Source organism: Novosphingobium sp. DS6-6 (assembly GCF_057784975.1).
In genome coordinates this window covers 1-52,876 of the sequence record NZ_JBYNTS010000015.1, presented here as the reverse complement: position 1 = coordinate 52,876, position 52,876 = coordinate 1, and the positions used below count along the sequence as shown (strand labels likewise).

At 60.7% G+C, this 52,876-nt stretch carries 45 protein-coding genes and 1 pseudogene; 17 read left to right on the top strand and 29 right to left on the bottom strand.

The window, feature by feature from the left end; translation table 11 throughout:
* Positions 1–139: helix-turn-helix domain-containing protein (locus tag AC3EDY_RS14790; protein WP_488570821.1), on the bottom strand; the 139-nt coding region annotated here is incomplete at its 3' end.
* 157 nt (positions 140–296) lie between these two features.
* Between AC3EDY_RS14790 and AC3EDY_RS14785 the strand changes: the two genes are divergently transcribed.
* On the top strand, positions 297–506 hold the full coding sequence (locus AC3EDY_RS14785) for a hypothetical protein (protein ID WP_488573266.1): 210 nt from the start codon (positions 297–299) through the stop codon (positions 504–506).
* Positions 507–659: 153 nt separating this feature from the next.
* Here the strand turns inward: AC3EDY_RS14785 and AC3EDY_RS14780 are convergent.
* Both AC3EDY_RS14780 and AC3EDY_RS14775 read right to left on the bottom strand, forming a co-directional pair.
* A pseudogene (locus AC3EDY_RS14780) lies at positions 660–956 on the bottom strand (transposase domain-containing protein); the annotation flags it as partial.
* 45 nt (positions 957–1,001) lie between these two features.
* Positions 1,002–1,385: a hypothetical protein gene (locus AC3EDY_RS14775; protein WP_292632805.1), complete on the bottom strand. Its 384-nt coding sequence runs from the start codon at positions 1,383–1,385 to the stop codon at positions 1,002–1,004.
* Between the two features lie 46 nt (positions 1,386–1,431).
* On the opposite strand from AC3EDY_RS14775, the gene ybiA reads away from it, so the two are divergent.
* Entirely contained in the window at positions 1,432–1,923 is a 492-nt protein-coding gene (ybiA, locus tag AC3EDY_RS14770) for a riboflavin biosynthesis intermediates N-glycosidase (RefSeq protein WP_483660856.1), read from the top strand.
* Here ybiA and AC3EDY_RS14765 read toward each other — a convergent pair.
* The 5 genes from AC3EDY_RS14765 to AC3EDY_RS14745 are packed head-to-tail and all read right to left on the bottom strand — an operon-like array spanning position 1,902 to position 9,002.
* Positions 1,902–2,867 carry a PfkB family carbohydrate kinase gene (locus tag AC3EDY_RS14765; RefSeq protein WP_488573265.1) on the bottom strand — a complete coding sequence of 322 codons (966 nt, stop codon included), beginning with the start codon at positions 2,865–2,867 and terminating at the stop codon, positions 1,902–1,904. The two genes, ybiA and AC3EDY_RS14765, sit on opposite strands and share 22 nt — an antisense overlap.
* 25 nt (positions 2,868–2,892) lie before the next feature.
* Positions 2,893–4,830, bottom strand: a complete 1,938-nt coding sequence (locus AC3EDY_RS14760; RefSeq protein ID WP_488573264.1) for a hypothetical protein — start codon at positions 4,828–4,830, stop codon at positions 2,893–2,895.
* Positions 4,827–5,927: a hypothetical protein gene (locus AC3EDY_RS14755; RefSeq protein ID WP_483660850.1), complete on the bottom strand. Its 1,101-nt coding sequence runs from the start codon at positions 5,925–5,927 to the stop codon at positions 4,827–4,829. Before AC3EDY_RS14755 ends, AC3EDY_RS14760 begins: the two co-directional genes overlap by 4 nt.
* On the bottom strand, positions 5,920–7,839 hold the full coding sequence (locus AC3EDY_RS14750) for a hypothetical protein (RefSeq protein WP_488573263.1): 1,920 nt from the start codon (positions 7,837–7,839) through the stop codon (positions 5,920–5,922). The genes AC3EDY_RS14755 and AC3EDY_RS14750 overlap by 8 nt, the downstream gene beginning before the upstream one ends.
* Entirely contained in the window at positions 7,839–9,002 is a 1,164-nt protein-coding gene (locus AC3EDY_RS14745; RefSeq protein ID WP_488573262.1) for a phosphoribosyltransferase-like protein, read from the bottom strand. Before AC3EDY_RS14745 ends, AC3EDY_RS14750 begins: the two co-directional genes overlap by 1 nt.
* 325 nt (positions 9,003–9,327) lie before the next feature.
* On the opposite strand from AC3EDY_RS14745, the gene AC3EDY_RS14740 reads away from it, so the two are divergent.
* On the top strand, positions 9,328–9,981 hold the full coding sequence (locus tag AC3EDY_RS14740) for a hypothetical protein (RefSeq protein WP_488573261.1): 654 nt from the start codon (positions 9,328–9,330) through the stop codon (positions 9,979–9,981).
* Positions 9,982–9,996: 15 nt separating this feature from the next.
* Here the strand turns inward: AC3EDY_RS14740 and AC3EDY_RS14735 are convergent, their stop codons facing one another.
* The 4 genes from AC3EDY_RS14735 to AC3EDY_RS14720 form a co-directional block, all read right to left on the bottom strand.
* The gene (locus AC3EDY_RS14735) at positions 9,997–11,109 is read right to left on the bottom strand and encodes a DUF3800 domain-containing protein (protein ID WP_488573260.1); all 1,113 of its coding nucleotides are present in this window, start codon (positions 11,107–11,109) and stop codon (positions 9,997–9,999) included.
* A gap of 355 nt (positions 11,110–11,464) precedes the next feature.
* On the bottom strand, positions 11,465–12,427 hold the full coding sequence (locus AC3EDY_RS14730) for a plasmid partitioning protein RepB C-terminal domain-containing protein (protein ID WP_488573259.1): 963 nt from the start codon (positions 12,425–12,427) through the stop codon (positions 11,465–11,467).
* Entirely contained in the window at positions 12,420–13,319 is a 900-nt protein-coding gene (locus AC3EDY_RS14725; RefSeq protein ID WP_488573258.1) for a plasmid partitioning protein RepB C-terminal domain-containing protein, read from the bottom strand. Before AC3EDY_RS14725 ends, AC3EDY_RS14730 begins: the two co-directional genes overlap by 8 nt.
* Positions 13,319–14,968 (bottom strand): recombinase family protein, encoded by a 1,650-nt coding sequence (locus AC3EDY_RS14720; RefSeq protein ID WP_488573257.1) that lies wholly within the window; start codon positions 14,966–14,968, stop codon positions 13,319–13,321. Before AC3EDY_RS14720 ends, AC3EDY_RS14725 begins: the two co-directional genes overlap by 1 nt.
* Before the next feature lie 40 nt (positions 14,969–15,008).
* On the opposite strand from AC3EDY_RS14720, the gene AC3EDY_RS14715 reads away from it, so the two are divergent.
* Together AC3EDY_RS14715 and AC3EDY_RS14710 are read left to right on the top strand one after the other, a co-directional pair.
* Positions 15,009–15,635, top strand: a complete 627-nt coding sequence (locus AC3EDY_RS14715) for a DeoR family transcriptional regulator (RefSeq protein WP_488573256.1) — start codon at positions 15,009–15,011, stop codon at positions 15,633–15,635.
* Between the two features lie 89 nt (positions 15,636–15,724).
* Entirely contained in the window at positions 15,725–16,441 is a 717-nt protein-coding gene (locus AC3EDY_RS14710) for a GIY-YIG nuclease family protein (protein WP_488573255.1), read from the top strand.
* Between the two features lie 21 nt (positions 16,442–16,462).
* Here the strand turns inward: AC3EDY_RS14710 and AC3EDY_RS14705 are convergent, their stop codons facing one another.
* Positions 16,463–17,497 (bottom strand): hypothetical protein, encoded by a 1,035-nt coding sequence (locus AC3EDY_RS14705; protein ID WP_488573254.1) that lies wholly within the window; start codon positions 17,495–17,497, stop codon positions 16,463–16,465.
* Between the two features lie 146 nt (positions 17,498–17,643).
* Between AC3EDY_RS14705 and AC3EDY_RS14700 the strand changes: the two genes are divergently transcribed.
* From AC3EDY_RS14700 to AC3EDY_RS14680, 5 genes are read left to right on the top strand one after another with little or no spacing between them, the layout of a single operon-like run.
* A complete protein-coding gene (locus AC3EDY_RS14700; protein ID WP_488573253.1) occupies positions 17,644–20,400 on the top strand; it encodes a class I SAM-dependent DNA methyltransferase in 2,757 nt (918 codons plus the stop codon).
* On the top strand, positions 20,397–21,590 hold the full coding sequence (locus tag AC3EDY_RS14695; RefSeq protein ID WP_488573252.1) for a hypothetical protein: 1,194 nt from the start codon (positions 20,397–20,399) through the stop codon (positions 21,588–21,590). Before AC3EDY_RS14700 ends, AC3EDY_RS14695 begins: the two co-directional genes overlap by 4 nt.
* A complete protein-coding gene (locus AC3EDY_RS14690) occupies positions 21,591–23,300 on the top strand; it encodes a GmrSD restriction endonuclease domain-containing protein (RefSeq protein ID WP_488573251.1) in 1,710 nt (569 codons plus the stop codon).
* Entirely contained in the window at positions 23,297–25,369 is a 2,073-nt protein-coding gene (locus AC3EDY_RS14685) for a DEAD/DEAH box helicase (RefSeq protein ID WP_488573250.1), read from the top strand. Before AC3EDY_RS14690 ends, AC3EDY_RS14685 begins: the two co-directional genes overlap by 4 nt.
* Positions 25,362–26,543 (top strand): GIY-YIG nuclease family protein, encoded by a 1,182-nt coding sequence (locus AC3EDY_RS14680; protein WP_488573249.1) that lies wholly within the window; start codon positions 25,362–25,364, stop codon positions 26,541–26,543. Before AC3EDY_RS14685 ends, AC3EDY_RS14680 begins: the two co-directional genes overlap by 8 nt.
* A 569-nt stretch (positions 26,544–27,112) precedes the next feature.
* On the opposite strand, the gene AC3EDY_RS14675 is transcribed toward AC3EDY_RS14680, so the two are convergent.
* A complete protein-coding gene (locus tag AC3EDY_RS14675; RefSeq protein WP_488573248.1) occupies positions 27,113–27,394 on the bottom strand; it encodes a phage integrase central domain-containing protein in 282 nt (93 codons plus the stop codon).
* Here AC3EDY_RS14675 and AC3EDY_RS14670 point away from each other — a divergent pair.
* From AC3EDY_RS14670 to AC3EDY_RS14655, 4 genes are all read left to right on the top strand, one after another.
* On the top strand, positions 27,276–27,854 hold the full coding sequence (locus tag AC3EDY_RS14670) for a MurR/RpiR family transcriptional regulator (RefSeq protein WP_488573247.1): 579 nt from the start codon (positions 27,276–27,278) through the stop codon (positions 27,852–27,854). The genes AC3EDY_RS14675 and AC3EDY_RS14670 overlap by 119 nt on opposite strands.
* Positions 27,855–28,530: 676 nt before the next feature.
* Positions 28,531–30,360 (top strand): right-handed parallel beta-helix repeat-containing protein, encoded by a 1,830-nt coding sequence (locus tag AC3EDY_RS14665; protein ID WP_488573246.1) that lies wholly within the window; start codon positions 28,531–28,533, stop codon positions 30,358–30,360.
* Positions 30,361–30,803: 443 nt separating this feature from the next.
* Complete coding sequence (locus tag AC3EDY_RS14660) at positions 30,804–31,040, top strand: hypothetical protein (RefSeq protein WP_488573245.1); 237 nt, start codon at positions 30,804–30,806, stop codon at positions 31,038–31,040.
* Between the two features lie 18 nt (positions 31,041–31,058).
* Positions 31,059–31,673 (top strand): FkbM family methyltransferase, encoded by a 615-nt coding sequence (locus AC3EDY_RS14655; RefSeq protein ID WP_488573267.1) that lies wholly within the window; start codon positions 31,059–31,061, stop codon positions 31,671–31,673.
* A 262-nt stretch (positions 31,674–31,935) separates the two neighbouring features.
* On the opposite strand, the gene AC3EDY_RS14650 is transcribed toward AC3EDY_RS14655, so the two are convergent.
* From AC3EDY_RS14650 to AC3EDY_RS14615, 8 genes are all read right to left on the bottom strand, one after another.
* Entirely contained in the window at positions 31,936–32,640 is a 705-nt protein-coding gene (locus AC3EDY_RS14650; RefSeq protein WP_488573244.1) for a hypothetical protein, read from the bottom strand.
* Complete coding sequence (locus tag AC3EDY_RS14645) at positions 32,637–32,765, bottom strand: hypothetical protein (RefSeq protein ID WP_488573243.1); 129 nt, start codon at positions 32,763–32,765, stop codon at positions 32,637–32,639. The genes AC3EDY_RS14650 and AC3EDY_RS14645 overlap by 4 nt, the downstream gene beginning before the upstream one ends.
* 43 nt (positions 32,766–32,808) lie before the next feature.
* Entirely contained in the window at positions 32,809–34,884 is a 2,076-nt protein-coding gene (locus AC3EDY_RS14640; protein WP_488573242.1) for a TonB-dependent receptor, read from the bottom strand.
* Positions 34,885–35,234: 350 nt separating this feature from the next.
* The gene (locus tag AC3EDY_RS14635; RefSeq protein WP_488573241.1) at positions 35,235–35,912 is read right to left on the bottom strand and encodes a GntR family transcriptional regulator; all 678 of its coding nucleotides are present in this window, start codon (positions 35,910–35,912) and stop codon (positions 35,235–35,237) included.
* A gap of 31 nt (positions 35,913–35,943) precedes the next feature.
* The gene (locus AC3EDY_RS14630; protein ID WP_488573240.1) at positions 35,944–36,273 is read right to left on the bottom strand and encodes a metal-sulfur cluster assembly factor; all 330 of its coding nucleotides are present in this window, start codon (positions 36,271–36,273) and stop codon (positions 35,944–35,946) included.
* On the bottom strand, positions 36,260–37,330 hold the full coding sequence (locus AC3EDY_RS14625) for an amidohydrolase family protein (protein WP_488573239.1): 1,071 nt from the start codon (positions 37,328–37,330) through the stop codon (positions 36,260–36,262). Before AC3EDY_RS14625 ends, AC3EDY_RS14630 begins: the two co-directional genes overlap by 14 nt.
* Positions 37,327–37,770: a GlcG/HbpS family heme-binding protein gene (locus AC3EDY_RS14620; protein WP_488573238.1), complete on the bottom strand. Its 444-nt coding sequence runs from the start codon at positions 37,768–37,770 to the stop codon at positions 37,327–37,329. Before AC3EDY_RS14620 ends, AC3EDY_RS14625 begins: the two co-directional genes overlap by 4 nt.
* A complete protein-coding gene (locus AC3EDY_RS14615) occupies positions 37,767–38,606 on the bottom strand; it encodes a hypothetical protein (protein ID WP_488573237.1) in 840 nt (279 codons plus the stop codon). The genes AC3EDY_RS14620 and AC3EDY_RS14615 overlap by 4 nt, the downstream gene beginning before the upstream one ends.
* 674 nt (positions 38,607–39,280) lie before the next feature.
* Between AC3EDY_RS14615 and AC3EDY_RS14610 the strand changes: the two genes are divergently transcribed.
* The 3 genes from AC3EDY_RS14610 (at position 39,281) to AC3EDY_RS14600 (ending at position 44,886) form a co-directional block, all read left to right on the top strand.
* Positions 39,281–40,381, top strand: coding sequence for an acyl-CoA dehydrogenase family protein (locus AC3EDY_RS14610; protein WP_488573236.1), 1,101 nt, complete (start codon positions 39,281–39,283; stop codon positions 40,379–40,381).
* Positions 40,378–41,637: an MFS transporter gene (locus tag AC3EDY_RS14605; protein WP_488573235.1), complete on the top strand. Its 1,260-nt coding sequence runs from the start codon at positions 40,378–40,380 to the stop codon at positions 41,635–41,637. The genes AC3EDY_RS14610 and AC3EDY_RS14605 overlap by 4 nt, the downstream gene beginning before the upstream one ends.
* A gap of 90 nt (positions 41,638–41,727) precedes the next feature.
* The gene (locus AC3EDY_RS14600; protein WP_488573234.1) at positions 41,728–44,886 is read left to right on the top strand and encodes a hybrid sensor histidine kinase/response regulator; all 3,159 of its coding nucleotides are present in this window, start codon (positions 41,728–41,730) and stop codon (positions 44,884–44,886) included.
* Between the two features lie 28 nt (positions 44,887–44,914).
* On the opposite strand, the gene AC3EDY_RS14595 is transcribed toward AC3EDY_RS14600, so the two are convergent.
* From AC3EDY_RS14595 to AC3EDY_RS14565, 7 genes are all read right to left on the bottom strand, one after another.
* Positions 44,915–45,628, bottom strand: coding sequence for an extensin-like domain-containing protein (locus AC3EDY_RS14595; RefSeq protein ID WP_488573233.1), 714 nt, complete (start codon positions 45,626–45,628; stop codon positions 44,915–44,917).
* A 106-nt stretch (positions 45,629–45,734) separates the two neighbouring features.
* Positions 45,735–45,863, bottom strand: a complete 129-nt coding sequence (locus AC3EDY_RS14590; RefSeq protein ID WP_488573232.1) for a hypothetical protein — start codon at positions 45,861–45,863, stop codon at positions 45,735–45,737.
* A 27-nt stretch (positions 45,864–45,890) separates the two neighbouring features.
* Positions 45,891–46,739, bottom strand: a complete 849-nt coding sequence (locus AC3EDY_RS14585; RefSeq protein ID WP_488573231.1) for a hypothetical protein — start codon at positions 46,737–46,739, stop codon at positions 45,891–45,893.
* A 26-nt stretch (positions 46,740–46,765) separates the two neighbouring features.
* Entirely contained in the window at positions 46,766–47,077 is a 312-nt protein-coding gene (locus AC3EDY_RS14580) for a nuclear transport factor 2 family protein (protein ID WP_488573230.1), read from the bottom strand.
* 31 nt (positions 47,078–47,108) lie between these two features.
* Positions 47,109–49,319: a TonB-dependent receptor gene (locus AC3EDY_RS14575; RefSeq protein ID WP_488573229.1), complete on the bottom strand. Its 2,211-nt coding sequence runs from the start codon at positions 49,317–49,319 to the stop codon at positions 47,109–47,111.
* Positions 49,320–49,464: 145 nt separating this feature from the next.
* Positions 49,465–50,769 carry an acyl-CoA dehydrogenase family protein gene (locus AC3EDY_RS14570; protein ID WP_488573228.1) on the bottom strand — a complete coding sequence of 435 codons (1,305 nt, stop codon included), beginning with the start codon at positions 50,767–50,769 and terminating at the stop codon, positions 49,465–49,467.
* 298 nt (positions 50,770–51,067) lie between these two features.
* Positions 51,068–51,985 (bottom strand): helix-turn-helix transcriptional regulator, encoded by a 918-nt coding sequence (locus AC3EDY_RS14565; RefSeq protein ID WP_488573227.1) that lies wholly within the window; start codon positions 51,983–51,985, stop codon positions 51,068–51,070.
* Between the last annotated feature and the right edge of the window lie 891 nt (positions 51,986–52,876).

The following is a 52,876-nucleotide window of genomic DNA, read 5'->3' as shown; positions in this document are numbered from 1 at the left end:
TCTCCCGCCATTCACGGACCCAGCGCACGGCACTTGCCACCGCGACGCCAAATCGATCAGCAGCTGCCCGCCGCGACAGACCTGCCTCAACGGCCGCGATCACCCGCGACCGCAAATCCTCCGATATCGGTCTGACCATGCCTGCTGGCCTCCTACCCAGCACACAGAATGAATCAGACTTCCAGCGCCAAGGAAATCCCCCACGATTCTATCAGGTCGGATTGTGCTCTAGGATTCCCATAACCCGATTTCACAGCGACATTGAGGAGTGCCTCAAGCTTGCAAAGACGCAGCCCGTGATCCTGACCACCCACGGCCGCGAGCAGTATGTGATCGCAGATCGCGACTATTTCCGCCATCTTGAACGGGCGGCGTACAAGATGATCACGGCGCAAATGGATATCGAAGCAGTCGCCTCATTCAACGTGAGCGTCGCTGACAAAAAGGCTTTCGCCCATGCACGGCCTTCTATCAGCGAACTTGCGAAAGACCGCTGGGAAGACTGAGAGTCTTCTTCGACATACTTACAGCTTTCACCGAGTTTGAGAACGACTTATCCGGGTCCGCACCCGAGAAGGGGCGAAGATCGCTCCGAATAGGGACGAGCGTATGCATCCGGTGAAGACCGCGGTGTGATGCTGGTCGGCGCGTAGACCGGGTCAGGCGGCGATGGCTGTGGTGCGCGGCGCCCAGTTCCACGGCAGGAGCTTGTCGAGCTTGGTTGCCGGGTGATCGGCGATGCGGGCGAGGACATCGGCGAGCCAGGCCTGCGGATCGATATCGTTGAGCTTCGCGGTCTGGATCAGGGTGTAGATGATCGCACCGCGCTGCCCGCCGCGGTCGGAGCCGCAGAACAGCCACGCCTTGCGGCCGAGCGGGATGCAGCGGAGCGCGCGCTCGGCGGCATTGTTGGTGAGGCAGATCCGGCCATCGTCGAGGAAGCGTGTGAACGCGTCAGCGTCTCCACCTCCTCATCCTGCAGATAGTTCTTGGTGATCCGCTCACGCGTCCTGCTTCTCCGAACGGGTGCTATCGGCGTGCATTTCCGGAACGTGCAAATCTGCAATGGCGTCCAGCACCCTGCATATCGTCGCCGCGCCCTGAGGCGTCTGGTCCCAGATCCGACGCAGGCTGGCATTCGCCTTCGCCCACTCTGGATCCATCCGCGAGGATTCCCCCATTTTCGGCACCTTGACCCCCAGAACGCGGCACACCTGCACCACATTGGCGCTGACGGTCTTGAAGTTCCCGGAGCAGATGCGCCCGACCTGGCTCGGATGCACGGACGCGAGCCGCCCGATCTCGGCATTGCTGCGCCCGCTGGCCGAATACCTGTCCGCAATTCTCCTCTGGAGCGAACTTAACTGCTTGCTTGTTGGCTTCATGCAAATTAGCATGACTAAAGTGATGCAAATTTGCAAGGAGTGATCGATGGACGAGATCCGATTTTATCGGGCTAGCGAGAAGCCCTTCGGCGCCTTCAGCAACCTCTACCGCCGCGAAATAGAGTTTGAGGGCGAGCTCTACCCGACGAGCGAGCACGCCTATCAGGCCGGGAAAGCACGGAAGGCCGAGGTCAAGAAGTGGCTTATGGAGGCTCCGTCGCCTTCGCTCCTAGCGATGGCGGCCCATGGCCTATACTACTGGGACGTCGCCCCCGGCTGGTCGACGAGCAAGTTCGACCGCATGCGGGCGGTGCTGCGCGCCAAGTTCACCCAGCACGCGGACCTGCGCGACCTTCTCCTCTCGACCGGCGATGCGCAGCTCATCGAGACGGCCACGGTTGACAACGAGGTCAACCGCCTCTGGGGGGAGGTCAACGGCGTCGGGCGCAACATGCTGGGCGTAATGCTGATGGAACTTCGCGCGGAACTGCGCAACGCGGCTCCGGGATTCGACGCCTACCTCGTGGTAGCCGCGTGATCCCCTGACAACGGCCTCGCACTGGCGCCGAGTATCCCGCGGACGTATTCGGCGCCTCGCGTCCTGAACAGCCCGCGCGCACCGGCGTAGGCGCAGTTCTCCGCTGCTAGCCGCTGCCCGGCCACGATGCCTCCAAGGAGCGCCCCGGCCGTGAGCCGCGCCGTACCGAAGCCGTTCGCGAGCACCCAGTCGATCACTCCGACGCTGACCATGTCGCCTGAACCGCAGGTGTCCAGAACCTCCGGTGCGTCGATCGCGTCGCACCAGATCGTCTGCTCGCCATCCCGCACCTCGAGGCCATCGGATCCGTGGGTGACGATCATGATGCAGTTGTAGACACGGTCCGCAAGCCGTCCGCCTAGGCGATCCTCCGAGAACTTGAGGATCGTCGCGATCCGAAGCGCCTCGTCGAACAAATCATCGTACTCGATGTCCGAAGGTTCGAAGAATACCACCGCGCCGGCCGCTCCCGCCGTCCTCATGGCCACCAGTATGCTCTCCGACAGCCGGTCCGCATAGAAGACGGCACATTGGGCGAGCATCGATTTGGCCAACGAGACTTCCTCGACACCGATGGGCTCGTACCGCGGGAAATCCTCGCTCGTCTCCGGGCATACGAAGCTGAAGTCATGCTGGCCCAGGTCGGTGTCCAGCGTCTGCGCCAGGACCGGCGAGCGCAGATCGGCGCGACGCCTAATGAAGTCCGTGATGGCACCGGCCTCCATAAACTCATCTACGAGCCGCCCGCCCTCATCGTCGTCGCCCAGCAGCAGGACGGGTGCGACCTGGCGGTGGAGCATGGCGAGCGAAAGCAGGACGTTGCCGCAGGATCCCCCCAACGCCTCACCGGCGAAGTCCCCATCTGCGTAGACCCGGTCGAGCACCGTGAAACCGGTTCCGGCGACGTCGATCCGATTCTCGTTCAAAGATTTCGCAGCGCTCATGTTCACTTTTTGTACTCGTTTAGTGTCACCTGTCGAGACCCAGTGACGCGAGGTCGAGGCGAATCCCCCCAGCGTCCGATGCTACCAGACTCCTCAGGATTCGGAGAAGGGCTTCGGGGCCGACGGGATGGAAGCCGAACATGGACCAGCAACCGTCCGCCGCAGCGCAAACGTCCCCTACGCTGATGCCGAATGAATGGGATAGCAATGCGTGGTCGTTGCCCGGCCGGGAGCCGCTATCCCCGAAGCACAGCACCTCGGCATCCGCCGGCATGCCGTTCCTGAGCTCCCGAACCACAGCGAGCTTTGACGAAGACGCCGGCACGATGTCGTAGCTGTGGCCGGAACCGGTCACGCGGACCCTGCCGTCGGCGAACGCCGGGCAGTCGCGCAGATCGGCGGCGAAGCGATAGGGGTGCCGCAGGCGATCCATATCAACGGTGATCTGGATGGCGCGATGCTTGAAGCGGTGCTCCGCAAAAAGGTCGCCGCGTTCCTCCAGCCAGCCCGCCGTCGCCGCAATCGCATCGTCGGCTGACGCCGGGTCGGCATCAATGTCCACGTGAGCCGCGCGCAAATGTCCGCCGTTGTAGTATCCGATTGGCACGGCGGTCAGCATCTCCTGCGGGAGGGCCTTCCGCAGCTCCTCGCCGGCGGAGCCGCCCCTGCCGGTCGCAAAGCCGATGCGCAAACCTAGACCATGAAGGCGGACGAGCTCCTCCACTATCTGAGGGTCCGGAGGTCCGTAGCGGCCGTCCGTCGTCACGACGGTGCCGTCGTAGTCCATGACTATGCCACCGATACTGGCGTCCGCTAGGGCCCTCAGGCGCGCATCGCCCACCATATGGAGGGGATCGCCGCCGCCGTCCCAGCTGTCCGCCTTCGCCATGGCCGCCCGCTTGTGGCGGACATTCGCGGGCAAAGTCTCAGCCAGTTCCACAAGCGACCGGCTCTCATAGATCGGACGACCGAACTCACCAATCCCTGGCTTCCCCGGATCAATCCCGACGGAGTTGCCGATCGCCTCGACAAGCCCGAGGCCATCGATGACCGCAATGACGTTCTCGAGCCGGCCGCAGGTGCCATAATCCATAGCGATCCGCCTCAGTGACAGTGGGAGCAGTCCGTCGATGGCCGACCAAGCGCCAGCGCTGTCACCTCCGGTCAACGCCACCAGTACCGTCTCATTGCCCCGATGGTGCAGCCAGCCGTGCCGACCATGCGCGAAGTTCCGAAAGTCAGTACTCTGCACATGGCATAGGCACGCTTCCCAGATGGACGTGTCGAGGAGCACCGAAGCAGCGGCCAGCCGCGTATCGGAGACAACCACCACGGTGTCACCGCGCCGGACGCCCGAGAGGGCGGCAAAGCGTGAGTCCCTCAACCCGGCATCCCGCATTTCGACAAGATGCGCAGCCACGACGTCCAGCAGCGCCGATGCGCCTGTGGGTTCGCCCGAGACTAGGTCGCACGAGAGCAGCAGCCCCACCATCATGGCGAGGATGGAATGAGTGGCGAGGTAGCCGTCCTTGCGATCCGAGACCGGCACCAGATGGATAGTGCCTCCCGATCTTCGGATAAGATCGGCCGCGGCGCCGTCCGTGCTTCGCGTGACCAGGTGCACTGCGCTCGCCTTCCGGTCGAAGGCGGCGCGGCAGGCCGCGACTGCGTCCGGATTGTCGCCGCCGGCGCTGAACAGCCATACATCGCTTCCGGTGAGCGCGCTCTCGTCCAGGACCGCACCCATGGGGGTCTGGACCGTCGTGGGCCCCAAGCCCAGCGTCTCCCTGCAGCGAGCAAGATATTCGACGGCGATCGCGGAGCCGCCGGAGCCGATCGCCACCGCATGCCGCCTCCCACCACCCGCGAGCGCGTTCGCCATCCCGCTCGCGTCAAACGACCTGAGCTCGTCGAGTGTGCCGGGAAGCGAGTCCAACTTCTCGCTGAAGACCGGAGTGATCATGACTTCGCTGTCGACTTGTCGAAACTCGCGTAGAGCGGCCCAGAGAGGATCAGATGGACAGTCATGTCCGGAGGATCGCCCGGTGCCGGCCCCGCGTCCTCGAATAAATAGCTCTCCGTCTCGAGGTAGTGGACCGCCATGTCATGCTCGATTGCCGCCATCAGCGCTCCCGCAGCGAGAACCTTGCTGCCGACCGGTGAGAGGACCATTCGAGGTTCGTAGGTCCCCTTCATGGTGCGATCGAAGCGCGTCTTGAGCGTGGACAGGGTCCGATAGCAGTCGAGCGGGTTGCGTTCCGATGCGTAGACCACGTCCCTCGGGTCCACCGCCCATTCGTTCACGAGCTCGGTCTGGTACTCGGCGAGCAGATCGTCGGCCCGGCGCGGGTTGCGCGCTGGAAAGGGAAGCAGCGGGCATATCTTGTAGCGCCTCGGGATGTTCGCCCCGATCTGGGTGAGTGCGAGCCCGCGCCCCTTGGCGAGTTGGGGTATCCAGACCTGCGCTAGTCCCTGCCCCTCGGCCTCGATAGCGGGCGAGAAGCCCCTAACGGACCCCGGCCTGCTGGACGGTACGTTGGATATGCGGTCGTCCATCTCGGGGTTCGAGACGATCATGAGGTGGAACGCGCGATGGCTTGTCGCCTCGCAATCCTCGAGCAGCATGCGCGCCGCGGGAAAGCCAACGCCGATCGAGAGGGCACTGAGGTCTAGGATCACGTCGGTGACCGCGTCGGGCACGGGATGCTGACTCAGCCGCGCCGCGATGCGGGCTCCGCCCACCGGCGCTCCATCGTCGGCGAACACGTCGATCCTGACGAACTCGCTGTCCGGCACGATCACCTTCAGCGCCGCCTCGTTCTCGTCCGCTCTGGTGACGAGCGCATCGGAGGCCCCATGCCTCTCCTCGCGGATGTAAAAAGCAGAGAGGCGATCCCCGAGCGTAGTCGCAAGCATTCGTGATATGCGCTGGGACCGCGGATCGAAACCGGCGGCCGCCACGAGCAGCACGCGACGATCAGGATCCGAGAAGTAGTCGGCGACGAATCCGTCAACGTCATCGTCAAAGTTGGTGATGCAGTTCTCCCAATGCCTACGCATCGATCAGGCCCGACGCTCTGCGGAGGTAATCCAGCTTCTGAGGCAGGAAACCTCCCCTATTGAAGGTTAGCCCATACACGAGAGCGACCGTGCCGGTCACCTCGATGAGCGCCCATAGCTTGCTCCCCTGGCCGTAGTTGCGCTCAATCGTGATCGCGCCGTTGGCGATGGCATACTTGAGTACGCTTGCCAGCTCGTCCTCCTGCGAGAGGCTCTCCATCTCTTCCTCGGTGATGGCAACCGCGTTTGCACCCGCGCCAAGCGGCGCGTTCGGCAGGAGGGATTCCTCGCGGCAGTCCCGACCGATCGCATCGACGAGGTCACGAACGCGCTGGGCATGGGGAAACGACCAAGCGTCCATGATCGATTTCGCCTTCGTGATCAGGATCGACTGCTGTTCCCGCGCTGGGAGAGCGAGGGCATTGTTCCTGATCGCTCTCGTCTCCACATTCGCGACGAGATCTCCGGCGAACTGCAAGAAGACCTCAGCGTTCTCGTTGCTTGCATCGCAGACGTCGTCGATCCCGTAGTGGAGGGGCCGGCCGAATTCGTGATGGAGATGGAGTCGGGCACCGTGGGCGACATCCGAGTCGGCCTTCAGGGGAGTCTTCGGCTCGGGATCCATGTCCTCGAAAAGGGAGGGCGTAGACCGGGCGATGCGGACGGCGTAGCGATGGAGCAGTATCCGCTTCATCGCAAGCGCCACCTCGGGACCGTCGTCATAGGATTTCGTGCGCCTTATGTAGTCCTCCACGATCGCGTCGATCTCCTTGCGGCGGCTGGGACCGATCTTCAGCTTGTTCTGGTCCTTCGCCACGCGGTCCTCCAGCTCCCTGAGCTGGCCCAGCGTCATGCTGGGCGGTTGGCCGGGGACGAGACGATCAATGTCCGTGGCGTTGCGGTTCCGCAGACCCTCGACCATCGGTAGGTAGCGCTTGGCCATGTCCCGCGCCATCGTTCGAAACTGCTTGCGCGAATTGTCCTTCTTCTCGGCGCCGTCGCCCTGCATCCGGATGTCGCGGAAGTCTCGACCAGTCGCACGATTGTGGGTCGGTTGCCTGGCGGGCGAGCGCATGACCATTCCCGGGCTGAGAGCGTCGAGCCGCATCATCATCCAACGACCGAACTTCATCTCGCGGTGGGACAGCATGCCGAACATCGCCTCGAGCTGGTCGTGATGCAGCGCGTGCACGTCGTCCAGCATGACAAGGGGGTTCATCTCGATAATCTCGCCCTGCCACTCGACGCGGATTCCGCTGATCGCGTCAAACGGAGCATACGGCGCCGTCGCGTCGCCCGGCAGATCTTCTAGCTTTGGTTCGCGAAGGCCCGCCCCTACCGAATAGATCGCACGCTGGACCGCCAGCGCACGGTCCCTGATGCCGACCGCTGTAAGCCCGCCGATCTGCTCGAGATGCGCTTCGTAGTTGGCGCGCGGCACGAACTCGATCGCCTCGATGCTCCTCGTCCGGTTCACCGTCAGGTTGCGGATGAGGCCGAGCATCGCTCGGGCCTGAACAAGCCAGAAGGCGAGCTTCGTCTTCACCAGCGGATCGTAGGAGAGCTCCCAGAAGTCGCGGTACTCCGACTCCATCGGCACCCGCACGGCGGCGACGCTCGGCTTGCCGTCTCGAAGGAATCCGGCTTGCGCGAGTGCGTCCGCGAGGGTCCGATTGGTGGGATTCGTCTCATCACTCAGGATCGTCTCGACCATGTGGAACTCGGCCAGGGTCGCGAGCATCGTCTTGCCGCTGCCCGGAGCCCCTATGATGCGGACCGGGACCTCGAACATGTCGTCCTTGCTCTTGCTGGTCGCGAGGAACGTCGTAAGGGGAGCAGGGCTAACGATTGAGAGGAACGAGGCATCATCCCGGACATACTCAGTTGCGCGTCGGAGGAATGGGTTCGCCATCAGCCGTGCCTGTCGCGCCGGAAGAAAAGCGGATGCATCGGATTCCCAGCCTTGCCGTTGGTCTCTGCCCACAGAAGAGGCACGGCGTTGTTCGGAGTGTTGTGTTCGAGAACGAGCGGCAAGGCGCAGTCCGCGTAGCCATACTTCATGTCGCTCTGACCCGCCTCCCTGCAATGCTTCTCCAGCCGCTTGAACAATTCATGATCGTAATACCGGCTGCAAAGCTCGACGATCGGACCATCCGTCGGCCTTATGGCTGTGACGCCCCCCGTCTCCTTGTCGATCGTGGCGACGCGGATATCGGACGGCAGGAGCATACCCTCGGTTATTTGCCAATTGCCGAAGCTCTTTCCGGCAAGCCTCTGGCCTGCTTCCGTCACCCGCTCGACCAGCGCATCGTGCGCCTGCACCGTCGAGACGTAGTGGTGGATATGCAGCGTGTACTGGTCCGACAGCGGGAAGGCCTCACCTGCGCCAACGAGCCTTTCCTTTGCGTTCTGCACGATGCTCTCGAACTTGTGAAGCTTGCCTTTGGGTTTGCCGTCTGGAAACCGGATGAAGGTCGTTCCCGACGCCGTGAAGTCGTCGATGAGGTAGACGTCGTCGAAGCGGGCGTCATTGCCGAGTTCCTTCATCAGGTCCTCCGCGAGACTCTTCCACTTCTCATCGTCGACGTTCATCATGGGGATGACCTGCTCCTGCGACAGTCGGCCCGCGTTGGCCCGGCGCAGCACATCGATCCGGCTTCCGTCGCTCAGACCCACGAAGAGGCAGCGGCGGAGGCGTCGACCGAAGGCCGCTGCCGTTTCCATTGTCTGCCAAACCTCGTAGGGCTTGATCCCGAACTCCTCGGCAACCGAGACCCGCAGGTATGGGAAGACCACTTCAGGGATAAACGTCTCGATGACCCGCTGCATTTCGAGGCCGGAGATGTAGACAAGCCTCTCCTTGACGAACGAGTAGGCAGCCGCCCTGTCAGCTTCGTCGAATTGCCTGAGCCAGGACACCAGACTTTCCAGAAAGCGCACTCCGGCCCTAAAGTCGGAATACCCGTCGTATTTCATCGAAGAGATGAGCCGGAGCCAGGCGTATTCTCGAGTGGCCTCCTCGTTCTCCCACTTCATGACGTCGGCGATGAGTTCGAGCGCGAGGACGTTCAACATGTGAGCGGTGCCCCCACTCGACATGATGCCATCAGAATATTCGGACAAATTTCTTCACGCACTGCGGCGCTATACGACGGCAAACGGAAGCAGCCAATCGCTCAGACGTTTGGAAACACAAGAATCTTGTCCGCTCCTGAGATGTAACCGTTTTCAATGTCCAGGCAAACTGGCACAGGTCTTCTCGATGACGAGGCTGGGGCTTGCCAGAAGTAATGACCGGTTTGGTCGAAGATCGCTGTAGACGCGTCTTAGACCCAGCACTCGCGCAATCTGCGCGACACGGTCGTGAAGAAGACCTTCCGTTCGAACAGACAGGTGCGCGATGAGTGACGATGCCGACGATGATCCAGCGGACCGTTACGACAATGGCTTCGACGAACCGGACTTTGATGAGCCGATCGCAGACCCCGCCATCAGGGCCGGATACCGCGAGGCGCTCGGCAGGTTCATCATGGCCCACAACGAAGTGGACTTCTGGATGACTGGAATTCTGTCGAAGGCGGTCAGGATGCTCGCGCCGGACGGCAGCCTTGCAAACCTTGCGCTGGGCGACTTCGCAACTAGAGCCACGAATCTGCAGCTGCTGATGCACACCGCACCCCATCTCGCTCTGGGGAACGTGGGCGACGGGCGGCTCCACGAACTGAACGGCACCCGGAACGTGCTGGCGCACAGCCACTTCGACCAAGACCCTTGGGACGGGACCTTCGAGATCGTGAAGGCGCGGCACCGTACCCTTACCGAGAAGCGCCTCAACAACCTTAACGCTGAAAGCATCAACAAAGGCGCCGAGGAGCTCGAGCGGATCGCGTCCCACATGTCAGCGGTGTTCGACTTCATCGACCACCCGGTGCCGTCGGAATACCTGACGCAATGGCCCATCGTGCTCAAAAGCCGAGAACTGTGGGAGATGATGGTCGAGGAGGCGGCAAAGGAGAAAACATCGGATGGGTCGGCCACGCCGGAACAATCCTGACGCCGGACGACGTCGTCATCGTTCAAGGAACAGCTCGAGCCCCTGCATGTCGTCAAGGCTGATCGCCTTCTGGACGAAGGCGTCTGTCTCCTTGATCGACCGATCAACAAGGTCCACAAGACGGAGACGATTGCAGTTCTGGGCTGGCGTCAAACTCTCCACAGCAGCGAGAACATCATCGCCTGACATTCCCCTCAGCCATGTCAGGCACGCGCCGAGCAGGCCCACCACGACATCGGCGAGCTGCACTCCGGGTTCGGACCTGGAATCGGCGAACCGGTAGAGATCGAGCGGCTGACCCGCATCCACGAAGCGGTAACCTTCCAGAACCCTGCTGACCCTATCCTCCCTGTCTAGGACGTGTCGGCTGTCCTTGAACAGGCACAGGCGGTGCGTGAACATGGAAGCGAAGTCCCGCATGATCAGGCCGGGAGTGTCGCCGAGCAGAGGCAGGGACGAGAGGGCCCTGCCCGATTGGAGGACTCCCTTGAGCATCATCAGGTTGAAGTGAGGCATAAGATCGTCGCCCTCCTCCACGAGGCTGATCAGCTCGCGGAGAAACCCCTTGACGTCGCCATCCGCCAGCGCGGGATAGGAATGGCGGCGCAGCATCGCCTGCGTCGCACCCAGATTGCGGCGGAGGACGCGGTAGAGGTCATTCTTCAGAATTAATCGGCCACCTAGGTCGAAGAATCCGATCTCAGGCATCGAATCGATAATGTCGACGTAAGAAAAGTAGACCGGGTCGAGCGCGATGAAATGGAGCAGGTAGCCCTCGTGCGCGATCCAGTCGAGGAATACGCCAAGCTTCCTCGAACCCAGCATGGTTCCGAATTCGCCTTTGGCGACCATTGCGCACTTCAGTTCCGGCGCATTGGGCTGGATGCCCATTAAGCGCCTTAACTCCGCGAGGTTGATCGGCCCCTCCTCCTGCGGACGGACGACGCCGCCAAGGACGAAAGGGCGGGGATCAGGAACGTTGAAACCCTTGTCCGTCAGGTAGACTAGTCGATGGTTGTTGGTCTCGTCGTAGTAGAAGGTGCGGGGGATATCGGTGGCGGACAGGCCATAAAGCAAAATCGCTGGATCGCGTTGCTCGTTCACGTCGATGTCGATACGCCCTGACATATACGATACTTACAGGTTGCCGACGGAGGGGGCGAGCGGCCTTTTGCCGAAGGGACCGCACGGTGCAGCCTGATGAACAGGGGGCAGGTTTGAGGGCGTCGTACTAAGCGTTCGAATGTCAGCTCTGTCAGCGGATGCGGCCGAGATCATAAGGCACAAGCCCAACGGCAAGTTTCGGCATAACGGGACATTCCTAGTCGCGGCGACGCCCAGCAGGAACGTCCCAGGTCCGGCAGCCTTGCCGACTGAACTCTTTGTGTTGTTTGGCGCGATCGCCAGTCCAACTGTGTCGACCGTGATGAGAGGGAAATGTGCGATTGATCGGCACGGAAGCCGACGGCAGGTCTCCATCATCTCATTCCTGCGGTGAAGGCGCAGTCATTGACCCGATGGTTTCAATCTCCGCGATGCGCTGAAACTCAGACAGATATTCCTGCCGATGGTTCGAGAGCCAGCGAACGACCCGGGCGTTGCTGAGCAGCTTCGCGACATAGCCGCGCGCGAAGGTCAGGTGGAGATTGTCGATGCCGTAGCTGTCTTCGACCGACTTCACCTGCGTCTGGAGAGTGGCAAGCTCCCGCTCCATCCGGGAAATCTGCTGGCTGGTCGGGCCCGTGAGGTCATTCTTCCGCGCCTTCTTCGCTGGTGCTGCCAGCTGATCTTCAGGGGTGGCCGCAAGAAGCGCGCGTGCGAAGATCAGTGAGTAATTGTTCTGGCCGATCATCAGGTCCGCCGCCTCGATCTGGCGCATCGGCGACATGCGGCGCAGCATGTCGAAGACCCGCATCGAGCAATTGGTGTCCTTGAGCATGTCCGCGGTCTCTTCGCAGATGCCATCGAGCAGGCGGAACCGCGCACGGATTGACCCTACCTCCAGGCCGAGTGCGTCGGCGATCACGGCCTCTGTGACACCGCGCTCGATGGCGCGCACGATCATCCGGTGCTCCTGAATTGGGGGCAGGCGATTGACGCGCTTGTTGTAGGTATAGGTCTCGTCGTCATTGGCGACGAGGCATTCGACCGTCTCGATACCGAGCTGCTTGAGCACCTCAATGCGCAAATGGCCGTCGAGGAGGAAGTACTGCTCTGAATTCTTCGGGTTGGGGACGACGGCAGGGGCTTCGACCAAGCCAATCGCTTTGATCGAGCTCACTATCTGGGCATATTTCCGGCTTTCCCGCACGCCCTCGCGCAATGTCTTCAGGGGTACGATCTGATCGATGCGCACCGTCACAGACTGGCGCTCGAAGCCTAGCCGAACACGATTGTCCGAGCCGGGATCTGCGGGCGGGCGCTCTGCTGATGGCCAGTCAGTCATCGACTTCGCCCGCTATCCGCATGGCGAGCGCCCGCGGCATCGTCTCGAGCCCTTCCGCCCTCAGCAGGGTCAGAAACCCGTCATCCGTGAGCAAATCCTTGATTGCCTCGACAATGAACAGAAGGCGGGTCTGGGTGAAATCCGACTTCTTCACGAGCAGGCGCTGCTTTTCGGCCTCGCGCTGATAGACCTGCATCAGGTCGCTGGCGGTCAGTTTGCGGGTGGAGCCCTTCCGCCCAAACTTCCCTACCGTTATCGACTTGCTCCGCCCACGCATGCGGAGGTCGAGCAGCCGGCGAACCGAAGCCAGCTTCTTCCCTCTCAGCTTGCCGGTTTCGTAGGCTTCGAGCAGCAGATTTTGCGCCTCTTCGCTCTCGGCGCGCGAGATCTCCATCGCAAGGCTGATGGGGATCAGCCCCGTCTCGACCGCTGACAGCAGCCTTTCCTCGCCGCGCTCGAGCAGGGTCACGATCATGCTGACCCACCCACTGGTGATGCCGATTTTGCGGGAGATCTCGGCTTCGGTGTAACCGCGTTTCCGTAGGGCACCGATCTCGTTCATCACGTCGATCGGACGCTGCACCCGCCGGGCGATGTTCTCCACCAGGCTCATGACGAGGCATTCGCTCTCGCTCGCTTCGATCACGACCGCCGGAATCTCGGTCTGACCCAGCATCTGGAAAGCCTCAAGCCGCCCTTCGCCGCAGACCAGATCGTAGCGCGTGCCGCCCGGACCATCATGCTTGCTGACCGTGATCGGACGCTTGAGGCCGATGGTCTCGATATTGTTGACGATCTCGCGGTGCTGACGCTTGTTGCGCGCCCGGGGGTTGAGCACGGTGATCCGCGAAATCGGGATCATCTCGATGGTCTGGGGGCGGGTAACGGTCATCAGGCAGCCTCCGCAATTCTGACGGGCGCGGCGATCTCGTAGAAGAAATCGAGGGCGTCGAAGCGGTAGGCATCGAGCAGCAGGTCGTTGTCCTCGGCGAGCCGAACACGTTCGGCCGCAACATCCAGCCTCGGGAAGAGATAGTAGTCGAAGGGCTGCCGGTTGCTGGCGTCCATGCGGACTACGAGGGTGATGTCCGGCATCTTGGAGGTGTCGAAGCGGATCTTCCAGCGCAGCAGGCCCGTCGGCGTGGGCGTGCAACGAACGATGACGACGGACAGGCTGAACTCATCGTTCACGATGACCCGGTCTGTTTCCAGATCCTGCCATGCTTCACTGCCCTGCGCCTTCAGGCCTTCGAGGACCTCGCGAAGAATGTCCGGGTGCAGCCGGCGCAGCGCACGATTGACCGCGAGGTAGCGGTAGTCGCGATCCGGCGAATAGCCGACCAAGCTGTAGGCCCGCAGCAAGCTGCCAAACCGCGACGAATAGGCGCTGCTGGAGGGCAGACCCTCACATTCGTCGATGATGATCCCCGATAGCAGGCCCTTGCTTTCATAAACCGTCCGCAGTGCATCGATCATTTCGGCATCGGACAGCCTGAAGGACCGCGCGCCGATGAGGGCCTGCGCGGCATCGAACAGGTCGCGTTCGACGATCGCCTCAAAGGCGCCGGGGCTGCGAATCCACATTTCGGGGTCGTTGCGGACCCGCTTCTTCTTCAGCTTGAACGACTGCCGGTTCCACACGTTGTCGCCGACATACTTGCCGTTGATGAGGAGCTGGTGGACCGTCCCGCGCGTCCATGGCCGCCCCAGATCGGTGACAATGCCCCTGCTGTTGAGATCATCGGCAATCTCGCGCTCGCTCCGCCCGTCATGCACGAAGGCGGCATAGACGCTGCGGACGATGGCGATCTCCTCATCCGGGCCCGGCGTCAAAATCACCCGATCGGTCTGGATGCTCTTGTGCTCGCCCTGCGTGAGAACGCCTTTGGTCGTGCCGGTTTCATCGATCAAGGTCCGGCGAAGCCCAAACCCGGCAGGTCCGCCTTGGCGGTAGCCCTTCTCGATAAGGCGGCCTTGGCCAGCAAAGACCTTGGTCGACAGCTCGCGGCTGTACTCCCCGGCCATCGCGCGCTTGACGCCCTTCACGATGGTCGAGACCGGGCTCCCGTCATTCTCGAATTGCTCCGCGCAGTATTGAACCGCGATCCCGGCGCGTTTGCAGATGTACTCGTAGTAGGCGCTTTCGTCGGCGTCCTGGAACCGGCCCCAGCGGCTGATGTCATAGACCAGGACCATGGTGTAATCGGCGGCGCCACTTTGAACATCGTCGATCAGCTGCTTAAGTGCGTCGCGCCCTTCGATCTTCAGCCCGCTTTTGCCGGCATCGGCATAGGTCCGCACGATCTCGATCCCGCGCGCCGCAGCATAATGCCGGATCGCATCGGCCTGGTTCTCGGTCGAGTATTTCTGATGGTCAGTCGACATACGAACATACTCGGCTGCCCGCACGAGCCGCGGCGCCTGTTCCCTGCCGTCATTGTCGTCGTAGCCCCAATCCTTCAATTTCCGCCCTTTCGATGACGATGCTGCCGTGGCCAGGGCGACCAACCGCTGCAGCGCGAACCACGGACACTCCGCCATCCCCGCACTTTCACCAGTGTAGGCCGGAGAGGAGCGGAAGATGTTGCCGAAAAAGGGCAGGAAGTTGCCGAAGTGGGAAGGAGTCCTGGCCGGAAGACAGGCCTACGCCGAAACCATCGCCCAGCTATTGGAGCGGGAGCACGGCGAAACGCACCGTGCAGTCAAACAAGTGATGAAACTGACGGATGCCAGCGAGCGCACCGTCAAGCACTGGCTCTCCGGCCAACATGGTCCCGATACTGTGTTCTTTCTGCGCCTGGTCACCAGCTCGCCAGTGATCAGGGCGTTTGTGATCGGGCTTATCGAAAGCTCGCAAGGGGCGGGTCATGATCGGCAGGGAGCAGACCTACAAGCCGCTCGCCGACCATCAAAAACGTCCGATACGCAGCCGCCAAGGCAGGGTCGTCGCCAGGATGACCGTATAAATGACCCTAAAACTGACCCTATAAATGACCCAATAACCGATGCGCTGAACGAGCGGCAGCGCTGGTTTCTCGGCCGAGTCGCAGCAGGCCATCGGTGCCGTGCAGCGGACATTTGTGGCCACTGGAAGGTCAGTGCGAAAACCGCGCGACGGGACATTGCCGCGCTCAGCGCTTCAGGCTTGATCCGCTTCACAGGTGCCCGCCGCAACGGACGTTATCGACCTGCTTCTGGAGCGGGATAGTCCGACCCGATTTCAAACCGGTCGTTGACGCCGAGACCCAAAGAAAGTGGAGAGGGAGGGTGGTGTCGAACTCAGCGAAGGAGATCGACATGCCCCTCTATCCCATCGATATCGAAAAGCGCCTCAAGGCCTTGCAGCGACAGGCACGGTACGAAGCGGAAGGCGCGCCTTACGTCGTCTATGCCCTTCTCGATCCTGGTGAGCCTGGCCTGCAGTTTGCAGATTGTCCGTTCAACGGCATCCCGTTCTACGTCGGGCAGAGCTGCGAGATCGAGCGTCGACTGAGCCGGCATTTCCGAAAGTCGCAGAAACTCAACCCGGACTCGCAAATGGTCCATCGGCACATCGCTGGGTTGTTTGCTATCGGCCGACTGCCGAGGCTCGCATTTCTCGAGACGGTGCAGACGCGCAGCCAAAGCCTGATGGCTGAGTTGCGGTGGGGGCAGCGCCTGATGCGCGACGGGTACGAGCTGGCAAACACCAGCCCTGATATAGGCCGCATCATGGGCGTCGATGAACTGACTGCCTGGCTGGACTTTCGGCGCTGCGCGATGCTGGCGAGCGAGGCAGCGCACGAAGGAGTCGTCATTGTTCACAGCTGCACATGTGGGCATGTGAACAGGTGGATCGATCCGGCGGACTATGCGGTGTGCTGGCCCAAGCGGTTGCGGGTCTCGAAAATCGCCAACCGGACACAGCAATGCCCAGCGTGCGGCGAGGATTGTCTATGGTCGTTGGAAGATCGCGCGCTCCTGTCAATTCAAACGCCTGAACCTAATCAAGGTATGCTGCCATGTCTGCGTTAAGACGGACGACGTCGGGCAAGCTCACGGGACGATCTGCGTCGTTTCTTCAAGTATCCCGCGTTCGTTGATCGCATCGGCAAGCGACAGCTCAGAGGCTACGAAAAGCTGAAGAACCCCATTTATTTCAGGTACCTCAATGACTCGGATAGCGACGAAAACATCCCCTTCGCTCGTCCGCGCACTTCCCGTAGCGGCGGTAGAATCCATGCCGCGCCATTTGGAAAACACGGGAGGCCTGCCTGCGGCGCCCGATCCCTCGATCCCCGCGCGCGCGATTGAAGTCAGCGAGCGCAAGGGGTTCTCAAATCGTCCCTTGGTCTGGAGGTAGCTGATCGCGGCCCATGCAACAGCCCCCCGCCGCTGCGACAGCATAATCATCTTGATACTGCCGGTCTCGGGTGTCGCTAGATCCTTCCATTCGAGGGTATATGGGGTCACGGCCAGTACCGAAACGCGGACATCTGGGTAATCAAATCTCACATAGCGGCCATCCCAAACGGGCGACAAAAGCTTCTTGCCTCGAAACTCACTGGCTTCGATCCCGGATAGAACCTGGCTGACGAGATTTTCTGTGATGAAAACCGGACCCTCTGGCGTCTGGAGGGCTTGCCCCGTTGCTGCCACGGTGAGCAATCCTTCCGCAGAGGAGATTGCCTTCTCGATACCATCTTGGAATTCGGCATTTGTGGTCGCGCTCCGCAGAGCCCTAACTGCAGCAACGTAGCCGGGCGTTTTGATCACCTTTCGTGATGCCAAACTCTCCCGCGCGCTAAGCCAAGTCTCCTTCTGAAACTGCTCACGCGCCTCGCCGACCTGCCCGAGCAGATCGTTTAGAAGGTTTGGCAAGGTCGGGTCATCGCGAACGGAGTCCGGAAACAGACCCCAGAACTCTTTGTGCAATGCCTCATCGATGTAGCCATCGACCGATCGTACCGTACGCAGTATCTCCCTTTGCCTCTCGGTGAAAGGCCCAGCACGGCTTTGAGCATGCGCGGGAACAGCAAGCCCCAGCGCCAGAAAAACCAGCAGCGTAACAAGATTTGCGGCGAACTTCAACCCCAGCCCCCTTCCCTCAACGATGGCATTGCCCCGAGCTCTTGCACAGGAATAGTACGACTAACATGCAGAGCCTGCGCCATAAACTGGCAGACATGCGTTGTCTCGCTTGGCGGCAGGGATAAGCCACTGTAAGCCTTCGCCCCATGAACCCCGTAGAAATCGGCGACGCCATAACCGACCTCGCGCAGCAGCCGTTTGACGCTGCTGAGTTCCCGTTCCAGTTCCTCGAAGCCTTCGGCAACAAGAAGACCGCGATCGACCGGCTGCGCAAGGGCAACACCAATCAGTCCGACATCCCCGGCGCCGTCCTCCAGCGCAGCCACATCCACATCGCCACCTGCCTCCCCGGCACCGTCGGCGACACCCTCACCGCGCTCCGCAACAGCCCCAAGACCACCAGCCAGAAGGCGCGCTTCATCCTAGCCACCGATGGAGAATGGTTCGAGGCCGAGGACATCACGACGGGCGAAACTGTCCCCTGCGCATACCCCGATTTCGCCAACCACTTCGGCTTCTTCCTGCCGCTGGCCGGCATCACCACCGTCGCGCAGATTCGGGAGAGCAGCTTCGACATCCGCGCCACCGGGCGCCTCAACAAGCTCTACGTCACCCTCCTCCAAGACAATCCCGAGTGGGCCGCAGCCGATCGCCGCTCGGACATGAACCACTTCATGGCCCGGCTGATCTTCTGCTTCTTCGCCGAGGATACCGACATCTTCCATTCCGGCTACAAGTTCACCGAGACGGTGACCCGGATGACCAGCGGCGGGGCGGACAACACCCATGAGGTGATACAGGAACTGTTCCGCGCCATGAATACGCCGCTGGCCGATCGCACGGCGGCGGGCATCAAGACCTGGGCGAACGGCTTTCCCTACGTCAACGGCCAGCTCTTCAGCGGCAATATCGACGTCCCCCGCTTCAGCCGCACCGCGCGCGGATACCTCATCCACATCGGCAATCTCGACTGGACCAAGATCAACCCCGACATCTTCGGCTCCATGATCCAGGCTGTCGCCGATGACGAGGAGCGCGGCGCGCTCGGTATGCATTACACCAGCGTGCCGAACATCCTGAAGGTGCTGAACCCGCTGTTTCTCGACGATCTGCGCACAAAGCTGGAGGAGGCGGGCGACAACGCGCGCAAGCTGCTCAACCTGCGCAGCCGGATGGCCAAGATCCGGGTGTTCGATCCGGCCTGCGGCAGCGGGAACTTCCTCGTGATTGCCTACAAGGAGATGCGGGCGATCGAGGCCGAGATCAACAGGCGGCGCGGCGAGCCCGATCGTCGCAGCGAAATCCCGCTCACCAACTTTCGCGGTATCGAGCTGCGGGACTTCCCGGCCGAGATTGCGCGGCTCGCGCTGATCATCGCCGAATATCAGTGCGACGTGCTCTATCGCGGGCAGAAGGAGGCGCTGGCCGAGTTCCTGCCGCTCGACAGCCAGAACTGGATCACCTGCGGCAACGCCCTGCGCCTCGACTGGCTGAGCATCTGCCCGCCGACAGGAACGGGGGTGAAGGTGCGCGGGGACGACCTGTTCCAGACGCCGCTCGACCAGTCAGAGATCGACTTCGAGAATGCCGGGGGCGAGACCTACATCTGCGGGAACCCTCCATATCTTGGGCAGGCTTGGCAAGATGGGGAGCAGAAAGCTGACTTGGCCAGCCTCTTTGCGAAATATGAATCCCGGTCAGCTGCCATCGACTACGTATCAGGGTGGCTTTTGAAGGCTGCGAAGTATGCTCGTGAGGCATCTGCTGAATACGCCTTTGTGACGACAAACTCACTTTGGCAGGGACAGCAGGCAGGGACAATTGCACCGATACTGAAGGCTGAAGGCGCAAAGATTTCCTTCGCTTACCCGTCTTTCAAATGGCGAAACTTGGCGAGCCACAACGCAGGTGTGATTGTCTCAATTGTAGGATTGCACCATGGTCAACAACGTCCGTGCAACCTCTTCACTGAAGATAACTCTGGCCGCGTCGTCGCCAGAGAGGTCGAGAATATCAACGCGTATCTCGTGCCGGCCCCAGACGTTGTTGTGGTGCCGGTGTCGTCTCCCGTTAATGGCTTGAATCCGATGGTCTACGGTAACCAGCCGCGCGATGGCGGGCACCTTGTCTTGGAGGCAGACCAGACTCGCGACCTCCGCATGCGATTTCCCGACAATGCCTACTGGTTTAAGCGCTACATCGGGTCATTTGAAATGATCCGAGGCATCTCTAGGGGGTGCATTTGGATCCCCAATGAAGATGCGGATGCCGCCCACGATCATCCATTTGTTGGTGATCGCTTGCAGGCTGTGAGCGAAATGCGTGCTGCTAGTAAGGCTCCCTCCACACAAGGGTTCGCGGGCCGTTCACATAGATTTGTTCAAATCCAGGGCGTTGCTGAGAAGAGATCTATCGCGATCTCCAAGGTATCCTCGGAACGACGAGAATATCTTCCTGCAGACATTTTCGACGAAGAAACGATCCTCAGTGATCTGCTTTTTGGGATTTATGACGCGCCCATATGGAACTTCGCAATCATTGTGTCGCGTCTTCACTTGACGTGGATTGCCACTGTGTGCGGGAAAATGAAGACCGACTTCCGCTACTCCAACACCCTCGGCTGGAACACCTTCCCGCTCCCCAAGCTGACCGAGCAGAACAAGGCCGACCTTACGGCATGCGCCGAGAACATCCTGCTCGCGCGCGAGGCGCACTTCCCCGCCACCATCGCTGATCTCTATGATCCCGAAGCCATGCCCGAAAACCTCCGCCGCGCCCACGAGGAGAACGACGAAACCCTCGAACGCATCTACATCGGCCGCCGCTTCAAGAACGACACCGAACGGCTGGAAAAGCTGTTCGAACTCTACACCAGGATGACCGGCAAGGGGAAAGCGGCGTGAGCACCCCGGATCGGTCGCCCGGCTGGGACAAGCGCGCGGTAAACCGCATCGCCAAGGAACAATACGGCGGACTGCGCGCAATGTTCGACGCGCACTGCTGGTCCACCGACGGGCGCGTGATCAGCCAGATCGCACCGACAAAGGTTGTGGGGACCTATCGCAGCATCGAGGCATTCGAGCTCGCCCACGCCTACGGACGAGACAGGAACTTCATTCTCGACCCGCTTGCGGTCTTGCGAGAGCCTGAGCCGAAGGTTCTGCTGACCAGCTATTTCGGTTTCACACCCTGGGACTGGCCATGCCTGACCTTCACGGACGAGTCACGCCGCGACACCATTCTGGCGGAAACGCGACCGGGTTTTCTGGCCTTGATCTATGGCTCCACCAGTAAGGAGACGCCGGAAAGCCAGCGTGGCAAGCTTATGGGCATTTACCAGTGCTCTCATCGGGCAGGACCGACCGACCAGTTTCTGTCTCCGGCTGGTCTGCAGCGGAAGCGGGCTGTTGAACGGAAGACCTCCTCCTGGGCCAATGCGATCGAGGCGATCAGGGCGTGGAGCATTCCTCCTGACGTTGCCCCGTTCGTGGCTGACTTCGCCCCGATAACCTACGATCCGAATGCTGGCACTCCGATCAGCCGATATGGCAGATGGCTTGCCCCGGACGAGGCGCGCAAGATCCTCGAGCTCGATCTCGTTCCGGAACCGACCTTCTGGGGCAGCGAGGTCGCGGAAAGCGCGCTGGCCCCTGCCCGCGAGGCACTCAAGCCGAGCAGGCCGGGCCCGGTGTCGCAATTCGGCTATTTCGTGGCTGAGGCGGAGGGGCCAAAGCACCTCTACATCCTTCAGTTGGTCGGCAATGCCGATGATTTCCTCGGTCGATCGATCGATGGCCAATTGATCATCAAGGTGGGGTTCTCACGCAGCCCCGATAGCCGATGCCGCGCCCATAACAGTGCCTTGCCCCGGGGTGCGTTCACGTGGAAGGTGCTGAAGTCTTCGCTGATCGAGGGCCGCGGGCCGTTCGCACCGTCGCATGCGGCCAAATACGGTGAGCAGCAGATGATCGAAGTGCTCGTAGACCGAGGGGACAGTCTCGGCGGCGAATTCTTCCTCGCCTCAGAAAAGGTGATTGAAGAAGTCTGGGCAATGGGATTGCAGGCCGCACAAGGCTGGAAGGGGTCGCAATAGATGGAAGCCCGCAACAAGAAGATCGATGACTGGTTTGCCATGATCAAGCAGGGGCAGATCATGCTGCCCCGGTTCCAGCGGCACGAGGCATGGCGCCAGGCCCAGGTGGTGGGTTCGCTTGAGAATATCCTGCGCGATCCCCCCTTGCCGATTGGCGCGCTGCTCACTCTGGAGGTTGGCGACAAGGAATTGTTCCATTCGCGCCCCATCGTCGGAGCGCCCAAACCCGCCGGGAAGGTGATGTTGCACCTGCTCGACGGGCAGCAGCGCATGACCGCGTTGTGGCGCAGCCTGACAGGGGACTATCGCCGCGACGGGATCGACGTTCTGGTAAAACTTGCCCCAGACGATGAGGACGAGGAGGCAGGCCAGGACGACGAGGCGATCGACGCGCCCAAGGTCGAGATCGTTAAGCGTTGGGATCGAAAGGGTGTCTTGCAGCCAGTGTGGGCGAACACCCCCGTGACGATGTTCGAGCAAGGCTACCTGCCTGTCACGATCCTATGCCCCGGTGCCGAGGGCGAGGCAGCCCTTGAAGCCTGGGAAGATGCTCTGGATGAAGCGGGCCATCTGACGAAGGCGTTGACCAAGCGCGCATCGGCGCTGCGCCAGCGTGTCAGCGGCTACAATATCCCCTTCCTGTCGCTCACATCCTCGACAGGTCGAGACACAGCGCTGGACGTGTTCATCAAGATGAATACGTCTGCCACCCCGTTGAAGGATTTCGATATTGTTGTTGCGCAGCTTGAAAGCGCGACCGGCGATAGCCTCCATGACATGGTCGGGGAACTGGTCGCCTCGGTGCCTGCCGCGCGAGATTTTGGTCGCATCGAGGACAGCATCCTGTCGGTGGCCGCGCTGCTGATGGAGCGTCCCCCACTCAAGAAGACCTACCTTGATACCTCCTTTGGCAACGAGTTCGCTTCGGTCTGGGATCGGTTGAAGCACGGCTTCAAGCATGGGATCGCGTTTTTGCGGTCTGAAGCTATTCTCAATGAGCAGTGCCTGCCCAGCGACGTCGCGGTGTACCTGATTTGCGCGCTATGGGCGGATGTTCCGGAACACGGGTTCGACGCGGGTGGGAACGCCCGGACACTGATCCGAAAAGCGCTTTGGCGCGCCTGCTACACCAATAGGTATGGCAAGACTTCGGCGACCAGAGCCTTCGCGGACTACAAGTCTTTGCGCGACATCATCGCTGGCAAGACCGACACGGCATGCGAGCTGTTTGACGAGATTTTCAATCCCCTTCCTGCCAAGGAAGAAATGGTTCTGGCTGGATGGCCAGGCCGCAAGGATCGCTTGCCCAGGGCCATGCTGGCAACGGGTCTACGCCGCGGAGCCCTCGATTTCGCCGACGGCGCTTCAATCACGCCCGACAATTTTCATGGGCGCGAGTTCCATCATCTCTACCCTGTCGGGGTCTTGAGCGGCGACCGCGCCGACGAAAAGGTGAATCGCGCACTCAATTGCGCCCTCATCAGTTGGACCACCAACCGCAAGGTGGGCGCGCAAACCCCGTCGGAGTATATCTCCAAGAGAGCAGCCAAGGCATCATTGGGCGAAAATGTCGTGCGTCAGCGGCTTGAAAGCCATCTTGTGCCCTTCGACGCGCTTGTCGGGAACGACTATGACGCCTTCCTTATGGCACGAGCAGAGCTAATGCATGCGGACATGACTAGCCTTTGCGAGGGGGCGACGCCGCAATGACCTCCGATCGCCCAGTGCCCGCCGTATCATTCCAGACCGCCCGCAGCGGCGCCTCGACCAATGCCAACGAACTCGGCATGCGCCCGATGCAGGAGCGCGCCTACAATAAGCGCGGCGAGCAATACCTGCTGATCAAGTCGCCCCCGGCCTCGGGCAAGAGCCGGGCGCTGATGTTCATCGCGCTCGACAAGCTACATAATCAGGGGCTGCGGCAGGCGATCATCGTGGTGCCGGAGAAGTCGATCGGCGGTAGCTTCGGTGACGAACCGCTTTCGCAATACGGGTTCTGGGCAGACTGGTCGGTCAAGCCGAAGTGGAACCTGTGCAACACGCCTGGCGCGGATGACGAGAAGGCCGATCCGTCCAAAATCAAGGCGGTCGGCCAGTTCCTCGAGAGCGATGATCAGGTGTTGGTCTGCACCCATGCCACCTTCCGCTTCGCAGTCGAGCGGTTCGGCGTCGAGGCGTTCGACGACCGCCTGATTGCCGTAGACGAGTTCCACCACGTCTCGGCGGGCGAGGACAACCGCCTTGGCAACCAGCTCACGGAGTTCATTGCCCGCGACAAGGTGCATATCGTGGCGATGACCGGAAGCTATTTCCGCGGCGATGCGGTGCCGGTTTTGACCCCCGAGGACGAGGCGAAGTTCGAGACCGTCACTTACACCTATTATGAGCAGCTCAACGGGTATGAGCACCTGAAGCAGCTCGACATCGGCTATTTCTTCTACACCGGGCGCTACCTGGAGGCGATCGAGCACTGCCTCGATCCGTCGCGCAAGACGATCGTGCACATCCCGTCAGTCAACGCTCGGGAAAGCACCAAGGACAAGGTGGCCGAGGTCAACGAGATCCTGCACTACCTCGGCAAATGGCAGGGCGCTGATCCGGTCACGGGGTTCGAGCTGGTGGCGTTGCCCGATGGACGGTTGCTCAAGATCGCCGATCTGGTCGACGACAGCGATCCGGCACGCAGGACGAAAGTGCTGGCTGCGCTCAAGGACCCGGCACACAAGAATGATCGCGATCACGTCGACATCATCATTGCACTCGGGATGGCCAAGGAAGGCTTCGACTGGATCTGGTGCGAACACGCGCTGACGGTTGGCTACCGCTCCAGCCTCACCGAAATCATCCAGATCATCGGCCGCGCCACCCGCGATGCTCCCGGCAAGTCGGTCGCGACCTTCACCAACCTGATCGCCGAGCCTGATGCCTCGGAAGCCGCCGTCGCTGATGCGATCAACGACACCCTCAAGGCGATCGCCGCCAGCCTGCTGATGGAACAGGTGCTCGCCCCGCGGTTTACCTTCAGCCCCAAGAGCGCGGGCCCGCTGCCCGATTTCGACTACGGGCCGGAAGGCTATCAGGAAGGCAAGGCGAACGTCGGTGTCAACGAGGAACGCGGGCAGTATCACTTCGAGATTGCCGGCCTGGTCACGCCCAAGAGCCCTGAGGCCGCCCGCATCTGCGAACAGGATCTCAACGAAGTGATCGCCGCCTTCGTCCAGAAGAAGAGCGTGGCCGAGCGCGGATTGTTCGACGAAAACACTGCGCCGCAGGAAATGACGCAGGTCGCCATGGGCAAGATCGTCCGCGATCGCTATCCTGACCTGAGTGCCGAGGACCAGGAGGCGGTTCGCCAGCATGCGATTGCGGCGCTGAACCTGACCCAGAAGGCGAAGTCACTGGCGATGGGTGCGGCTGACGTGAACGACGGCGAGCAGCGCGCCAACACGGCATTGCTGGAAGGGGTCCGGCAATATGCGATGGACGTGCGCGAGCTCGACATCGACCTCATTGACAGCATCAACCCGTGGCATGCCGCCTACGCCGTTCTGGCCAAGGCCATGACCGAGAGCACCCTCAAACAGGTTCAGGCAGCGATTTCGGCCAAGCGCACCAAAATCCTGCCGGACGAGGCCAAGGAGCTCGCTGTCGCCGCAGTGAAGTTCAAGAAGGAGCGTGGCCGCGTTCCGTCGATCACCTCGAGCGATGCCTGGGAACAGCGCCTTGCAGAAGGTGCGGCTGCCTTTATGCGATTCCGCGAGGAAGGCCGCTATGAGTGAATTTGATCTCGACGAGCTGGCAGGCGAACTTGCCGATTTCGCTCCGGCAGCGAAGAAGCAGGCAGCCTACACACCGCAGCAAGAGCGGATCATCGCGGGCTTCGAGGATATCGTGCGCTTCTATGAGGAGCACGGCCGCGTGCCGCAGCATGGTGAGGGGCGCGAAATCTTCGAGCGGCTATATGCCGTCCGCCTCGATCGCCTGCGTGCGCAGCAGGACTGCCGGGACCTGTTGGCGACTTTCGATCAGCATGGCCTGCTGGATGAGGCGACCGCGATTGCCCCTGACGACGCGGAACTCGGCGTGGACGATCTGGCCTCGGAGTTGGCAGATCTTGACGACGGCTCTGACATCACCCGACTCCGGCATGTTCGGTCGGCCGAGGAAAAGCAGGCTGCGGAAGAGATTGCCCGGCGTGATAAGTGTCAGGACTTCGAGAAGTTCAAACCACTGTTCGAGCAGGTGAAACAGGACCTTGCCGCGGGCACGAGGGTGACCCGCCCCTTTGAGTTGAAGGCTGAAATCCGGCCCGGGGCCTTCTTCATCGTTGGCGGGCTCATCAGCTACGTCGCCGAGATGGACGACATCTTCACCAATGCGCAGGGGCGGACCGACGCACGGCTGCGGGTGATCTTCGACAACGGCACCGAAAGCGGGATGCTGATGCGATCACTCCAGCGTCAGCTCCATGAGGATGATGCCGGGCGCCGGATCACAGACCCTTCGCCTGGCCCTTTGTTTGCTGATCGACCGGACGATGGCGAAGCCGAGACTGGCACCATCTACGTCCTCCGCAGCAAGTCAGAGCATCCCTTCGTGACCGAGCACCGCGAGGTGGTGCACAAGATCGGCGTCACCAGTGGATCGGTCGAGACCCGGATTTCCGGTGCGGAGAAAAGTGCGACGTACCTGCTTGCGGGCGTTGATGTTGTGGCGACCTACAAGGTCTACGGCGTCAATTGTCAGAAGCTGGAAAGTCTCCTGCACAAGGTGTTCGCCGCCGCGCAGCTGGACCTGACGATCCCAGACCGGTTCGGCCACATGGTCAAGCCGCGCGAGTGGTTTGTGGTTCCGCTCCCGGTGATTGATGAAGCTGTCGAACGGATCCGTGACAGGTCGATCACGGCCTATCGCTATTCGCCGGATGTCGGTCAGCTGGTAACGGCGACATGAGCTGTCCACCAGACCCAACGCCATCTCGCTTCCGAATCGAGTCGTAGGCCAAACCTATGTCATCTTGGCTGTAGTTTCAGCGGCCCCAAGCTATGAATTGAAGCTAGAAAAAGCCCTCCGATTTTGACAGTTACGGGGCAGGTTTTGGATGCCAACTATAGTTTAGGTGGGGAACCGTGTGGGTAAGATTTAATCTTAGGCCATTTAGCATCTGATATTAAAACGAAATTTGACGAATTTAGGCGGACTCCGTCTCCGCCATTCATTTCCCTAAGCGCTTGATTTGCAACGGGAAAATCACAAGCCCAATCCTCAGACCATGTTTCAGCCCATGTTTGAGTTTTGCTTGAAGTTGGCTCGATTCGTGAACTTGCTGGCGTCGGATTTCCCAGCGGGAAGCCCCGCCGGCTGGGCGCGTTAGCGCTTGCCGGGCGCGGTGGACGGTAGCTTGCGGCGGCGTGGGGACTTCGGCCCTTCAGCGACAGATGCGAGCGCAGGCGCGGCCTCTGCCTCTGGCGTCTTTGCGCGCGGTGCCTCGCCATATTGCACGTGCATAAAGAGTTCGTGCGCTACGTGGGCAGCCACCCCTTCAGCGCCTGAATGAAGGCGTTCGCTTCCTGATATGGCAGCGCCTCGTGGTGCCCCGCTTTCTTCACCTTGCTGGGCGGCGGCAAGATGGTGTCTAGGTGGTGCGTCCACTTGGCGGGGTTGCCGCCCTTCCGTAGCTTCCTTGTGGTCGCCCACGCCAGCACGCGTTCCACCCGGCCGCGCACGCGGCTGGCCATCTCGTTCTTCGTGTCCCAAATAGGCTCTAGAATTTTCAGAATATGCCCCGTGTCCACGTGGGCCACGTCCAACTGCCGATTACCGGATACGCATAGTTTTCCAGCGTGCTTGCCCACTGGTCCCCGTGTTTCGCGTTCTTCCACCGGCGCGGTTGCGATAGGCGGTCATGCCAGCCACATTCAGGCCATTTCAGCCTCACGTTGCGACAAGGATGTGGCCGTGCTTACCATCTCGCACAGCGGATCGACAAACGAGACAGTGGCTTCCACGCGCCTCGCGCACCAGGCCGGGGCGCGGACGATCGTGATCACCAACTTCGGCCGTTCACCAATCCAGGCTTTTGCCGATGTTGTCCTGTTCACCATGGCACGCGAGACAAAGTTCAGGACCGAAGCAATGACGAGCCGCATCGCGCAACTCTGCGTGATCGACGCGCTAATCGCTGCTCTAGCGCTTGCAGATTACGACCGTTCGACCGAGGTGCTCAGGCAGACATTTGATGTCCTTTCCATAAAGCGCTTCTGAGACGTCTTTATCTGGCTCCGGCAACCGGGGCTGAGTAGCCCTGGGATTGCTGAAGGCCTTGGATCCTGATTTTGAGGACAGTATACGGTTATGGAGGGCCCCAATTTCTGCGAGAAGTTCAAGCATGACGCCGTGGCCCGGATCACCGAGCGAGGGGATCAGGCAGCAGGAAGTCTCGCAACGGTTCAGCGCCAGCCAGCATTGAACGATTCAATCAACGCATTCTGCTGCGGCCTATGCGCCTCCTGTTCCACTCCGCACCTTGGAGGGCTTTGCCTATCTGGCTGTCATGACCGACTTGCAATCTCGCCGCGTGACGGACTGGTCGATGCAGTGCCGCCATACCGCCATACCACCGATAAAGGCATTCAGAAAAAAGGACAATTCACCCCTCGATGCTTGTCGACTGGCCGCACGGGCTCGACCGCGAAACTCAGGCGAAAGCTTGTTCCTTGTAGCGCTCATCACAGCGCCTTGCCGCAGAGAAAACCGAGACGATCGGCATAATGTTACAACGGTAAGGTTGACTTATCTGATAAATATGCAACTTTCATGGCAGCGATAGGCATGCCTTCAATGTGGCGAATCCCGGAATTCCCTCCCCGTACCAGAACATGACTTTGCGCCGCACGAGTGCTTATCGCCATTGCAAATAGATAAAAACAGGAGAGGTTGTATGAAAGTAGCAATTCTTATGCTGGGGGCCAGTACTTTGACCTCTGCAAATATGGCAAATATTCCTGCAAAAAGCACAGAGCAAAGCGTGATTCAAAATCCGATCGGGAAAATGACCGATCAAAGTGCTCTGGTAATATATTCTTCCGATCAGACTGCAGTTCTGGCTCAAGCCACTCTTTCAGGTGAAATCTATGTAGACTGTTCCGCAGCCACGAACGGAGATGGCAGTTCTGCTTCACCTTTCAACTCACTGTCATCATTGAACACGACCATAAGCCCGGGAACTTCGATATTCTTTCGCCGTGGCGCGCGTTGCGTTGGACGGTTTCTAAGCAGCGGGTCCGGAACATCGAGCAGCCCGATCAAGGTTGCCGCCTATGGATCTGGAACCGCAAGGCCGATCATCGACGCCAACGGCGCAACCGGATTGTACGACGCCGGGGCCGCTGTCGTTTTGAAAAATCAGGAATACTGGCAGATCAGCGATCTGGAGGTTACCAACAAGGGGGCGACACGGGGAATTCGAAATGGCATCCTTGTCTTGCTTGATAACTTCGTAAACGGAACCGATCAATCCGGCGCTTCGACGGGAACCGCCCGTAGCATCTATATTAACAACGTTTACGTCCACGATATAAACGGCGGCGCCGGGTCCAGTGAATTTGAGTCTAAAAGTAGCAATGGAATACAATTTGCTGTAAAAGGCACCGGAGTTCCAAATTCATTTAATGATATACAAGTAATTAATTCTAGGATAAGTAACGTAGACAGAAGTGGAATAGTCACATATTCTGAACAAAAATGCCGCCAGTACTTTACATGCTCGGCAAATACAAGTGGCTCTGCCCCATATAATGCGTGGCGTCCGTTTACTGGTGTTTATTTCGCGAGAAACCAGCTCAATAACATCGGCGGCGATGGGATAATAATTCGTGTATCATCAAACGCGCTTGTTCAAGATAATCTGGCCTTTAACCTCGCCACAAGGAATTGGACTTACAACAGCAGTAGCGTGGCAATATGGGCAATCAATAGCAATAATACGGAAATAAGTTTCAATGAAGTATATGGCGTAAAAAAGCTTTCCAGTAACAGTGATGGCTCTGGCAACAATGATGGGACAGCGTTTGACGCAGATTTCAGTAATTCCGGTGTTTTGTTCAAGCAAAATTACAGTCACGATAATGAGGGTGGTTTCATGCTTCTCTGCGGAAGCTGTGGAGGATCGACTCGTACCACGGGGGTGGTGGTAAGAGACAACATCAGCATCAACGACGGCATCGTTGCAAATCGGCTGATTTATGCAATCGGCGCCGGCTATACCAATAGCGATAGCACTTATGCGGATCGCGCACAATTTTTCGGAAATACGTTTTATCTGCCTAGAAACGCCACGATAGGAGTGGTCCAAAGCGGTGCAACCGCTGGGCTGTCGATAAAGAACAACATATTCTATTCGCTTGGTTCCGTAACGCCTTATCTGGGCACTTTTAGTGGCTCGGCAATCTGGGACAGCAACCTATTCTACGCCACCGGTTCGCTCACGGTAGCGAGCAACAGCAATTCCCTGATCGCCGATCCTGGTTTTGACGGTCCTCTTCCTGCGAGCGGATCGTCACCGACAGGTTATGCCGGCATAAGTGTGCAGCGAAACTACAACCTGTTGCAGGCGTTCAAACTTTCCACTGGATCTCCCGCCCGCCAGCAGGGAGCGCTCGTTTACACTTCCAGTATAAGAGATTTTTTCGGCGGAAACAAGCGGCCAACCAAATGTGCGCCGGATATTGGCGCCCATCAGGCAACCGTTGCCAGCACGAGTTGTCTGTGACCTGAATAAGTCTTCATTAAGCATTGGATTCATTGAATTACGGTGCAGGTGCGTGAGCTGACATTCTTCGGCTTTGCTTTGTGTTTTCGGGGATAAAGGGCCGGTTCGGTTTTTCGCTGCATGTTTTCCAGCCGACTGCGACCGATGGTTTCGGCACGACGCAGGCGGCCTAGGTGAAAACTTCATCAGAGGGAGCCGTGCCCTTTATCTTGCCGTTCCATCATGGGGAACGGAGCGCCGCCATGCGGGTTATCGCACCTGTCACCGGGATATACGTGTAATCCCTAGGTGACGACTATTCTCAACGGTGCCAACAAGCGGCATAGCGCGCCTTACCGTTGCATGGGTCCGACAAAACACGCTTGCTTACTTAATGCCCTATGCTAATGCTTACAGGCATCATACGGCTGCAGATGGACTTGCCTCACTCGGAGTCCGAAAACATGCGTATTCCCAATTATGTTGCTATGAATATCGTGAAGAACTGGCCTTTTGCAAATGGCAGCGGAAGGTTCATCGACAAGTTTTCTTCGAGACGGAGACTTGGTCAGGGAACCAGAACGTCGCTCACGTCTGATGGATTCATGATTGATGTTTTAGCTGATGATCATATCGGCCATCATATTTTGATGTCAGGCCAATTTGACCGTACGCCTGCTCAGGTGCTTCTGGACTTTTAGGCTGATAATGATGTTGTTCTGGATATCGGTGCAAATATCGGTTACGTAAGTTGCGTGCTTTTACAGCGAATTAAAGGCGCTGTCGTGACCGCTGTAGAGCCCCAACCCTTGATCGTCGATCTGCTCCGCCAGAACCTCGCCCGGTTCCCTGGGCGCGCCACGGTCGTGGAAGCCGCGCTATCTGATGCCGATGGGGCCATAGAGCTTCACATAGACATCAACAATCGCGGATCAAGCAGTATTCATGTCGTTGGAGATTCTGAAACGGTTCAAGTGAAAGGCCTTTCCACCGACGCATTTCTTTCGCATTTCGAGCGTCTCGATCTGATCAAGATAGATGTCGAGGGTCACGAAGAGCATATTTTCAGAAATGCTGCTGGTCAGTTGGCGAGGCTCCAGCCCCGCGCCATCCAGTTTGAAGATCGTCAGGGAGGCGCCGCAACCGACGGTCCCTTAGGCTCAATTCTTACTGCGCTGGGTTATGTGGTCTATGGGATCGACAAGCGATTGCTGAAAACCAACTTGCAGCTTGTTCGGACGCGGGAAGACGCCGTTTACAATGACTACATCGCCTTGAACTCGGCAAAAAACGGACAGCTCCTCAAAGGCTTTGCCAAGTACAGGCTTGCCTAAAAGCTCGCCTCTTGTCCAGTCGTGTGGGTGTAGCCCCTGTCAAGCAAGATCGCTTGAACCCCAGCGGGCGCCCGGTGCTTATGGCTTTGCGTAAGGTTTCGCATGACCGTACTCCCACCGATCGCCGACAAGTCGGTCGGCCATGCAAGGCGGTCCCGGTACGGCCATGCCGTCTTCGTCCCGGGTCCGCGGCATAGCCGGCGCGCTTTGCCGAGCCGGAAGCCATGACGCCATGACGCGAGGCGGCTCTCCGGGCGCGCATTCAGCGGAAGAAGAACCGGTAATACAGCGCGATGGCGAGGCCCACCGCGATCAGCAGCAGATGGCGCCAGCGATCGGGATGGCGCCTGCGACCAAGGCGGACCGCTTCATAGCCGGCAAAGCCGAGAATGCCGAGCAGCATGGCCAGGCTGATATGGACCACCTGCCCCTCGAACGCCCATTTCGCACTCATCGAATGGACAAGGATCAGCGGCACGGCGAGCCAGACCAGCGACTGAAGGCGCTTCCAGTCTCCTTTCAGCAACTGGCGGCCCCATTTGTACGAGGTCAGGAACAGCAGCAGGAAAATGAACAGGGCGATCTGGCCGGTATCGAGCACCCGATCGTATTGCGCCTGGATTTCCGTCGGTGCTTTCTGCGAGCTGCGAACCAGCTTTACCGCCAGGTTGTAATGCCCCCAGAACCACAGTGCCGCCATCAGGCCCAGCGTGCGACGACGCTGCGCAACCGGCGTGAGCCGCTTGCGCCAGTGCGGCGAAATACCCACCCGCAGGGCGTTCGCGGGAATTAGCGTCAATACCAGGAACACAAGGCCGACCCATGCCATGGTCGACACCATCCAGTGCGGCGGCCCGACATTATCGGGCGTGCCGCCGATCCAGTAGGCACTGGCCCCGATCACGATCGCCAGCGAGGGCAACTTGATCTCGGGGTCTTCGCCCACCACGGGCCATTTCCGCCTCATGACGGGCTCCCTTGCGGCGCGGGCGAGGGCTGCCCGCCCGGCCGGGTGGCGTTCCAGCACGTGAACACGAGCAGCGGCAGTGCGATGATGATCGTCCAGCGCAGCAAAGTGGTGGCAAGCTTCATGGGCGGGCGGCCTTGCAAAAGGTCCTTGTGCCGGAGGAACCGGTCAGAAACGCATCCGCGCGCGGATGCCATAGGTGCGCGGTGCCCCGACCGTATACCGCCAGATCGAGGGGCCCGTCGGGTTGGGGCTTTCGATCGCGTCGGTGAAGTAGTTTTCCTTGGCCAGGTTCTTTGCCCACAAGGAAACCGACCAGGGTCCCTGCGCCGGATCGAGCGAAATTTCACCGCCGATCAACACATAGCCGGGGCGACGCGACTGCACGTAGTTGTAGGGATCGAAGTACGTCGGCCCGGTATAGCTGACGCTGGGCGTGAAGCCGAGGCGGTAATCGCCCAGTTCCACGCGCCAATCGGCCCGCAGCGAAGCGGTGAGCGCCGGCGCACGGCTGAGACGGCGGCCGTCGCAATCCACCGTGCCGGACTGCGAGCAGCCCGCGAACTGGAGATACTTGGCCTCCGTCCAGCCAGCCGAGCCGGTAACCTGCAAATTGCGCGAAAACTGCGCGCTGACTTCCGCTTCGAGACCGTAAGACCGGGCCTTGGAGGCGTTGCCGATATAGTTCTGGAAGGTTTGAGGATCGGTGATGAAGACCTGCAGATCCCGATAATCGAGATAGAAGGCCGCAAGGTTGACCCGCAGCCGGCCATTGGCGAGAACGCCCTTGTAGCCCACTTCATAATTGACCGCCCGCTCGGGCAGATAGCCTTGGCGGTTTGCCAGCAAGCCCGACAGGACCGAGACGTTGAGCCCCCCGCCCTTGTAGCCTTCGCCGATGCTGGCATAGACGCTCTGGCGCGGATCGATTTCGTAACGCAGCGCACCCTTGACGCTGAAATCGGTGCTGCTGGTGGTGAAGCGGTTGCTGCCTGCCGAAATGACAGTGGGAATGAAGCCGCTGCGCGTGACATCGACCGCCTGCCTGTCGTCGCTATAGCGCGCGCCGAGCGTCAGTTCCCATTTCGGCGTGAACCGCCAGCTGGCCTGGCCGAAGGCCGCGGCGCTGCGTTCGAACAAGCGGCTATTGGACTGCCCGCTGAACAGCGTCAGACCGGAAGGACCGAAAGGCAGCGCCAGCGAGATGTCGGAAATCAGGCGATTGATCTCGCGGTAGTAATAGACACCCGCCAGCCAGTCGAACGAACCGTTGCCCTGCGAAGCAAGACGCAGTTCCTGGCTGAGGCCGCCAACTTTTTCCTGATTGCGCCCGAACTGGGTATTGGCAGGGCTTGCGTCGTTATCGGCCTGGCGATCGGCGGTATAGCCGCGGAAACCGCTAATCGACGTCAGCTTGACCGTGTCGAAATCGATATCGACCGTGCCGGAAACGCCGTAAACGTCACGGTTGTTGTAAGGCAGGGTATTGACATCGACAACGCGGGTATAGGGCGTGGCCGAAGTCACGGCCGAAAGGTTGCGCTCCTTGTAGTAATCGCCTGCGATGGTGATGTTGACGATGCTGCCGGCGGGGCGATAGGCGATCGAGCCGCGCGCGCCGCCACCATCAAGCTTTTGCAGGCGGCGCCCGTCGAACTGGTTGAAGGTCCAGCCGTCGTTGCGGTTGTAGCCGCCGCCCAGTTGCACGAACAGCCCGCTGTCGCCCAGTTCCCCGCCGACCGAACCGGTTGCGCGCACGCTGTTGTAATTGCCGTATTCCACCACGGCGCGGCCGGCCCAATCATGGCCGGGCTTGGCACTGACGATGTTGAGCGCGCCGGCCGCGGCATTGCGACCGAAGATCGTGCCCTGCGGGCCGCGCAGCACTTCGATCCGCTCGATGTCGAACAAATCGAAGTTGAGCGCGCTGCGGCCCGCGACATAGACGCCATCGACATAGACGCCGACGCTGGACTGCAAGCCCTGGGCCACGGTCGCGGCCGAGATGCCGCGCAGCGAGAAGCTGTTTTCGTTGGGTGTCTGGCCGGGCTCGAACTGCAGGTTCGGCACGAGGCGGGCCACTTCGTCGAACCGGGAAATGTTGCGGTCTTCCAGTTCAGTGCCACCGATCACCGAAACCGCAACCGGAACCTTGATGATGTTCTGCTCGCGCTTCTGCGCCGTCACGATGATTTCGGGAGCGCCGGCGCTGTCGGACGCGGCAACGTCCTGCGCGTGAGCCATGCCCGGGAGCCCAAGCCCCACACCTGCCAAAAACAGCGCCTTCAGCCGCATTCCCGATCCTCCCAAACACGCCGGCAAACCGGCTACTCGCCGCGGCCCCTAGATCATTGTCCGACAATCGACAAGCCCATTTCGGATCATTGCCAACAGCCCGCCGTCGGATGGCTCAAAACCAGGATGAACCGATGAAAATGCCCGGCATAGTGCTCGATAGCATCTTTTATTGTGCTACAATTTGTTGGGATTGTTAAAATATATGTATGAAATTCGCGCGCTATGCTTCCCCATGCCCGGCATGCGGAAAGCGATGCGAGACGCAAGGACCGGCAGGCCAGGCTCGCCCGATGCGTTCAGCCAGGCGCGAACATGTCGTCGGGCAGCATGGTCAACATCCGCCGCGAGCGCTGGATATGCTGACGCATGCTGCGCTCGGCATAGTCGGGATCGCCATCGAGAATGGCGTTGATGATCCGCATATGCTCGCGGTTCGATTCGGCGGTCGATGCCGGATCGACGAACTGGCGGAACTGGAACCGCATCGCCTGGGTATGAAGCTGGGCCAGCATCGCCGGCAGATGCGGGTTATCGCCCAGCCGCACGACCAGATTGTGAAAATCGCTGTTCAGCGCAACATAGCGGCCGACGTCGCCATGCTCGACTGCCTCGTTCATCGCGTCGCGCAAATTTTCGATGCCGGTGCGGGTCGGCTGATCCAGCAGGGTTTCCGCGGCCAGCCTGGCCGACAGGCCTTCCAGCATCTCGCGCACTTCGAACAGCGCAAGCACCTCGCGCCGGCTCATCTGGCGCACGCGCGCACCGCGATGATACTCCATGTCGATCAGGCCTTCGGCCGCCAGGCGCCGCATCGCTTCGCGAACCGGCCCCCGGCTGACCTGAAAACGTTCGGTCAGGTCGGCTTCGACAAGGCGATAGCCGCCCTTCAGCTCGCCCGATGCAATGGCGGAGCGCAACTGATCGACCATGCTATCAACCATGGACAGGCGCACGGGACTGGGTTCCTCGGTCATTGCCTCACATTGCGGATGGCACCGGCCTATTTCAAGACTGAAGTGCCGGGACTTTCATCCGGTCGGGCGTCCAGACCACTTCGGGCAGCAAGGACACGTCCACCTGCGCCACCCCCGGCAAGGCCATGATGCGCTCGTGAACCTGATTCATGAAAATGGCGGCCATCATGCAGAACGGATGGGTTACGCCCACCTGGACCGCAACGGTCGCCCCATCGGGACCGGGTTCGATCCTCACCTCGCCGATCAGCCCCATATCGTCCAGCCCGGTAGGCGAACGGGCGGCAATGCTGCACGGATCGATGATCGCGTTCGCCGCCGCGCGGATCTCGCTTTCGGAAGGGGGTTCATGCAACGGCACGGCTGGCCTCCCGCACCAGGCGCCAGGGCTCGCGCAGTTTCTTGTTTTCAAGGCCATATTCATCGGCCCGGCACGCCGCCTTCAGCGCCTCGATATCCCAGTTGTGCTGACGCGCAAAGTTTTCGCCGAGCATGCCGACTTTCATTTCTTCGGTCATCGGGGGATAGCCGCGCGGCATTTCGAACCGCCAGAAGGCTTCGATGAACGGCTGGGGATGCATGCCGGTGGCGCCGGTTGCATAAAACAGCCTGTCGTGCGCGCCCACTGCCAGCATCGGCGCCATCATGTCGGCGAACTTGTCGGCCATGTTGAGCGCAAAAACCGGATTGGTTTCGAGGTTCACCGTCACGTTGGCATAGCGATCGAGCAGATTGGCCGTATGTTCGGCAAACGCGAAGCCGCCGTGCACGATTTCGAACGTGATATCGGGAAAGGCCTCGATCGCGGGAACGAGATCCGCCGGATCATAAAGATGGCGCGGGAAAGGTCCGATCGGCACCGCCTTGTGAACGGCAACGTTGCGAATGCCCTTGGACCGCGCCCGCTCGATCAACGGGAAGATCAGCTTCTCGTCGGTGAAATCGAGCACGCGCACACCGCCTTCGAGATAGTCGAGCGGATAGAACTTGAGCCCGATGACCTTGTGCTCGTCGGCCAGCGCGTCGATGCGGGCAAGCTGATCGGGCGCCCAGGGGTTGATATCGCCATAGATGTACATGCGGTGGGGCACCGCCTCGCGGATCCGCTCGGCAACCCAGATCGGCGAGGAACCGTCTTCGAACAGGCCATAGAGCGGTACGCCGTGATAGCAGGCGATGTCGGTATCGCTTTCGGCGAACAGCACTTCCTGCATCAGCAGCGGCTGAAGCTTGAACAGATCGTGAAACTCGTCCAGCGTCATGTAATAGCGGGGATCACCCTGCGGCTGGATCTGGGTAAAACCCATCCAGTGCAATCCCTTGATCATTTCCTTCATGAACGGCTGGCGAAAGTTTTCCGCACCGAAATTGAAAGCGTGGACCGTCGCGTCGACGACCAGGACCTCGTTGTCAATCATGCTTCGGTTCCTTCCGGCGCCGGACCCATAATCTTGGCCAGCGCGGCCTCGCCCAGCCAGTTGTCGTCCCTGTAATGCCCCCCGGCAACGCCAAAGCCGCCAACGCAGACATTGTTGAGGAAAATCGGGAAACCGCCAGGCACGGCCAGGATATCGGGCGACGCCCCCGCCGCGCTCTGTGCCACCGGATCGTGTGCCAGCAATTCGGCCATCATCGCCGATGGCGCGCGCATGGCCATGGCCGTTATCGCCTTGCGCCGGGCCGCCTCCATCGGCGCATAAGGGCACAGGTCCATGCGGTACTGCACGATCGGATGACCGCCGGTATCGACCGCGATCACGCAGACTTCGAAGCCCAGTCGCTGCGCCTCGGCAATGGTCGCGTCGCAAAGCGCGCGGGCAAGATGAAGGCGCTGATCCACAATAGCCCGTTCTGTCACGATACGCGCTCCTCGAACAGGGGAAGCGTGAATTCGTAAAGCAGCGCTTCGCTCTCGATCTGCCAACTAGCAGCCTCGCCGCTTTCGAGGCGCAGGCCATCGTTGGCCGAAAAGCGGCCGGCCGGGGTCTGCCCGCTGCCCGAGACCACGAAATAGAGCCGCGCGTGGGACGATGGCGGGATGTCCAGTTGCCCGCCGGCGTCGCCCCGTATCAACGAAAGCGCCGTACCACGCTCGTTGTAGACGCCGAGATCGCGCCGCGCCCCGCCGCCGACAGGGCGCCAGGCGTAAGCTTGCGGAAACGAGATAACCGGCGTCTGGTGTCGCGACTGCGGATATTCGAGCTTGCGCCCGTTCTTGTGCTCCCAGATCGCTTGATAGCTGTCCGTATTCACTTTCTTTCCGGCAGCATCGGTCGTGGTATAGACGCCATCCTTGAACTGGCCGTGGGCCGACAGCGCAGCGATCCCCGCCTGCAGCGTGGCATTGCCAAGATAGCCCTGGCCGCTCGCGCCGCCGACCTGTAGGACAAGCGTGCGACTTTGGCCAACGCCGCGCTGTGTGTAATACATGCCCTCGGTAAAGTAACCGACCGAACCTTCGGGCTGGGGCATATCGGGAGCCCACTCGAAAAAGCCATCCAGCATGATGCGGATCTGGTCGAAATTGTGACGATGGCGCGGCGTTACATACGTCTCGTCCATATCCACGATCATCAGATCGTAGTTGTCGGGCGCGCCGTCAGTGCCTCGCAACAGCGACACGAAGGAAATTCCGCCACCACGGTGCTTGGAAGCCCCGCGACGTTCGGCTGTTTCATAGGATTGATAAAACATGCGCACTCCAACAATAGCACATGCGTTGTAGGACAATCACGCATAGTCGTCAATGGCGCTGCAGGAGATTGCGGCAGGATGACGAAAAGCGGCGGCCAGGTGTCGGCGCGGCCTCCAACCTGCGCATCCGTCTCGATTTTCCGGCTTGCAGCAAAGCGCCTGCCGCTCTTGCCTGCCGGTCTTGCCTGCCGACCCGGCCAAAGCGGCGCAACAGCCATGCGCATGAACCGGGCGTTTCGGCGGCGGCTACGCCTGAAACGCCCGACTCGTAGCGGGTTTAAACGGCGACCGGATCGGCCAAAACGATCCCGATGACGCGTCTTGAACCAGCACGGAACCGGAACGGAACCGTGCCAGGCATCGCGCATTCCACCGTGCCACCCCGCCCCCGCACAGTGTTTGAAACGCCATCGATCCTCATTTACCGACCGGCGCGTTGACAGTGTGCATGATCAGGCACCGACGCTTGCCTATGTAGGACAATGTTTCGCACAGACCGTGTTGCATGCGAGCAGGGAAGCTGCATCGTTGCGGCACGACATGCTGTTTTCGGCGGTTTTGCCGACAGCCCGCCGCGCGGCTGGCATTCTTTCGCAGCGCTATATTTTAGCTGGCAATCCCGAATCAGCGCGGCTATCTGTCGGCCGATAATTGTCCTACATTAGGTGAATCGAATGGCGTCATCCCTCATCAGCGCGATCGCGCAGAAAGCGGACTTCATCCAGGAGGCCGGCCGACGCGCCGACAACGAGCGGCGGCTTCCCAACGACTTGACCGACTGGATGCGCGATGCCGGCCTGTTCGGGATTTTCCAGCCGCGTGAATATGGCGGCCTCGACCTTTCCATGGCCGATGGCATCGACGTGATCGAAGCGGTCAGCGCCCTCGATGGCGCCACCGGCTGGTGCCTGCTCAAGGGATCGACGTCGAACCAGCTTGCCGCCTATCTGCCCAAAGAAGGCGCCGACGCGATATGGGCCGATCCCCGCATCGTCGTGGCAGGTTCGTTCAATCCCAAGGGACAGGCGCACGTCGTCGACGGCGGCTATCGGGTGACCGGGCGCTGGGACTGGGGCACCGGGATCACTCACAGCGCCTGGGTGATCGGCGGCGCGGTGGTGATCGGACCGGACGGGAAGCCCGCCGGTATCAAGACCCTGCTTTTCCCCCGCAGCGACGTCGAACTGATCGATACCTGGGATACCCATGGCATGCGCGGAACCGGCAGCATCGATTTTGCCGTGACCGACCTTTTCGTGCCCGCATCCCGCACGCTGGATGGCCCGATGAGCCAGCCGGTGCTTGCCACCGCGACGACCGGTGTGCCCCTGGCGGCGCAGATGATGGTGCCGCATGCTGCCATTGCCATCGGCATTGCGCGGGGCGCGCTTGATGCCTTCATCGATCTGGCAAAAGGCAAGACCCCGCTTATGGCGGCCGGCAAGCTTGCCGAAGACAAGCTCGCCCAGGATGGAGTCGGCCGGGCAAAGGCCAGGATCGATGGCGCGCGGGCCTATGTGCAGGCCGCCGTCGCCGCGGCCTTCGGCCCGCAGCCCGATCCGGCAAGCTTTGCCGCGCTGAGCCTGTCTTCCACCCACGCCACTCACGAATGCGTGCAGGCCATCGATATTCTCTACACGCTGGCGGGCGGTTCGGCCGTGGGCATGAACAGCGCCATCGCGCGCGCCTGGCGCGACATCCATGTCGCCGCCTCGCACTTCCTGGTCAACAACGACAAGTATTCGGCGGCGGGCAAGGGGCTGTTGACAGCATGAGCGCCTCTCTCGCCACCGCCCGCCCCGCTACCGTCAGGGAAGAATTCACCGCCAACTGGCGCGTCCTTGTGGCAAGCACGCTCGGCGTCGCCTTCGGCGTCAGCATGTTTTCCTTCCTGATCAGCCTGTTCACCGATCCGCTGGCGCATGAGTTCGGCTGGTCGCGCGAGGCGATCACCAACGGGGCCGCGGGCCTTTTGCTGGGCGCGCTGACGGCGCCACTGGTCGGTCTGGCCCTCGAGCGGTTCGGCATCCGCCCGGTGGTCTTCGTCTGCAGCCTTGCCACCAGCGCCTGCTTCGTTGGCCTGGCCATGCTCGGAAAGGGTATCTGGCAGTATTACGTGCTGCTCAACCTGCTGTTCATCGTCGGCGGCGGTACCACGCCGATCTCCTATGCCTGGGCGATCTCGTCGTGGTTCCGCAAGGGATTGGGGCTGGCACTGGGCATCACGCTCAGCGGCATTTCACTGTCGGGCCTGATCCTTCCGCCGATCCTCAACGCGATCATGGAAGCCCATGGCTGGCGCACCGGCTTCCTGTTCCTGGCAGCGCTGCCGTTTTTTACCTGCCTGCCGCTCGCCTGGTTCTGGCTGCACGCCGCCGATCAGCCGGGCGGCGACAGCGTCGATCTGGCGACGCCCGGCCTTTCGCTGGGGCAGGCGCTGCGCCGCCGTGCGTTCTGGGTAATGGTCGCGGCGATTGCGCTCGTCACGATGCCGGCGCTCAGCCTGATGTCGTCGCTCGGGCCGTTGCTGAGCGATCGCGGCTTTTCCGGCAGCGAAGTGGCCTGGCTGGTATCCGGCTTTGCCGTCTCTGTGCTGATCGGACGCATCGTTGTGGGGGCGTTGTCGGATCGGCTCTGGGCACCTGGCGTCGCTTCGGTGCTGTTGATCGCTTCGTCCGCCGGCCCGGTCATCCTGCGTTACGCGCACAGCGGAAACGGAGAGGCGCTGCTCGCGCTGGTGCTGATCGGCATCGCGCAGGGGGCGGAAATCAATCTGCTTGCCTTTCTGATCGCCCGCTATTTCGGCAACCGTCACTTTTCGAGCATCTATGGCGTCGTCAACGTCGTGTTCGGGGTGGCGATCGGCGCAGGTGTGTTCATGTTCAGCACGTTCTACGCGGTCGACGGCAATTACGATCGCTCGCTGATGGTGGCGGCCGCCTGCCTGCTGCTCAGCGGGCTGCTTTTCCCGCTCATGGGCCGCTACCCCCGGCTCGAAGCAACCGCGCCCTCGCCCGCGACGCTCGGGTAATCGGGTAAAACGAGGGGTCACTCGTTCCGGGTCGGCTGGTGCTTTAGCAGCCTGAAATCAACGCTATGGGCCGGGCGCAAGCTACGCTACATGCCTTGGATGCCCAACAAGACGCCAGAGCGGCCCGTGCCGCCATCTGTGAAGATGGACGCTTCGGAAAGGCGGGTCGAGGTCGTTGCCGACCATGCGCCGGTCATCCTGTGGGCAACCGATCCGACCGGCCGGTGCACGTACCTGAACGCGGCGTGGTACGGTTTTACCGGCCAGAGCGAGCGGGAAGCGCACGGGTTCGGCTGGATGGACGCCACGCATCCTGACGACCGCGCCGATACCGAGCGCCGTTTTCTGGATGCCAACGCGGCGGCGAAACCGTTCCAGCTGGAATACCGGCTGCGGCGTGCGGATGGCGGATACACTTGGGTGATCGATACGGCATCGCCGCGCTTTGCCCCCGATGGCCGTTTCCTGGGCCATGTCGGCAGTGTGTTCGATATCGGCGATCGCCGTGAGGCCGAACGCCTGCTCGCCGAGAAGGAAGAGCGGCTGCGGCTGGCGACGGACAATGCGGACATCGGATTCTGGGACGTGGACCCGATCAGCGATGCGCTGTTCTGGCCGCCCCGGGTCAAGGCGATGTTCGGCATTTCCGCCGATGCGCCGGTAAGCATGGACGATTTCTATGCCGGCCTGCATCCCGACGATCACGCCGCTACATCGGCGGCCTTTGCCGCTGCATGCGATCCGCGGATTCGCGCGCTTTACGATGTCGAATATCGCACCGTGGGCAAGGAGGACGGCATCGTTCGCTGGGTGGCGGCAAAAGGACGCGGCGTTTTCGACGCCGATGGCCGCTGCATCCGGATCGCTGGAAGCGCGATCGACATCACCGAACGCAAACGGACGGCCGAGGCGCTGCGGCATAGCGAGACCCGCTTTCGCCTGATGGCCAATGCCGTGCCCGCGCTGGTATGGGTGGTGGGGGGCGATGGGCAGACGGAGTTTCTGAGCCAGCAGTGGTACGATTATACCGGCACGAATGCCGGCCCGATTTCCATGCGCGAGGTTGTCAGGCGTCATGTCCACCCGGATGACGCGGCCGACACGCTGGCTGCTTTTTCGGCGGCGGAAGAAACGCATGGCACATTGGCGTTCGAGCATCGGCTCCGCGGCGCCGATGGGCAATACCGCTGGTTCCTTGTGCGGGGCGAGCCCGATCGCGATCCGCAGACGGGGCATATCCGCAGATGGTATGGCACGTCGGTCGACATCCACGACCGCAAGAATGTCGAAGCGGCCCTGCGCGAAAGCGAAACACGCTATCGTACGCTGTTCGAGGCGATCGACGCCGGCTTCTGCATCATCGAACTCCGGTTCGACGATCACAAGCGGCCGGTCGATTATCGCATGGTCGAAATCAACCCGGCTTTCGAACGGCAAACCGGGCTCCACGGCGCGGCCGGCCGATGGATCAGCGATGTTTCGCCCGGCCTCGAACAACAATGGTTCGAAATCTATGGCGCCGTCGCGCTGACCGGGCAGCCGGTCCGCTTTGAACGCTATGCCGAACCGCTGGGACGCTATTTCGACGTGTATGCTTTCCGCGCCGGAGAGCCGCATGAACAGCGGGTCGCTATCCTGTTCAACGACATAACGGAGCGGCGGGCCGCCGAACAGGAACTGCGCAAGCTCAATACCGAGCTTGAACAGCTGGTGGAGGAGCGCACCGCAGAACGCGACGGCATGTGGAACATCTCACCCGATCTGATGGTCGTGCTGTCGCTCGATGGCTATTACCGCCGCATCAATCCCGCCTGGCTCGCCACGCTGGGTTACCGACCCGAAGACGTGATCGGCCGCTTTGCCACCGATTTCACTCATCCCGACGATATGGCCGAAACCCAGGCGGCGCTGGCGACCGTGCAGCAGGGCATTTTGCCGGGCTTTGCCTATCGCTTCCGCCACAAGGACGGCAGTTATCGCTGGATCCAGTGGGTCGCCGCCCCCGCTGCCAACGAAATCTTTGCCATCGGGCGCAATATCACGGCCGAGAAGGAGCAGGCAGAAGCCTTGGCGGCGGCGGAAGAAGCGCTCCGGCAAAGCCAGAAGATGGAAGCCGTGGGCCAGTTGACAGGCGGATTGGCGCATGATTTCAACAATCTGTTGGCAGGCATTTCCGGCTGCGTACAATTGATGCAGCGGCGGATCGCGCAGGGCCGGTCTGCCGATCTGGAGCGTTACCTGCAGGAAGCGCAAAGCGCCGTGGAGCGCGCCGCCGCCCTCACTCATCGCCTTCTGGCCTTTTCCCGCCGGCAGACCCTTGCGCCCGAAGCGACCGACGTGGCGCGCCTGGTGGCCGAGATGAAGGACCTGGTCTGTCGCACCGTCGGGCCGAGCATCGAGATCGCCACCCGCTTTCCCGACGATATCTGGCCCACGCTGGTTGACCGCAACCAGCTCGAAAACGCGCTTCTCAACCTGTGCATCAATGCGCGTGATGCCATGCCGGGCGGCGGCGAAATCGTCATCGACGGCAGGAATGTCCATCTCGACGCCGCCGTCGCGGCAGAGTGGAACGTTTCAGCCGGCGATTACCTTGCCCTATGCGTGACCGACAACGGCACGGGCATGCCGCCCGAAATCATCGAACGCGTGTTCGAACCGTTCTTCACGACCAAGCCGATCGGCTTGGGTACCGGACTTGGCCTTTCGATGGTGTTCGGTTTCGCCAGGCAGTCGGGCGGGCATGTGAGGATCACCTCCCGCGTCGGGGAGGGAACGTCGGTCACCATGCTGCTTCGCCGGCACGACACCCCGGAAGTGCGGACCGCGAAAGCATCGGGGCCGGACGCACTGCGCGACGGGGGCAACGGCACGGTCCTTGTCGTCGACGACGAAGACCTGGTGCGGTCGCTGATCACCGAGACGCTGAACGATTGCAATTACCGCGTCATCGAGGCCGTCGACGGGCCTTCGAGCATGGAGATTCTTCGCAGCGGCGCGACGATCGACCTTCTGGTCACCGATGTCGGCCTGCCCAACGGCATGAGTGGGCGCGACATCGCCGAGGAAGCGCTGCGCCTGCGGCCCGGCATCAAGATCCTGTTCGTTACGGGCTATGCCGATGCGGCCGTATTTGCGCCCGGACAGATGACGCCCTGCATGCAGGTGATGACCAAGCCCTTTTCCATCGCAGCCCTGGCCGAACGGGTGCGCGACATTCTTGCCGCGAACGCTTCACCGGAAGCATGATCGGCCGCTTTCCCGCCGAAGCGCGAGGCTATCGGCACGTCGACCATCCGCCCGTCCGGCGCGCCTGATCGAAATGCAAGTGATCGGCATGGGCGGCATTGAAATCGGGCGAGAGCACAGTGGCAAAGCCGACGCAGGCCTTGTCGCGCACGACATGCAGGAACGCAGCGGCATCGCCGCCGCGACGCCAGTCACGCAGTACGACAATGCGCCGGCCGTTGGCGAGCACGAAAGTGGCGATGTCGATCGCGTTGCCGCGGGCATGCTCGCTCCAGCGGGCACTGCCCCCGATGCGCCGGCAGTTCGCCGTGCCGAGGTGCTCGATCCGCACGACCGGCGAACGGAAGATGCCCCTGGCGGCGGGCTGCACGCCGTGCCGCAGCCACCAAGCCATCGCCGCATCGACAGAGCATGTCGCCTGCGCCCCGCGGGGGGCAAGAGTGACCTGGGCCTGTGCGGGACTGGCCACGATCTGCCGATCCTCCCGCCGGCAATCGCCCGCACCGGTCGGCGCCAGCGGCGGGGCTGCAATCGCGCTGCGCTTCAGGAATGCGCGGCAGACCTGGGGATCGCGGCGCAGATCGCCGAACTTGGACGCCGTGGCCCAGCCCTGCGGATCGGACAAGGCCAGAGGCGCCCAGGGGTCGTGCTGGGGATGATCACGCAGCCAGCGCATCCCGAAAAAGGCGACGCAGCCCAGGCCCAGAACGCCGATCGCCAGAGTGCCCGCCACAGAACGCATGCCCACCCAATACCGCGCGCGGCAATTCGTTTCATGCCACGGCCCGAAAATGGCCAATTTCCCTGCCGTTGGAAGCGTGATCGCCTTTCAGACCAGTGTTTTAAGGCTATTTCCGCGCCGCTTCCAGCAGCGCGCTTACCCAGTTGCGCTCGACACGGAGTTGATCGATCGTCAGGCGCACGATCCCGTGGCCTTTCACGGCGCGCGGATCGCGCAGCGTTTCGAGATAGGCCAAGCTGCGCTCTTCCCGATAACAGTCCGTTTATCGCGACGATGACGCGCCGGCCCTGCGCGCCTTGAGCGTGGCGACCATTTTCATGACCAGCGGGATGACGATCATCGGCGCGACGATGAAGGCCAGCATCGTCCATCCGCTGGGCGGAGGCGGCGGCTGGAATCCGGTCATGTCGAACAACCCTCGAAACAGGGCGTTGATCATCGTGCCGGAGAGGGCGCCAAGAACGAATGTCCTCGTTCGCAGCACGGAATTGCCGAGCGCCACATCGATGACAAGCCGCAGCCACCATGGCCCTGGAGGGGGTGCCAGATGGACGAGCGCGGTTATCGGCAAGCCATGCTTGACAAGCGGCGATGGCTTGCCCGGCCCGCCCATCGGCGGTGGCGGCAGCAGCTTGATAAGAACCCGGAAGACAACGGGAAGCTTGCCGTCCTTACCGAATTTGGGCGGCCCCATGCGGGGGCCGTAGCGTTCCCACAACGGCCCCGCTGAGAGCCGCCCAATGGCAAACAGCATCAGCGCCGCCAGCGTGACGCCCACCGAAACCGCGGCCATCAGCGCGGGATTGCCCCAGGTTGCCCTGCATATGACGGCGAAATCGCCACCGCCGAGAAAAGCGAAGGTTCCGGTTGCCAGGGCCACGAGCAGGCCATCCTGCCCCGCCAGGCGCGCCTGTAATGCCTGGGCATTGGTCCAGTCGATCCCCAGTGACGGTGCCAGCATGACCATGGCGACGCCAAGAAGCACCAGCAGCAGCCCGGCAGAAACCCGCGGCCAGTCAAGCTCTGGCCGCGGCTTCATCCAGGGCGGCACAAAGGCCGGCGACGCCATGTCAGGCGTTGATGTCGGGTGTTCCACATTGTCCTCCGTCATCGACCGTCCCTGGGAACGCGCAGGGGTTAACCGCCCATCTTGAACGACTGGTGCGAAATCAGGCCGTCGGTGAACGTATAGATCATGCTGATCGGCCCCATCGGGCTTTTGGCCTTCACGACAATCTTGTCGCCTTCTTCGGTAAGGGTGGGTTTTTCACTGCTGGCGGGCATCGACATCATCATTTTCAGGCCGGATGCGATCTGCGCCTTGCCGCGCTGCGGCCCCATCGGGCTTTCCACCACCGCGTCGTCGGCGAAATATGCAACGGCGCCGTCCACGTCTTTGGCTTCAAGCTTTGCGAACATTGCTTCGATAGCTGCCATATTGCTCATCATCTATCTCCATTGGAAAGGAAGGGGTGGGGCATCAGAACCGGTACGATCCGCGCAAGCTGTAGGTTCGCGGCGCGCCGAGCACGTTGGTCGAGTCCGTCGTGCTGCCATAGGTTCCAGGCGCCGCCGCGTAACCGACGAAGTAATTGGTATTGAACACGTTCCGGACGGAGAACGTCAGGCTGAAACCTTTCCCGACCTGTGTGACCCCGATATCGGCGTTCACGATAGAATAGGGCGCGCGACGGGCGGGGGCCGTGTTCAACACGTCGAAATAGCTGGTTCCCCGGTAGGACCAGTCCGACCCGCCGGTGAAATTCCAGCTGTCAGTCACCGGTGTCAGGATGCGAAAACCGAGCGCGGTCGACCAATCCGGCGCACCGGGAACTCTCTTGCCCGGGCAATTCCGCGCGACGCCGCTGATCGTGGCGCATCCATCGAACTTGAGGAACTTGGCGTTTGTATAGCCCGCGCTGGCGTTGACCGTCAGCCATCTGGAGAGCCGCACGATCGATTCGAGTTCGAAACCGTAACTGCGAGCCTTGGGGGCATTGTTGAAATAAAGCTGCGGAATGCCGGAACTCAGATCCTCCACCTGGACCTGGAGATTTCTATAATCGATATAGAAGGCCGCGCCATTGATCTGAACGTGATCGTTGAACAGCCGCGATTTGAATCCGGTTTCGTAATTGACCGACGTTTCCGGCTTGAACGAAGGAATCGGCGCCGTGATCGTGCTGTTGAAGCCGAGTTCCTTGTACCCTTGCGCGATCGTTGCATAGATCGAGCTGCCAGAAGTGATTTCGTAGCGAATGGAACCGCGGCTGGTCAGGCGACCCGACCTCCCGCTATTGGGAAAAGTCGAATTGTTGAACAGCAGCGGAATATAACCGATTTGCTGTGCAACGATCGACTTCCTGTCCCAGGTATAGCGCGAACCGAGCGTGAGTGACAGTTTGCTGGTCAGATCATAGGTGCCCTCGCCAAACAGAGCGTAGCTGTCGCTGGTCTGGGTGTAGATAGAGTTGCCAGAACAATTCCGGAATTGCAGGTTGGGCGAAATCTGGAAGCCTGCACTTGTTTCCGAACAAGTATTCGGCGGCGTTGGATAAGGTAGGGGGAAGCTGAATGCTAGAGAAATATTAGTATTTTGCTCAAGATCTTCATGGTAATAGTAAGCGCCGATCAACCACTTTAACGAACCTACGCCCGAAGAGGCAAGCCGCAACTCCTGACTGAACGCGGATACTTTTTGACGGTCGGCGCTGAAGGACGACAGATCCTTGGTCGAGACCGAAGGGGGTACGGAAACCACGGTCAAGTCGATGTCGCTCTGCCGATCCTGCACGAATGACTGGTAGTCGGTAATGGATGTCAGGACCACCGATCCGAAACGGTAGTTGCCGGTCATATTGATATCGTAGCTTTCCAGCTTGTTGATGGCCGGCGTGTCGATATTGACCGTGCGCGTGCGCGGCGTTGTGCTTTGCACGTTCGACTTGTCGTCGTTGGTGTAATAGGTTCCCGTCAAGGAAATATCGAAATCGCCACCGGCGGGGGCATAACCAAGGTAGGCCCGGCCACTGCCATAACGCGATTTATCCTGATCGCTGCCGTCGAACAGGTTGGTCTGGTATCCGTCCCGATCGAACAGAACGCCCGACACCTGGGCGAACAGTGTATCGGTCACCAACGCACCGCCGACGCTGCCGCTAAGCCGCTTCGTGTTGTAGTTGCCGTATTCGGCCTCAACCCTGCCTTCCAGATTGTTGCCCGGCTTGTGGGTGGTGATATTAATGGCGCCGGCACTCGTATTCCGGCCGAAGATCGTGCCCTGCGGTCCACGAAGCACCTCGATCCTCTCCAGTTCGAACAGGTTGAGGTTGGAGATGATCCGGTTGCTCTGATAGACGCCATCAACATAGACGCCGACGGATTCCGGTTGGCCGATGATCGTCGTGACTGACGAAATGCCGCGCATGGACAACCGCGTCTCGTTCGGGTTGGAGCCTGTTTCAATGTAGAAATTGGGGGCCAGTTGAGTCACGTCGTTGAGATTGCGAACACCTTTCGCTTCGAGCGTTTCCGCCGTCAGAGCGGTCACCGAAATCGGGATCTGCTGAAGACTCTCGACGCGCTTTTGCGCAGTGACGATGATGTCCTGGATCTTGTCATCCTGGCCGCTGGCGTCCTGCGCATGGGCCGTGGAATACATAGAACCAAACAACAGGGCAGCGCCAACCATCAACCTAGAACGGCTCATAAATCCTCCCCATTTAATTCATTTATAATTATGCCGATTCCGCTGTTAAGCGGATTACGTTTCGGTGATTTTGGAAATACCAATGCCAGAATTATGATCTAAATTCTGGCATCGGCTGCAGTCCGGATTAGAAGATGCCCCAGATGACGGTTTCAAGCCCCGCCAGGGCTTTGCCGTAGCTTTCGTAGTTCTTGGTCTGAACGGACATGTGCGATTGCATCGTCATCACATCCCTGTACAATTGCTCGAGAGCGTTTCCTTTGAAAAGGCCGCTTGTTCCCGAAAGCTTGAAGATGTCCTCGACGACTTCCGTCGAAACCCTTGCAAGGTGCACGTTGATCATCTGGGAAACCAGATGATCGCTGCTGGTAACGCTATATGGATCTTCCAGCCAGCGCGCCCAGCAATCGTTGATCACGTTGTAGAACAGAGCCCTGGCCGAGCGGAGCTTCACTTCCATCTCGGCGATCTTCGATTGCACGGTCGGCCGGTTGCGCAGCTTGCCGTTGCTGCCACCCATCGTGACCGGGTCCTTGGCGCCGGCCAGTTCATAGAAATCCTCGAGCGCCCAGCGTGCCGCACCGAGCAGGACCGCAGCGTGACCGCCGATCCCCGCGGGGCCTTTCATCGTCAGGTTGGTGGGCGACATCATGGACATCGTCAATGCTTCGGGCACGAACTTGTCCTTCACGCGGAACTTGCCCGATCCCGACGCGCGCAGCCCGATCGAATCCCAGCTGCCTTTGACAACTTCACCGTCGGCACGCGGGAAATAGGCCACGCGCAGATCGGGGAACTTTGTCACCATCTGGCCCGGTCGCGGCGGAAACGGGATGATTTCTTCATCGGGATGATCAACGACCTGGAAGCCGCCCATGAAGTGCGACGAGTGGCCGCTGTTGGTTGCCCACTGCCATTCGCCCTCAAGCATCTGGTAGCCACCATCGACGCGGATCGCCTTGCCGCCCATCGATGGCGTGCCGCCAATCTGGGTCGACGGAGACTGCCACAGCATCTTGGCGCCTTCCAGCGTCAGCTTGTTGGACAGGGTCGCTGCCGCCAGGCTGGTGAGAACGCACCACCCGGCCGACGGACAGCCGCGGCCCAGCTCCTCCATGATCCGCCATTGGAAAGGATAATCGACCTTGCCCCCGCCGATGCCGAGTTCCTCGGGCGCACCAAGGACCCAGCAATGCGCATCGGCCATCTTTTCGAGAACGTCATCGGGCAGGCGCTCCAATGCTTCGATTTCCCGCGCGCGGCTGCGCAGTTCGGGAACCATGGCTTTCACTTTGGCCAAGGCGATGTGGCTATCTTCGCTTCCCGGAACGATGCGGATTTCCCTATCGATTTCCGGATAGGCAAGTACCTGCGTCGGCATAGTGGGCATTTCGAAGAGAACGGGTTCAGCGTCCTTGGGCTGGGTTGCCATCTTTCATATCCTCTGAAGCGTAATGCGATGATCTTTTTTCATTTCAATTGCGCGGACGATATCTATTCAATCGTCGTGGCTGCCCGGCCAATACCGCGCAGCACAAGTGCGATAGAACCGCCGCTAGATCGTGGTTCAACTTTACCTGCAGCGGCCGGATGGAAAATGGGTACAACTACTCAGGCCCGAAAGAGCGATCCATTGGCAATCTGTCGGCTGCATCCGAAGCAGGCTTCGCAGCAATCAAGGGGTCGGCGGAAATCAGCGGGCGGTGGTCGCCGCCGTCCGCATGCGCATGTCAGGCAACGCCGCTGCTGATCACATAGGACAGTTCGGTTCTGTTGTTCAGTCCCAGTTTCCGCAGAACGGCCGCCACGTGATTTTCCACCGTGCGCTGGCTGATCCGCGCTTCGGCGGCGATCTGGACGTTGGTCAGACCCTTGCTCACCATTTCCGCGATCTGCCTTTCGCGCGGGGTCATGGTAACCAGGCGCTCGGCAATCACGTTGAGTTCCTCGTCCAGCGCATATTGCCGGCCGATGATGGATTCCGCCTGCTGGCCCTGGCCGTCTTTGACGGAAATGAGCTGCGGAACGAACGGTTCGATTTCGGGGACTTCCATCGTCAGGTCGGACAGGATCGCGGTGCGATGCAGCTTGCCGATAAGGCTGTGCTGCAGGATGATGCCCCGGATCGCCGAACCGATCGCAGGCATCACGCACCGCGCCTTCTGGGCGTCGTCGACAGAAAAGACGCGCCCCTCCTCGCTGCGATAGAGATTGACCATGACCAGCGTCGCATCCAGTGGCGCGACCGCGCCGATCAGGCATTCGGCCATGCCATTCTGACGATAGACTTTATCGAAAACCTGTGTCTGCCTGAACGTTTCCGCATCGGGCAGATCCTGCATGCGGATCACGCCGTACCGCTGCGCCCTGACCTTCTCCATAAGTGCCAGCAGCGCAATATCCTGGTCCACATAGTTGATCAGGGATTCGACGCTGTTTTTCGGGACGGGGTTGCTGGCGTAATGATAGATCTGCCGCAACCGGTTGTGCCGCACGTCGGATATGAACATCACGCAACCGTCGATATCGAGGGCGCTGGCAAAGATTTCCAGCGCCCCGCTTCTGATCTCGCTGAAGCTTTTGGCGCCCAGCAAGGCGGCGTTCACCGCTTCCAGGCTTCCAGGATCGGAAGATTGACCGGGCACCATCACATCGTCCTGCAAAGGGGTGGATGTCCGGCCGCATCGGCCGGGGCAGCCAGCCACATGCCCTGTCGCCGTGCGACGGGAAGGATATCCGCCCCATGATCTTTAAGCGTCATGCCGACTATCTATAGACACCATCGCGGTTGCCGACCAGCCCGGGAGGTGCGGTTGCGCCGATAGCGCAAGAGAGATGCACAAGAAAGCGGCCCCAGGTGCGACTTCAAGCGCCTAAGACAGCAGGCAAGCGGATCACCGTTTCGGCCCAAGATGCTACTGCGAGGAAAAGAAATCAGCGCGGCTTCAATAAAGTGCGCGCGTCACCGCCAGGGGAATTGACTTCATAAGTGTTCCCAGCTGACCGAAGTTGACAGCATATCAACGCGGGCAGAAATACGCCTGATCTGGCAAATCAATGATAAGTTTGGAATATTTTGGAAAAAACTGGCGGGCCATTACCGATGAAGATGATCACTACGTTTACGCCATAGCGCTATGATAGCCAACAAGATGGCACGCATGATCTGGGCGATGATGATACGGAGGAGAATTACCGGATGGCGTGACCGCTCGCTTTCGATCGCAGGCAGCGCGGAAAGCGCTTATGGGCTATCAGCCCCGGCAAGGAGATCGACTGACAGGTATGCGGCAAGGACTTCAATGTTCAGGACGTCGAAACAGTCCCGGGGCTCGAGCATCAAAGCTCTCTGAACCGATGTGCACCACGCTCTTCGAACTGCATAACGGCCCGTGGCGAACTTCAGGCCACAGCAAGCGGCCTGATCTAGAGCAGATTCCGATCACTCTGGCTCATAACCTGCTGCGATAAAGTAATTTGTGCATTCGTGGGGTGTGAAGCGTGGCAGCGCATCGCGAATGGCATCCCAGAGTTCGGGG

Bases quoted from the DNA above. Each gene is read 5' to 3' on its own strand.
- AC3EDY_RS14745 (WP_488573262.1), bottom strand. From the start codon at position 9,002: ATGTTGAACGTCCTCGCGCTCGAACTCATCGCCGACGTCATGAAGTGG.
- AC3EDY_RS14640 (WP_488573242.1), bottom strand. From the start codon at position 34,884: ATGGCTCACGCGCAGGACGTTGCCGCGTCCGACAGCGCCGGCGCTCCC.
- AC3EDY_RS14665 (WP_488573246.1), top strand. From the start codon at position 28,531: ATGAAAGTAGCAATTCTTATGCTGGGGGCCAGTACTTTGACCTCTGCA.
- AC3EDY_RS14755 (WP_483660850.1), bottom strand. From the start codon at position 5,927: ATGCGTAGGCATTGGGAGAACTGCATCACCAACTTTGACGATGACGTT.
- AC3EDY_RS14600 (WP_488573234.1), top strand. From the start codon at position 41,728: ATGCCTTGGATGCCCAACAAGACGCCAGAGCGGCCCGTGCCGCCATCT.
- AC3EDY_RS14575 (WP_488573229.1), bottom strand. From the start codon at position 49,319: ATGGTTGGCGCTGCCCTGTTGTTTGGTTCTATGTATTCCACGGCCCAT.
- AC3EDY_RS14615 (WP_488573237.1), bottom strand. From the start codon at position 38,606: ATGTTTTATCAATCCTATGAAACAGCCGAACGTCGCGGGGCTTCCAAG.
- AC3EDY_RS14730 (WP_488573259.1), bottom strand. From the start codon at position 12,427: ATGACTGACTGGCCATCAGCAGAGCGCCCGCCCGCAGATCCCGGCTCG.
- AC3EDY_RS14650 (WP_488573244.1), bottom strand. From the start codon at position 32,640: ATGAGGCGGAAATGGCCCGTGGTGGGCGAAGACCCCGAGATCAAGTTG.
- AC3EDY_RS14635 (WP_488573241.1), bottom strand. From the start codon at position 35,912: ATGACCGAGGAACCCAGTCCCGTGCGCCTGTCCATGGTTGATAGCATG.
- AC3EDY_RS14645 (WP_488573243.1), bottom strand. From the start codon at position 32,765: ATGAAGCTTGCCACCACTTTGCTGCGCTGGACGATCATCATCGCACTG.
- AC3EDY_RS14715 (WP_488573256.1), top strand. From the start codon at position 15,009: ATGTTGCCGAAAAAGGGCAGGAAGTTGCCGAAGTGGGAAGGAGTCCTG.
- AC3EDY_RS14710 (WP_488573255.1), top strand. From the start codon at position 15,725: ATGCCCCTCTATCCCATCGATATCGAAAAGCGCCTCAAGGCCTTGCAG.
- ybiA (WP_483660856.1), top strand. From the start codon at position 1,432: ATGGACGAGATCCGATTTTATCGGGCTAGCGAGAAGCCCTTCGGCGCC.
- AC3EDY_RS14750 (WP_488573263.1), bottom strand. From the start codon at position 7,839: ATGGCGAACCCATTCCTCCGACGCGCAACTGAGTATGTCCGGGATGAT.
- AC3EDY_RS14570 (WP_488573228.1), bottom strand. From the start codon at position 50,769: ATGGCAACCCAGCCCAAGGACGCTGAACCCGTTCTCTTCGAAATGCCC.
- AC3EDY_RS14765 (WP_488573265.1), bottom strand. From the start codon at position 2,867: ATGAGCGCTGCGAAATCTTTGAACGAGAATCGGATCGACGTCGCCGGA.
- AC3EDY_RS14610 (WP_488573236.1), top strand. From the start codon at position 39,281: ATGGCGTCATCCCTCATCAGCGCGATCGCGCAGAAAGCGGACTTCATC.
- AC3EDY_RS14605 (WP_488573235.1), top strand. From the start codon at position 40,378: ATGAGCGCCTCTCTCGCCACCGCCCGCCCCGCTACCGTCAGGGAAGAA.
- AC3EDY_RS14775 (WP_292632805.1), bottom strand. From the start codon at position 1,385: ATGAAGCCAACAAGCAAGCAGTTAAGTTCGCTCCAGAGGAGAATTGCG.
- AC3EDY_RS14625 (WP_488573239.1), bottom strand. From the start codon at position 37,330: ATGATTGACAACGAGGTCCTGGTCGTCGACGCGACGGTCCACGCTTTC.
- AC3EDY_RS14660 (WP_488573245.1), top strand. From the start codon at position 30,804: ATGCGTATTCCCAATTATGTTGCTATGAATATCGTGAAGAACTGGCCT.
- AC3EDY_RS14580 (WP_488573230.1), bottom strand. From the start codon at position 47,077: ATGATGAGCAATATGGCAGCTATCGAAGCAATGTTCGCAAAGCTTGAA.
- AC3EDY_RS14735 (WP_488573260.1), bottom strand. From the start codon at position 11,109: ATGTCAGGGCGTATCGACATCGACGTGAACGAGCAACGCGATCCAGCG.
- AC3EDY_RS14585 (WP_488573231.1), bottom strand. From the start codon at position 46,739: ATGACGGAGGACAATGTGGAACACCCGACATCAACGCCTGACATGGCG.
- AC3EDY_RS14760 (WP_488573264.1), bottom strand. From the start codon at position 4,830: ATGATCACTCCGGTCTTCAGCGAGAAGTTGGACTCGCTTCCCGGCACA.
- AC3EDY_RS14725 (WP_488573258.1), bottom strand. From the start codon at position 13,319: ATGACCGTTACCCGCCCCCAGACCATCGAGATGATCCCGATTTCGCGG.
- AC3EDY_RS14690 (WP_488573251.1), top strand. From the start codon at position 21,591: ATGGAAGCCCGCAACAAGAAGATCGATGACTGGTTTGCCATGATCAAG.
- AC3EDY_RS14685 (WP_488573250.1), top strand. From the start codon at position 23,297: ATGACCTCCGATCGCCCAGTGCCCGCCGTATCATTCCAGACCGCCCGC.
- AC3EDY_RS14595 (WP_488573233.1), bottom strand. From the start codon at position 45,628: ATGCGTTCTGTGGCGGGCACTCTGGCGATCGGCGTTCTGGGCCTGGGC.
- AC3EDY_RS14565 (WP_488573227.1), bottom strand. From the start codon at position 51,985: ATGGTGCCCGGTCAATCTTCCGATCCTGGAAGCCTGGAAGCGGTGAAC.
- AC3EDY_RS14740 (WP_488573261.1), top strand. From the start codon at position 9,328: ATGAGTGACGATGCCGACGATGATCCAGCGGACCGTTACGACAATGGC.
- AC3EDY_RS14720 (WP_488573257.1), bottom strand. From the start codon at position 14,968: ATGGCGGAGTGTCCGTGGTTCGCGCTGCAGCGGTTGGTCGCCCTGGCC.
- AC3EDY_RS14700 (WP_488573253.1), top strand. From the start codon at position 17,644: ATGAACCCCGTAGAAATCGGCGACGCCATAACCGACCTCGCGCAGCAG.
- AC3EDY_RS14680 (WP_488573249.1), top strand. From the start codon at position 25,362: ATGAGTGAATTTGATCTCGACGAGCTGGCAGGCGAACTTGCCGATTTC.